Genomic DNA, 56,570 nt, shown 5'->3' with positions numbered 1-56,570 from the left:
TCGCCCTCGGCATCAACAGGCTCTTCAACCGCGGTTTCGCCGGCGACCGCGCGGCGCATCTTCAGGTAGGCCGACCGTTCGTCCGAGGTGGTCTCCACATGGCGCAGGATCGCCAGCGAAATCAGCTTGTCGCCCTCCGCCAGCGCAATGCCGCGCACGCCCATCGAGGTGCGCCCCGTGAAGACGCGCACATCGGTGACGGGGAAGCGAATGCACTGCCCGCCGGCCGCGGTCAGCAGCACGTCGTCATGCTCCGTGCAGATCTGCACGTCGACGATCGCTTCACCCTCTCCGAGCTTCATGGCGATGATGCCGGAGCGGCGGACATCGACGAAGTCGGACAGCTTGTTGCGGCGAACGGTGCCGCCGGTAGTAGCAAACATCACGTCGAGATTGCCCCAGGAGGATTCATCCTCCGGCAGCGGCATGATGGTGGTGATGCGCTCGCCCTGCTCCAGCGGCAGGATGTTGATCATCGCCTTGCCGCGCGCGTTCGGCGCCGCCACCGGCAGCCGCCAGACCTTTTCCTTGTAAACCTGGCCGCGCGAAGAGAAGAACAGCACCGGCGTGTGGGTCGAGGCCACGAACAGGCGGGAGACGAAATCCTCGTCGCGGGTCTGCATGCCCGCACGGCCCTTGCCGCCGCGCCGCTGCGCCCGATAGGTCGAGAGCGGCACGCGCTTGACATAGCCGGCGTGCGACACCGTGACCACCATGTCCTCGCGCTGGATCAGATCCTCGTCCTCAACCTCGCCTTCCTGCTCGACGATCACGGTTTTCCGCGGAGTGGCGAATTCGCCTTTCACCGCGGCAAGTTCGTCCTTGATGATCGCCTGCACGCGCGCACGCGAACGCAAAATTTCGAGATAGTCGGCAATTTCCACCGCAAGCTTGTCAAGCTCTTCGGAAATCTCCTCGCGGCCGAGCGCGGTCAGGCGCTGCAGGCGCAGCTCGAGAATGGCCCTTGCCTGCTCCAGCGACAGCCGCGCAGTGCCGTCCGGCGCCATCCGATGTCGGGGATCGTCGATCAGCGTGATCATCGCCTCGACATCCTTGGCCGGCCAGTCGCGCGACATCAACGTATCCCGCGCCGTGTTCGGATCGGGCGAGGTTCTGATCACGCGAATGATCTCGTCGATATTCGCAACGGCAATTGCAAGACCGACCAGGATATGGGCGCGATCGCGCGCCTTGTTGAGCAGGAACTTGGTGCGACGGGTGACGACCTGCTCGCGGAACGCGATGAACAGCGTCAGCAGGTCCCTTAGGTTCATCGTCTGCGGACGGCCGTTATCCAGCGCCAGCATATTGGCCGGGAAGTTCGATTGCAGCGGCGTGAAGCGATAGAGCTGATTCAGCACGACATCGGCCATCGCCTCGCGCTTCAACTCGACGACGACACGGAAGCCGTCGCGGTCGGATTCATCGCGCAGGTCGGCGACACCTTCGATCTTCTTTTCTCGCACCAGTTCGGCGATGCGCTCGACCATGGTGGCCTTGTTTATCTGATAGGGAATTTCAGTGACGATGATCGCTTCGCGATCCTTGCGGATGGTGTCGATCGTCACCTTGCCGCGCATCACGATTGACCCGCGGCCGAGGTGGTAGGCCGAACGGATGCCCTGGCGTCCGAGGATAATGCCACCGGTTGGGAAATCCGGGCCGGGAATGATGTTGATGAGATCGTCGATGCTGAGCGCAGGATTGTCGATCAACGCCACGCAGGCGTCGACGACTTCGCCGAGATTGTGCGGCGGGATGTTGGTTGCCATGCCGACGGCGATGCCGCCGGCGCCGTTGACCAGCAGGTTCGGGAACCTCGCCGGCAGTACCGACGGCTCCTTCTCGGAATTGTCGTAGTTCGGCTGGAAATCGACAGTATCCTTGTCGATATCGCCGAGAACTTCTAGCGCCGACCGGGTCAGACGGGCTTCGGTATATCGATAAGCCGCGGGCGGATCGCCATCGACCGAGCCGAAATTGCCCTGGCCGTCGATCAGCGGCACGCGCATGGAAAAATCCTGCGCCATCCGGACCATCGCGTCGTAAATCGACTGGTCGCCGTGCGGATGATACTTACCGATCACGTCACCGACGACGCGCGCTGACTTGACGTACTTTTTGTCGGGCGTGTGCCCCTGCTCGTACATCGAATACAGAATGCGGCGATGCACGGGCTTCAGCCCGTCGCGCGCGTCCGGCAGCGCCCGCGCCACGATCACGCTCATGGCGTAATCGAGGTAGGAGCGTTTCATCTCGTCGAGAATGGAAACGGGGCGAATGTCGGAGTGCTCCGGCGGCTCGCCGGGCTTGTCGTCTTCGTTGTCGGACAAAGGGGAATCCAGTCAGTTCTCAGCTAAGAATCATATAGCGCATCGAGGGTCCGATAACCACCCCGAAGCTGTCGGGAGGAAGCTGTTTTTCCGCTCGTTTTTTCATGGACTTACCGGGATCGGAGACAGCTCTCCCGAACCCTGCCGGAACCGCCATTTCAGGACCTGAAGGCAGTGTCAAAAACGATGTTCCCACGGTCGGCCTAATGGCCAAAAACCACCGCATGCATGATCCGTCCCGGCAGGAAGGTGAACAAGCCGGCGACGACGAGCGCTCCAAGGAAGATCGACACCATCGCTTTGCGGTGACCGCCGACATTGTGCCGGACCAGATCCGGTTGGCGTTCAAGGCTGCAGCAGCTTAAGCGAATTACCTCATGCGAATATTAATAGCATGACGGCTGAGCGAGCCGACCGGGCACTCGGATCGCGACGCGCCTGTAGACAGGATTTCAGCCGGCGGATTCTTGCGGCGGTACATTGGTCGTAAAGCAGGCGTCAACGTCCGTTCCCGCAAGCGAATTTCTTGCTAGCCGAAGACCCTGCTCTCGAACGGAGTAAGGCCCTAGAACGGGATGTCGTCGTCCATATCACTGTTGCGACTGCCCGCCGCGACTGCCCGCCGCGGCGCGGAGCTAGCCGGACCGCTCGAGCCGAAATCACCGGAATCATCGGAGCCGAAGCTGCCGCCCCCGCCGCCACTGCGGCCGTCGAGCATGGTCAGGTTCGAGTTAAAGCCCTGCAGCACGACCTCGGTCGAGTATTTGTCGACGCCGCTCTGATCGGTCCATTTGCGGGTCTGCAACTGGCCCTCGATGTAAACCTTGGCGCCCTTCTTCAGATATTGTTCGGCGACCTTGCAGAGCCCCTCGTTGAAGATCACCACGCGGTGCCACTCGGTCTTTTCCTTGCGCTCGCCGGTGCCTTTGTCGCGCCAGGTCTCCGATGTCGCGATGCTCAGATTGGCGATCGGCCGCCCGTCCTGTGTCCGCCGGATTTCAGGATCCTTGCCGAGGTTGCCGACCAGAATCACTTTGTTCACGCTTCCCGCCATCGCCGCTCTCCACTCGATATCGCCGGCAAAAATCACTGGTCCGGCCCGCTTCCGTGCCGCCCATCTTCAATTCTTGACCTGTCGCTTGTCCGTTTCCGCGTCCGCTCCAGGACATCCGGACCCTATACACCGACAGGCCCCGCTGACTTGGCGATCCCTCGGCAAGTCGCCGGTTATCCACATATAGCATCGCCTACGCGCGCGTTCCAGCTTTGTTCCGCAAACAGCTCACGTCTGCCCGGCTGCGGTCCTGCAATCTATGGGCGAACCCCGGGAACTCACGGGGGAACCGAAAGAGACGAAATGGAACCCGAAAGTTCCCGTCTCGGTTCCAATTATACCAGATAAATCATAAGCTTCGTTCCATAAACTTGGTTGGCGGCTGTTGCATCCGGGACACGCCATTTCCGCGCGAGTCGCGCTATACAATTCTCCAGCGGCGCGGGCGCTCGCGTCACAACAACGCTTCAGGCCTAGCGGGAAGCGGACAAAACTGGGGAAAGATCATGAAGAAGTATCTGTTAGCTACAGTTGCTCTCATTGCGTTCGCTGCACCCGCGGCGGCGGCCGACCTCGCTGCGCGTCCTTACACCAAGGCGCCGCCAGCCCCGATCGCCGCCGTGTACGACTGGAGCGGCTTCTACATCGGCGCCAACGGCGGCTGGGGTACGAGCCAGAAGTGCTGGGACCTCGTGACGGTGGGCGGCGCGTTCATCGCGGACGAGGGTTGCCATGACGCAGACGGCGCCACCGCCGGCGGTCAGATCGGTTATCGCTGGCAGGCCGGCACCTGGGTGTTCGGTCTTGAAGGCCAGGGCAACTGGGCCGACTTCCGGGGCAGCAATGTGAGCCTGATCGATCCGACGCTCCGCAACGAATCGCGCATCGATGCGTTCGGCCTGATCACAGGCCAGATCGGCTACGCCGCCAACAACGTTCTGTTCTATGTCAAAGGTGGTGCGGCCGTTACGGCGGATCGTTTCCGCCAGTTTGATGTTCCCACCGGCGTCCTAGTTGCCGCCACCGGGGATGACACTCGTTGGGGCGCCAGCGTCGGCGCGGGCATCGAATTCGGCTTCGCTCCCAACTGGTCGGCCGGCGTCGAGTACAATCACCTGTTCATGCAGGACCGCACCCACGACTTCGTCACACCGGCCGGCGTCCTCTTCGGCACCGACCGCATCAGCCAGGATGTCGACCTCGTGACCGTTCGCGTCAACTATCGTTGGGGTGGCCCGGTCATCGCGAGGTACTGATCGCAACGCCAGCGCGGAACTACGGAAAGGCCGGCTTCACGCCGGCCTTTTTGTTTGGCTGCTGATACGATCAGGACGTCGACATGGTCACCGCGCGCATCAGCGTAAGTTCGGCGGCCCGGTGATCGCCAAGTACTGATCGTGGACGTTTTCGACCCGACGCTGAAAAGGCCGGCCCCGCGCCGGCCCTTTGTTTTGGTTGTAGCTCGGCACAATTGCTGCCCGCTGCGGTTGTGTCGCCCACGATTTTGACCCACATGTGGTATTCCGGCGACAGCATTTTTCGGGAACTTCGCGCTATATCGCCAAGCAACCTCAAATTGACGGCTGAGGAAAGTTGCGTTGGAGCCGCGAAAGGAAAAAGAAAGTGAAAAAGATTCTACTGACCACCACTGGCCTGATCGCGCTTGGTATGGCGCCCGCGATGGCCGCCGATCTCGCTGCCAGGCCCTACACCAAGGCGCCGCCGATGGCGGTTGCGGTGTACAACTGGAGCGGCTTCTACGCCGGCGTTAACGGCGGCTGGGGATCGAGCCGACAGCGTTGGGACGAGACCACTTTCGGCGTCGCTCCGATGGGCAGCCATGACGCAACCGGCGGCACCGTCGGTGGTCAGATCGGCTACCGCTGGCAGGCCGCCTCGTGGGTGTTCGGCGTGGAAGCGCAGGGCAACTGGGCTGACTTCCATGGCAGCAATGCGATCCCGCTTCTTCCGGCGTTCACCAACGACACGCGTGTCGATGCCTTCGGGTTGTTCACCGGTCAGGTCGGCTACGCAGCGAACAACGTCCTGTTCTACCTCAAGGGCGGCGCCGCCGTGACCTCCGATCGCTACCGTTTGCTTACGACCGGCACCGGTGTCTCGCTCGCCAACAGCGTCGATGACACCCGTTGGGGTGGTGTCGTCGGCGTTGGCCTGGAATATGGCTTCGCCCCGAACTGGTCGGCCGGCATCGAATACAATCACATGTTCATGCAGGACAAGACCTATAACTTCGTGAGCAACGGCGTCGTTTTCCCGGCTGGCACAACGGTGGCCCAGACCCGCATCCGTCAGGACGTTGATGTCATCACCGCTCGCATCAACTACAAGTTCGGCGGGTACTGATCTCCACGTCACCTGAGTTCCCAAGATTGAGAAAAGGCCGGCCTTGCGCCGGCCTTTTTTTGTGCGCCACTGCTGACGGCTGCTGCCAAAACGCTGATGACGCAAAACAATCCGTTGATGATTCGCGCGCGGCACTGGAAATTCCCTGCCGTTCTTCCTATGTTCCGACTTTCAATCAACGGCGCCTGATCCCGGCCTTGCCCGGCGATGCGCGCCCAACGCGGCGCGTAATCGCGCGTCTGGAAATGCCGATATGGATGAAGTGCTAAGGGCGAAGCGCCAACAGAACGCCGGCTCCGCATCGCGTGCGATTACCATCCGCGGTGCGCGCGAGCACAATCTCAAGAATGTCGATCTCGAGATTCCCCGCGACAAGCTCGTCGTGTTCACCGGCCTCTCCGGCTCCGGCAAATCCTCGCTCGCCTTCGATACCATCTATGCCGAGGGCCAGCGCCGCTACGTCGAGTCGCTCTCCGCTTACGCGCGTCAGTTTCTGGAGATGATGCAGAAGCCGGATGTCGATCAGATCGACGGCCTGTCTCCTGCGATCTCGATCGAGCAGAAGACCACCTCGAAGAACCCGCGCTCCACGGTCGGCACCGTCACCGAGATCTACGACTACATGCGCTTGCTATGGGCGCGCGTCGGCGTACCCTATTCGCCGGCCACCGGATTGCCGATTGAAAGCCAGGTCGTCTCGCAGATGGTCGATCGCGTGCTGGCGCTGCCCGAAGGCACCCGGCTCTATCTGCTGGCGCCGGTCGTGCGCGGCCGCAAAGGCGAGTACAAGAAAGAGCTCGCCGAATGGCTCAAGAAGGGTTTTCAGCGCGTCAAGATTGACGGCACCTTCTATGAGCTGTCGGAGGCGCCGACGCTCGACAAGAAATTCCCGCACGACATCGACGTCGTGGTCGATCGCATCGTGGTCCGTTCCGATCTCGGCCAGCGGCTCGCCGAAAGCTTTGAGACCGCGCTGAAGCTCGCCGAGGGACTCGCGGTGATCGAATATGCCGACGCGCCGGCGGGCGCGCCTGCGGCCGAGGACAAGAAGAAAACCGCAAAGATCCACGACAAGAGCGGGCCGGAGCGGATTCTGTTCTCGGAGAAATTCGCCTGCCCGGTTTCCGGATTCACAATTCCTGAAATCGAGCCGCGGTTGTTCTCGTTCAACAATCCCTATGGCGCCTGCCCCGCCTGCGGCGGCCTCGGCATCGAGCAGCACATCGACGAGGACCTCGTCATTCCCGACAAGGAATTGACCTTGCGCAAGGGCGCAATCGCGCCCTGGGCCAAGTCGTCCTCGCCCTATTACATCCAGACGCTGACCGCGCTCGGAAAGTTCTACAAGTTCACGCTCGACACCAAGTGGAAGGACCTGCCGAAGAAGACGCAAGGAGCCCTGCTGCACGGCTCCGGCGACGACGAGATAAAATTCTCCTACGAGGATGGCGTTCGCTCCTACGATACCAAAAAGCCGTTCGAGGGCGTCATCACCAACCTCGAGCGCCGCTACCGCGAGACCGAGAGCGAATGGGCGCGCGAGGAGCTGGCAAAGTATTTCTCCGATATCCCCTGCGAGGCCTGCAAGGGCCATCGGCTCAAGCCGGAGGCGCTCTGCGTCAAGATCGGCGGCAAGCATATCGGCGAGATCTCGGAAATGTCGGTGAAGCGCGCCGGCGAATGGTTCGAAAGCGTACCGAAGGCGCTCAACGACCAGCAGAATGAGATTGCCGCGCGCGTCCTGAAGGAGATCCGCGAGCGGCTGTCCTTCCTGCTCGACGTCGGCCTGAATTACCTCACGCTCTCGCGCTCTTCCGGCACGCTCTCCGGCGGCGAAAGCCAGCGCATCCGCCTCGCTTCGCAGATCGGCTCGGGGCTGACCGGCGTGCTCTATGTGCTGGACGAGCCCTCGATCGGCCTGCACCAGCGCGACAATGCGCGCCTGCTGGAGACGCTGAAGCGGCTGCGCGACCTCGGCAATACCGTGATCGTGGTCGAGCATGACGAGGACGCGATACGTCTGGCGGATTACGTGCTCGACATCGGCCCCGGCGCCGGCATGCATGGTGGCCATATCGTGGCGCAAGGCACGCCCGCCGACATCATGCGGAATCCAAAATCGCTGACTGGCAAATACCTCACCGGCGAATTGTCGGTGCCGATCCCCGAGCGCCGGCCGCCGAACCATCGCCGCACCATCAAGGTCGTCAACGCCCGCGGCAACAATCTGAAAAACGTCTCGGCGGAAATTCCGTTGGGGCTATTCACCTGCGTCACCGGCGTTTCCGGCGGCGGCAAGTCCACGCTGCTGATCGACACGCTCTACCGTGCCATCGCGCGCAAACTCAACAACGCCAGCGAAGGCGCCGCCCCCCATGACCGCATCGAGGGGCTGGAGCATATCGACAAGATCATCGATATCGATCAGTCGCCGATCGGCCGCACCCCGCGCTCCAACCCTGCGACCTATACCGGCGCCTTCACCCCGATCCGCGAATGGTTTGCCGGCCTGCCCGAAGCCAAGGCGCGCGGCTACGAGCCCGGCCGATTCTCCTTCAACGTCAAGGGCGGCCGCTGCGAGGCCTGCCAGGGCGACGGCGTCATCAAGATCGAGATGCACTTTTTGCCCGACGTCTACGTCACCTGCGACACCTGCAAGGGCAAGCGCTACAACCGCGAGACGTTAGAGGTCCTGTTCAAGGGCAAGTCGATCTCGGATGTGCTCGACATGACGGTGGAAGAAGCCGCCGAATTCTTCAAGGCGGTGCCGCGCGTGCGCGAGACGTTCAAGACGCTGCACCGCGTCGGCTTGGACTATATCCACGTCGGCCAGCAGGCGACGACCTTGTCCGGCGGCGAAGCCCAGCGCGTCAAGCTCGCCAAAGAGCTCTCAAAGCGCGCCACCGGCCGCACGCTCTACATCCTGGACGAGCCGACGACGGGCCTGCACTTCCACGACGTCGCAAAGCTTCTGGAAGTGCTCCACGAGCTGGTCGCCCAGGGCAACACGGTGGTCGTCATCGAGCACAATCTCGAAGTCATCAAGACCGCCGATTGGGTCATCGACCTCGGCCCCGAAGGCGGCGACGGCGGCGGCGAAATCGTCGCCTGGGGCCCGCCGGAGGACATCGTGAAAGCGCCGCGGAGCTATACGGGGAAGTTTTTGGCACCGGTGCTGAAGAAGGCGGATGGCAAGCCGCGGAAGAGCACCAGCGCGAGCGAGGCGGCGGAGTAGCGACGCCGACGTAAGATCGGTAGAGCGAAGCTCTACCCTCCCCACACCCGCACTCTCCGATCGTCGCTACACCCCCCAATAATGCGGATGCGGTCGCGAGCGATCGCCCCAAGTCGTCAAGCTCGGACGTCGTCATCGAGCTCGGACGGGCCGGCGCGCAGGTCCTCCAGTGTCACGTCGGATTGGTAGGCCTGACGCGCGGGATCAAATCGCGGATCGGACAATGATGGTGGCTGCCGAGCAGTCCGCCAGTTTTGATCACGGCGTAGGCAACCATTCCGCTCACCTTGTCGAGCATCAGCCGCTCGATCGAGCCGAGTTTTGTGCCGTCGCGCCCATAGACGTTTACGCGCTCGACGCGATCACTGGGCACCAGGGTATGAGGCATGGCGTCCTCCCTGTTTTCCCTTGTTCGGCCGATATAATAGCACAACCAAGCCCGGAGTAGATGATCCAGCCTGCGACAAAGTCTGCAGCGGTGTAGAGCCAACGAGGCCGGCCGACAGGCCGGATCCGTTGGCTCACCTCAAATAGTCCTGCCGGGCCCTCACCTCACTTGCCTGTTGCCAACCTCGCTTCCCAGCGACGCGGCGATCCGCTCCAGAAAATCATTCATGCGCCGCTTCTCGGCGACCTGTCGCTCGAAAATCTCGATTATCGTCGCTGTGGACGAGCTGCGCGCTTGCGTGCTGCTCCGGCGCGATAAGCGGAACCAAACATCTCACGCAGCGTCCGCAGGCCTGACGCGCTTCGCGATCTCCGCGCCCTTCTCGCGCTCCACCACGCTGATGTCATATTGGCCTTGCAGATCGAGCCAGAACTGAGCGCTATTGCCAAAATAGCGGCCGAGCCGAACTGCGGTGTCCGCAGTGATCGCGCGACGAAAATTAAGGATATCGGTAATGCGGCCTGAAGGAACGCCGATATCCAGCGATAGCCGATTTGCACTGAGCTTGCGGGCTGCCAATTCGCGTTTCAGCAGGCGGCCAGGGTGTACGACAGGAGACATAATCTTCAACCTTTGTGATAGTCCACGATTTCAACCTCGTGGGCGTCGCCTTTTCGAAATTCGAAACAAATGCGCCAGCGATCGTTGACCGTCATTGCCCATTGACCTTTGCGGTCGCCCTTAAGCTTGTGCAGGCCGACGCTTTTCAATGGACTTAGGTCGCCGAGCGATTTTGCAACATTCAGCGCCAGCAACAAATCGATGGCTGCTTCGAAATCAAGCCCGCGAAAGTGGTTCGGCCGGTCGCCCTCCCAAACCTTGCGGGTCGTCGAATTCCGCCACGACCTGATCATGGCGTAAACATACTACGAGAAGCGTTGAACCTCAAGAGCGATCCCCCATCCCTTGCCCTTTGTCACTGTAAGTGTGACGGCGGGTTTCGCTCACGCCCCACTCAGCCTACAACCTTCACTCCTCGATCGCCGCCTGCACGAATCCGTCCGGATCGTCGCAAAATTCGCGCAGGACCTTGTAGTGGTCGGTCTCGCGTACCGTCACCGGCTCCAGCCCATATTTCGTCAGCCGCAGCAGCGTCGCGTTTGGATAGGCCATCAGGACAGGCGAATGGGTGGCCATAATGATCTGGCAATGGCCGATCTGGTCCATCCGCCGCATCAGTTTCAGAAACTCGATCTGGCGCGATGGCGAGAGCGCGGATTCCGGTTCGTCGAAGATGAAGATGCCCTGCCGCTGGCAGCGCTCTTCGAAGAAGCGCAAGAAGCCTTCGCCGTGCGAATGAGATAGGAAGTCCGGCGGTGGCGGGCCCAAATGGATCGTCCAGCGCCGCCTTGTCCAGATATCTTGCAACCGAGAAGAAACTCTCGGCACGGAAGAACCATCCGTTGGTAATCCTCGGTAGCCAGCTTGCCCGAAGCGCCGCCGAGAGACTGCCGCCCATCTTCTCCAGCGCGTCGGAGTGGTCGACCGGCATGTACCCCTTGCCGCCGCCGGCTTCATCATAGCCGGCGAGCACGGCAATGCCTTCGAGCAAGGTCGATTTCCCGGTGCCATTCTCGCCGACGATGATCGTGATCGCCTTGCTGAAACTCAGTTCGAACTCATCGCGCAGCAGCGGCAGGCAGAACGGATAGGCCTCGCGGTTGGTGATCCGTGCCGGCTCCAGCCAGATGCGCTTGAGGTACGGCGCCGGCAGATTGATCGCACGATTGCGTTTGTAAGCCATGGTTCGCAGCCCCGCGGAACAAAGTCATTCGTAACGGTTATACAGACAATGCCGTACAATCCTAGATGGTATCCTGCCGATGCCGAGCGCCGCCTACACCCTCTTCCGCAATGCCATCCTCGGCGAGCAGCAGGTCGTCTGCGTCTATGACGGCCGCCTTCGCGAACTATGCCCGCACATCATCGGCACCAACAAGAGCGGCGAAGAGGTCGTGCTGGCCTGGCAGTTTGCCGGCGAAAGCAGCGGCCCGCTGCCGCAATGGCGCTGCCTGAAGCTCGCGAATGTCAGAAATCCGCGCACGCGCGAGGGCCGCTGGCATGAGGGCCGCTCGCATCGCACGACACAGACCTGCGTCAACGAGATCGATCTCGACATCAACGTTCACGTTCGAAAGCGGCGCTAACACGAGCCTGCCTGCCCACCATCCTGCGAGGCGCGCGACTCTCTCTCGCAGATCGCGAACGCGTTTTACGCAACACGTCGCCGCACTGCTGTCGAAATAGCAACCTGTCCGCGCCAATCAGCGAACGCGCTTCGGTCCAATTTTTGCCGGCATGCATGACGTATGGTTAACCTGCGAGCGACGTTCTCACATCCGCGCAAACGTCGCTTGCAAACGGCTCTTTGGGGGCGCATTCGCGTCCGCTTTCCGAAAACGATACGTCACCATGCCGGTGCAATCGGTCCGCTATGGGGCCTGCAGGGGGTTATACGAGTGTTCAACTTCAGGGGACAAAATATGAAACGACTACTTTTAGCTGGTGTGGCTCTTTCGGTCGCGAGCGCGGCCTCGGCCGCCGACCTGCGGGCGCGGCCCTACGCCAAGGCGGCTCCCCCGGCGGCGGTGGTTGCGGCGTATAACTGGTCCGGCTTCTATATCGGCGCTATGGGTGGCTATGGCTGGGAGAGCGAGGGCGATGGCGGCGGCGGCTTCGGCGGCGGCACTATCGGCTACAACTGGCAATTCCCAGGCAGTCAGTTCGTATTCGGTGTCGAAGTGGACGCCGCTGGCGCCAGCATCAAGGACAGCCTCACCTTAGACAACGGCGCGGGCGTCCTGGCCACGGAGGAAATCAAGATCAACTCGTTCGGCAGCGTGACCGGCCGCGCGGGCTTCGCATTGGATGCGGCCCTCATCTACGCCAAGGGCGGTTTTGCGTGGGCCAACAGAAAGGACTCCGTTTCCATTCCAGCGCTCGGCGTGTCGATTTCGGATAGCCAGTCTCACACCGGATACACCATCGGCGGCGGCCTCGAATATTTGTTCACGCCGAACTGGTCGGCCAAGGCCGAATACATGTACACCAGCCTCGGCAGCGAGACCTATAATCTGGGCGGCGACGTGTTTGACTCCGGTACGGTCGACTTCCACACCATCAAAGTCGGCGTGAACTATCACTTCAGGTGAGGCGAGAAGTCGAGAACTGTAGGGTGGGCAAAGCGTAGCGTGCCCACCATCTGCAGATCGTGATGATGCCGGATGGTGGGCACGGCACTGCGTGCCTTTGCCCACCCTACGGCAGTCATGACGAGCTCACACCACCTCCAGCACCAGCTCCATTGTCATCAGCACGGGATTGTCGCCGCGCATCAGCCGGCCCTCGGCGATGTCGCCGAGATAATCGACCAGCGCGATATTGAGCTCAGCCTGCAGTATGCCGTCGGCGCCGGGCGCGATCATGCCGGCTTTGATCGCAAGCTCGGTCGCAAACGGCACCACGGTTCGGCCATCCGTGAAATGCGCGCCGATGGTGGAGCCGACGCCGCCGTGAATCCGCGCACGCAGGATTCCGTGCTGCCGGCAGAAAGTCTCCAGCGCCGCTGCAAAATCCTGGTTCGGCCGCAGCCGCAGCGCGAAGGCGCGACTGTCGGCTTTGACATCCGTACCGGCGCATGCCACCGGCCCGAACAATTTGAAATTGGTCTCGGGATCGGGCTCGGCCACAAACATCGCGCCGTCGATGCCGAATGCTTCCACCGCGAACGATTCGGCGACGATGCTTTCCTCGGGAAGAATGTGGCCGCCGTGCAGATGTCCGTCCGTCTCGGTCCACAGCCCGTGGCAATGGAAGAACGGCGCGCCGTCGCGCTCGCCGAGCGTCATCGCGCCGAGCTTCAGCCGCGTGATGCCGGCGGGCCGGAACGTGTCGCTGTAGAACGCGGCATTGGCGCCGGTCTTCGACAGCGCCGGCATCACATAGGCAAACGGCCCGAGTGCCCCTCCCCGCATGCTCAACACGCCGCCGGAAAATCCGGCCTCTGTAAAGCCGCGGCGCGCAGCCTCGAGCAGCGGCAGATCCGCCTGCAGCGTGAACGAGAACGCCCGCCCCTGCGCCTCGACCCATTGGATGCGCTCGGGCGCGGGCGGCCCGGGCTGCGCGATGCTGCGCATCGGCTCAGCTACCCGTTTTGGCAACAAGCTCAAGCAGTCCCCTCGCCTCCAGCTCATCGCGAACCAGCCGCTTCGGAATCTTGCCATAGCCGGATTTCGGCAGCGCCTCCCAGAAGAAGAAGCGCTTCGGCATTTTGTAGCGCGGCACCTTGGGCGCCAGGAATGCGGCAAGCTCCGCCTCGCTCACAGTAGTAGCGCCCTCGCGCGCGACGCAGACGGCGACCCCTACCTCGCCCCAGAACGGATCGGGCACGCCGAGCACCGCCACCTCGCCGATCGCGGGATGGGTGAGGATCTTCTCCTCGACCTCGCGCGGATAGATGTTGGAGCCGCCGGAGATGTACATGTCCGAGGCGCGGCCGGTGATGTAAACGAATCCCTCCTCGTCCATGTGGCCGAGATCACCGGTGCGAAACCAGCCGTCGCGAAACGCCTTCGCGTTGGCCTCGGGGTTGTCATAATAGCCGGCGAACACGGCGGGGCCGATCACGCAGATCTCACCGGTCTCGAACGGCTTGAGCTCGCGCCCGTCATCGCCCTGGATCGACACCTGCATGCCGGTGCGCTCGAAACCGCAGGTGCCGATGCGGGCCTGCGGGCCGTCCTCCGTGTCGTGCAGACTGGCCGGCATCACCGTGATGTTGCCGGTGACCTCGCCGAGGCCGAAATACTGCACGAGCACCTTGCCGAGTTTGTTCAGCGCGGCCTTCTGGTCCTCGCGATACATCGGTGCGCCGGCATAGATCACGAAGCGCAGCGAGGAATGATCATATTTGTCGACCGCCGGATGCTCGACCATCATCTTCAAAATCGTCGGTACGGTAAAGATGTTGCTGACGCGATGGGCCTCAATCAGCCGGAACGCTTCGGCGATGTCGAATTTTTCCGACGGCAGCAGAATGGTCGGTACGCCGCGCGCCGCCTGCACGAGCTGGTGCACGCCGGCGCCGTGCGACAGCGGCGCGACCACCAGCGAGGCATCCGTCTCCGTCGTGCCCGGCATCAAATCGGCGAGATGATTTGTCACCACAAAAGCCATCTGCCCATGGGTAAGAACCGCGGCCTTGGAGCGCCCGGTCGTGCCCGAGGTGAAGAAGAACCAGCAGGGATCGTCGTAGTCGACCGCCGCATTCTCGACCTTAGCGCCAGCATGCTCGGCGATCACGTCACTGACCGTCTTCTCGCCGAGGGCGCCCTCGCCGATCCGCCAGATGAATTCGAGCGCGGGATTGGCTGCCGCGGTAGCGTGATCGGGGAAATCACCATGGCACAAAAACGCCTTCGCACCGGAGGCGCTGGCGAGATAGGCGACCTCGTCCGGCATCAGGCGGAAATTGGTCGGCACCCAAACTGCGCCGAGCCGAAACGCCGCGAACATCGACCAGAACATCTCGTCGCAATTTTTGGAATGGACGAGAATGCGGTCGCCCTTGGCGATACCGCGCGCGGCGAGGCCTGCGGCCAGAACCGACACGGCACCATCGATCTCCCGCCAGGTCCAGGATTTGTCACCCCAAATGAAGCCAATGCGGTCGCCATGACGGCGGGCATTCTGGGTCAGCATATGCGCCAGATTCATCACCCGGCGCGACATCCGCGCGAGACCGCCGCGCGGAATAGGAATGGTCACCGTTTCAGTCACAGGGAATCAACCATCACGCTTCGGAAAACAGAACATCTCATGGCAACGATAGCAGAAAGGCCGCTGTGAGCTCAAATCCGCCGTCGCGGCTTACCGGCCATGATAGTCTCCCCGCCAGCGGGCCGACGTTACCATGATCCAGCCACGCGTTCGCGTCCACAAGCTCGCGCAAATGATTTTCGTCGGCCAATGGAAGATCGACCGACATCAAGGGTGCCGTCCGCGCCCCGCTTATCGTCTCATTCAAGTATTAGAATTGAATCGAGAGCCCGCCAGCCATGTGTGGAGCCGACGGGCTCTCCAGAATTTACTGCGGATGGTTGGCCAGTTCCTGCTCGCTCAAGCGCCAGTCCTGCCAGAGCTGAAGCGCGCCCAGCAGGACGACGATCCCACCGAGGGCGACGTGCCAGGCCCGAAGCATGTCGTCACCGGCATAGCCGAAGATGAAGGGCGAAGCGGCCAGCCAGAGGCCGAGCGCGATCTCCCCCACCTCCTCCCAGCGCTGCAGTGCGACATATTCGAGCTGGGCCAGACCGAAGACCAGCATACCGATCACGAACGTATTGAGGATCATGGTGCTACGTTCGGCGTCCATCACGTCGTGGCTGGAGAACGGAAACCACGGCGATACCACGATCAGCACGCCAAGCAGCATGCCTAACCAATCTTCCCACGTGCGATGCTTGCTGATGAAACCAAAGCCCGACATTGTAGACCTCCCCTTGAAAAGAGGCATACGTCGGCGGCCGCGATCACAGCATTTCCGATATCGAACCCAGACCCGGCCGCCCTAGCGGCGTATGTCATCCGAAAGACGTAGGAACCTCACCCACGGTTGCAAGGCCTCGCCGGCAAAGTTCCTGTGCGATTGCGCGTCCTTATTGCACTGCACAGAGCCGCCGCGCGCTCTCGCGCTTGCGCCAGCACGCTCGTTGAGGTGGTCGGTTGCGACGATATCGCCGCGGTGCCCAGCAATGCAGGGGTCAAGACAGCATATCAGCAAGGCAGTTGTCCGTTCGTCGCCGGTTTGCATCGGCGAGTTCATGTCTCTAAGTCAAACGGTGAATCATCCAGGAATCGTTACATGGCCGCCGTCCGCGACAACAAGGCTCAAAACCGCTTCGAACTCGATATCGATGGCGCCGTGGCATTTGCGAATTATCGCGTCACGCCCGCGGCGGTCATCATCACCCATACCGAAACGCCGCGCGCCCTGCGCGGCCGCGGCGTCGCTTCTAAGCTGATCAGAGGCGCGCTCGAACTGATCCGCGCCGATGGACGCAAGGTCATCGCCGGATGCGGCTTTGTCGTGGATTATCTGCGCAGAAATCCGGAATTCGCCGATCTGACGGGGTGAGCCAACGCAGCTTCGCAAACCACCGTCGTCCCTGCGAAACGCAGGGGCGACGGCGATAGGTGGCACTCTCACGTAATCCGGATCGACATATCCGGCAGGCCCTCGAGCTTGCACAGGATAACGTCGCCCTTCACGACGGGACCGACATTTTCCGGCGTGCCCGAATAGATGATGTCACCCGCCTTGAGTTCGAAAGCTTCCGAAAGCTTGGCGATTTGCTCCGCCACGTTCCAGATCATATTCCGCAGATCGGAGTTTTGCTTGACGGTACCATTCACCGCCAGCGAGATCGCGCCCTTGGTAAAATGGCCGATCTTCGTGGCTGGATGAATCGGCCCGAGCACCGCGGAGCGATCAAAACTCTTGCCGATTTCCCATGGCTTCTTCTCGTCGCCCATTGCCCGCTGCAGATCGCGCCGCGTCATGTCGAGGCCCAACGCATAGCCGTAGACATGATCGAGCGCCTGCTCCACGGGGATCTTGGTGCCGCCCGATTTCAGCGCCGCCACCAGCTCGACCTCGTAATGATAGTTCTTGGTCAGCAACGGATACGGATGGTCGCCAACCGTACCGATGGCGACATTCTGGATCGCGTCGGTCGGCTTTTGAAAGAAGAACGGCGGCTCGCGATTAGGATCCGAGCCCATTTCGCGGGCATGCGCGGCATAGTTACGCCCAATGCAATAGATCCGCCGCACCGGAAAAACATCGGTCTCGCCGACGATGGGTATGGTCGTCGTGCCAACCGGAAAAATCGATTTCGGACCGGCCTGCGCTGCGGCCGTGCCCCCTTGCGCCGCTGTACCCGCCAGCGCCAGCGCGCCCGTGGCCAGAATGGTCCTGCGATCAACATTGCTCATTGGCATCCTCCTTGTTTTATGAGTCTTCTTTTCGCCTGCATCTACAGCGTTTTCTCCGCTAAGTAGATACCGTTTGCGCGTTGCTGCGTTGCAATCGCACCAAAAAAGAAGGCCCGCGTCGGCGCGGACCTTCGCATGTCAGGACCGAGCGAAGCGTCAGTGCTTGATATCAGGCGGCAGCTTGCCACCATTGGCGGCCAGCTTGGCCATGACCTGCTTGTGCAGCCAGATGTTCATACTGGCGGAATCGTTGCTGTCCCCGGTGTAGCCGAGTTCTTTCGCGAGCTCCTTGCGCGCGGCGAAACTGGAATCGATGTCGAGCGCCTTCATCAGATCGACGATCGAAGTCCGCCACGCCAGCTTCTCGCCCTTGGCCTTCACCGCCTGGTCGAGGATCGGCGCGACGTCGACGGTCGCAGCGGCCGGTGCAGCGGCCGCACTGGATGACTCGGCCCCCGCGGCCGCGCCGCCGCCAGCCGGCGCAGCGTCTGCCTTGGTGCCGAAGATCGCGCTCATGATTTTTCCGAAAATGCTCATCGTTTTGCTCCCAATGACTTGAGGATGGGGTGAGTCTTTGGCGGCACTGTTTGACCGGCAGCACCACGCCGGGATCGGTCGCAAGTCTAGCCACCCAAGGGAAGCTTGCCAATGAAACATTCACCTATGCGTGAGTGCGTTTGTTGCTGTTTGGAAGTATCCTATCTCGACAGTTCGCGACACGGCCAGTTCCACTTCTGTCTTCGCGTCTGGCCTGATCGTGATCGTTTTGTGAAACGGCGCGTGTGCGTCTTTCGATTGGCGCGCGATGCGACCATGAGGGAGACAGCGACCATGGCCACCTATCACGGCAATGTCACATCGATGGCGCAGCGCGCACCGGATACCGCTGCCGCGCCAGTCATCCGAACCATCGGCTTAGCCGAACTCGGCCGCGCGTTGCGGCGCGGCTGGGAAGATTTCAAGGCGGTGCCAAGCCACGCCATCCTCCTGTGTGTGATCTATCCCGTTCTCGGACTGGTGCTGGCACGCGCCGTTCTCGGCTATTCTGTCATACCGCTGTTGTTTCCGCTGGCCGCCGGCTTCGCCCTGATTGGCCCATTCGCGGCGCTCGGCCTCTACGAGATGAGCCGCCGTCGCGAACGCCGTGAACCGGCAACCGCTTGGGATGCGCTCGAGGTAGTACGCTCGCCGTCGTTCGGCGCGATGCTCGGACTCGGCGTGCTGCTGCTGGCACTTTTCGTGACTTGGGTGGCGACCGCGCAGGCGATCTACATCGCGGCGTTCGGCTATGAGGGAGCGACCGGCTTTTCCGATTTCGCGACGCGCGTGCTGACGACACCACAAGGCTGGTGGCTAATCGTGGTTGGCTGCGGCGTCGGCTTCCTGTTTGCCCTCGTCGCGCTCTGCATCAGCGTGGTCTCGTTCCCGCTGATGCTGGACCGTCATGCCGACGCTGGCGATGCGATGGTGACCTCGCTGCGCGCGGTCGCACGCAACCCGGTGCCGATGGCGGCCTGGGGCTTGATCGTCGCAGTGCTGCTGGTCGCGGGAACGTTGCCGTTCTTCCTCGGCCTTGCCGTCATCATCCCGCTGCTCGGGCACGCGACCTGGCATCTCTATCGGGAGACGATAGAGCCGGAACTCGATCCGCAGCCGCTTCCGCCCCGTGTGCACCGCGAACGCAAGCCTGCAGCCGATTTCCCGGCCAATCTGTTCCCCTGGCGGCGCAGGGATAACCTATAGGCCTGCACGGAACCTGATCAATCAAACCGCCAGTCGAATCCGACCGGCGGTTTGATTGTTCACCTCTCACTAACGATGAATTGAGCACGTTCAACGGAATAGCATTACGCGCACCTACATAAGCCTTGTTTTGGCCGACCTTGCTTCGAACATTCGGCGTGGCGTCGACACTAATCCGAAGACGCATCGATCGTGGAGCGAACGGCACGATGATCTCTCGCCTTTCCCTGCGCGCCCTGACCTTGGGCGCGCTGTTACTGACCTCGGCGGCCGCGCTCGCGGCGCCCTGCGGCACGGGCCCGTTCGAAACATGGCTGGAAGACCTCAAGAAGGAAGCGGCCTCCAAGGGAATATCGGCGTCCGCCATCCAGGCTGGCTTGACCGGCGTCACGCTAGACAAGAGCGTGCTGGCCCGCGACCAATCGCAAAAGGTCTTCAGCCAGAGTTTTGAGGAATTCTCCGGCCGCATGGTCCCGCCCCGGCTGACGCGTGGCTCCAACATGCTCAAGCAATACGGCTCGGTGCTCGGGCGCATCGAACAGGCGTATGGCGTGCCCGGCGAAGTGCTGGTGGCGATCTGGGGCCTGGAAACCGATTACGGCGTCAACATCGGAAAATTCCCGACGCTGCGCGCGCTGGCAACGCTGGCTTATGATTGCCGCCGCACCGACATGTTCAAGGCCGAGTTGATGGACGCACTACGCATCGTTGAACGCGGCGATATCGCGCCGCAGGAAATGCGCGGCGCCTGGGCCGGCGAAATCGGCCAGACCCAGTTCATGCCGTCGTCCTACATCAAGTTCGCGGTCGACTTCGACGGCAACGGCCGCCGCGACCTCCTGCGCAGCCCGCCCGACGTGCTGGCCTCGACCGCCAATTTCCTCGCCAACCACGGCTGGCAGCGCGGCAAGGACTGGGAACCTGGCGGCGCCAATTTCGCTGCGATCAAGGAGTGGAACAAGAGCGAGGTCTACGCAAAGACCATCGGCTATTTCGCGACACAGCTTTCGCGGGCGCCCTAACACGAAACTCAAAGGCCCGGCCTTGGTTGGTGACCGGTCTCTCGCAGGCCGGCCCGTTCACTAAGGCTGCCACTGCGGCAGCCATGTTGCGACTGTCCACAGTAATAATGAATTTATATTCATTTTTGTTCTGCGCATGGCATGCGATTCGCGCATAAGAAAATTTCAAGGACGTCGGTATTTGCGGCACGTTTTGTCCACCTTGAGGAGCCCTCGAGCTGGTTTCCGGCCTCCTTAGTTGCCAGTTAAGGGTTATCTGACGATTACGAGAAGCCCGCAAATTTACGGCATTACTTTACATGCTTGGTGCGCGACATCGCGCGCTTCTGCCGGCTAACCCGCTACTCTGCCGACAGGTTAAGCGGCCGTTACCGTCGCTATGCGTTTTAGGATTAGCTGCATCGCAACATAGGAAGTTCTGCACTGCAAAAAACCGAGCTATATTCATTTCAACGATGAAGCCGTCCTCCAAGGGCTGAATCGTAACTGCAAGGAGACTACCATGTTGCTCTCGCTCATCCGCATGATCCAGGCTTTCCGGGATTATCAGCGCAATGTCAGCGAACTGTCCCAGCTCAGCGATCGGGAACTGGCCGATATTGGCCTTGATCGTTCGGACATTCCGCGCGTTGCCGCCGGAAACTATAACGGCTGATCATTGCTCAGCCGCGCCTGGATGAACGGATAACGCCCGCCCCGCTGCGGGCGTTATCGTTTGCACCGGGCAGGCTTCGCTTGGAAGCGCTTCGTAGGTGCGCCAGGCGCGAAAACGCGCTAACCCTGCGCGCATGATTTCCAACACTCCCCAAACTGACACCGTCCATGTGATTGGCGGCGGCCTCGCCGGCTCGGAAGCGGCCTGGCAGATCGCCAATGCGGGCGTTCGCGTGGTCCTGCATGAGATGCGCCCCTTGCGAATGACCGAGGCGCACCGCACCGAGGGCTTGGCCGAACTCGTCTGCTCCAACTCGTTCCGCTCGGACGATGCCGCCAACAACGCTGTTGGCCTGCTGCACGCCGAAATGCGCCGGCTGGGCTCGCTGATCATGCGCTCCGCCGACGCCAATCAGGTGCCCGCAGGCGGGGCGCTGGCGGTCGACCGCGACGGGTTTTCCGCCGCCGTCACCAAAGCCCTGCACGATCACCCCCTGATCGAGATCGATCGCACCGAAATTGCCGGTCTGCCGCCGGCCGAATGGGGCAACGTGATCGTCGCGACCGGCCCCCTCACCTCCGCGTCGCTGGCGGAGGCCATTCGCGAACTCACCGACGAGAACGCGCTGGCATTCTTCGATGCGATCGCGCCGATCGTGCACAAGGACTCCATCGACATGTCGGTGGCGTGGTTCCAGTCGCGCTACGACAAGGTCGGGCCCGGCGGCACCGGCGCCGATTACATCAACTGCCCGATGACGAAGGAGCAATATGACGCCTTCGTCGCGGCATTGCTCGCCGGCGAGAAGGTGGACTTCAAGGACTGGGAAACCAATACGCCCTATTTCGACGGCTGCCTGCCGGTCGAGGTGATGGCCGAGCGCGGCCACGAGACATTGCGGCACGGGCCGATGAAGCCGGTCGGGCTGACCAATCCGCACAACCCGACGGTCAAGGCCTACGCCATCGTGCAGCTACGGCAGGACAACAAGCTCGGCACGCTCTACAACATGGTCGGCTTCCAGACCAAGCTGAACTACGGCGCGCAGCAGCGCGTGTTCCGCACCATTCCGGGGCTGGAGAACGCCGAATTCGCGCGGCTCGGCGGCCTGCATCGCAACACCTTCCTGAACTCGCCAAAGCTCCTGGATGGGCAATTGCGGCTGCGCGCGCAGCCGCGGCTGCGCTTTGCCGGACAGATGACCGGCTGCGAGGGCTATGTGGAATCCGCCAGCATCGGCCTGATCGCAGGTCTCTACGCTGCGGCTAATGCGCGAGGACAGTCGCTCGAACCGCCGCCTGCGACGACGGCGCTGGGCTCGCTGCTCGGCCATATCACCGGCGGCCACATCGAAACGATCGAGGCCGGAACACGCTCGTTCCAGCCGATGAACATCAATTTCGGCCTGTTTCCCCCGCTTGCCAGCGTGCCGACCAAGAAGGCCGATGGCAGCAGGCTGCGCGGCAATGAGAAGACAGTCGCCAAGAAGCAGGCGCTCAGTGCCCGTGCGCTGACCGATCTCGATCGCTGGATAGCCGATCATCTGCGCGTAGCGGCGGCGGCGTAACATCATGGGCTTGCCGAAAGACGACGCTGCCATTTTGTCGGCGCGATGGATCGAAGGCGTGCTGCTAAAGCGCGACGTGTTCTCGACGGTTGAACGCGGCCGTTTCCGCGACGACACCGGTGAGGTCGATGCGGTGCTGCGCCGGATCGATCAGGTGCCGCTATGGTCCTATCCGCTCGCTCAACATCTGTTCGTCCGCGAGCGCCGCGCCCTGGCGCTGGCGCGCGATCTCGACGTCGGCCCGAGACTGCTATGGGACGGACGGCGGGCACTGGTGCGCGGGTTCATCGACGGCGTCGCGCTGCATCTGGCAAAGCCCCATGGCGACATCGCCTATTTCCGCTCCGCCAAGCTCGCTCTTCGCAAGCTGCACCGCGCCGGCATCTGCCACAACGATCTCGCCAAGGAGCAGAATTGGCTGGTGGGCCGCGACGGCCGCGCCTACCTCACCGATTTCCAACTCGCGGCGTGCTTCAAGTCCCGCAGCCGATTATTCCGGATCGCGGCCTACGAGGATCTGCGGCATATGCTGAAGCACAAGCGCAGCTATGCGCCGGCGGCGCTGACGCCGATGGAGCGCAAGATTTTGGCGCGCAAGTCCTTTGTCGCCAGCATCTGGCTCAAGACCGGCAAGAAGGTCTATCAGGCCATCACCCGCGGCCTGTTCAACTTCACCGATCGCGAAGGCGGCGGCCGCCGGCTGGTCAACGACGCGCCGGTGCTGAGCGCCCTGATCAGGAAAAATCCCGAAGTGCGCGATACCGCCATCGTTGCGTTCGCCGACCGCCGTACCGGTGTTGGGCTGTATGCCTTCGTCGAGGCCGATAACGTCGCGCTGGAAAAGCAGTTGGGCCGCGAGCTCGCCGCAGCCAAGGGCGTCAAGCCGCCTGAGCATATCCAGGTGGTGCATGCCCTGCCCCGCGATGCCGCCGGCAAGCCGCGCACGGAGATCCTGCAGCTCGTCGCCATGAACCAGCTCGACCTGATCGAGCCGCTGATCACGAGCGATATCGACCGCGCGTTCCTGAGGGACATTTTGGAGAGCCGGAAGAATTTGCGGGACCGGTTCAATTTCGAAACTAGCGAGTTGAATTCGCAATCGAACTGATTGCTCGTGTCCCGGGCGCGATGCAGCGCACTTCGCGCTGCATCGCAGAACCGGGACCCACTTGGCGGCAATGATGGACCCCGGATCAGCAGCGCACCACGTCGCAAGTGCGACGCGCTGCGCAGCATCCGGGGAATGCCAAGAGCCCTCTTACCCGCCAAACTCCCGCGAGCGCGAGGCGCGCCAGAGCGTCCACAGCGTCCGGAGTCGTGACGTTGCATGCGGCACGAACGGATCGACGTCAGCCCGTGACATCCGCTCCAGATCGCGACGAACCATCGCCAGCGGAAGGAATACCGGCCGCACTTGAGGCGGCACATGCGCGAGCAGCTCGAAGGCCGTACGGAGATGTGTTCGCCCCTCCCCGATCAACTGATCGATCGCGGCACGCGCCTGCGGCGTCTGCTTGCCCGAAAAGACCTGCTCCATCCCGCTGCCGTGCTGCTGCAGCAGTTGCAGTGGCACGAACAACTGCCGCCGCGCAGCATCGAGCGGCAGCGCTGCGATCACCTGCGCCATACCCTGGGCGAGACCCGCATGGCGGGAGAGATGGTCGATCGCCACCGACGGCTGTGCCGCAATCCGCGCAGCCAGCGAGAACAGCGCCGACGAGGTGTCGGTGACATAGCCTTCCAGCGCCGCCATCGACGGCATCGGATCGTTGTAGAGGTCGAACTGATGCTCCTCGATCAGCCGCGACAGCGGCTCGATCGGCAGGCGGAATTCGGCAATGGTCTGCAGGAGTTCGGCTGCGACCGGGTTGCCTTCGACGCCGCCGTGACCGGCGCCTCCCAGCATGTCGGTCCACCATTGCAGCCGGATTTCGCCCGGCAACGGCTGGCTAACCTGCTCGCGCACGCGCAAAATCTCGACGTTGAAGGCATAGATCGACAGCAGTGCGCGGCGCTGGACCTGAGGCAGGAACAGCGTCGAGGCATAGCGGACAAAATCGTGCGTGCGCACCAGATCGGCGCAGAACGCAGCGGAATCTTTTGACGTCGCCGCGGCGCTCATGGCACCGCGATCAACGCCGCTGCGACGCGCCGCCGCTCGCCCAGCATGATGTTGTAGGTGCGGATCGCTGGCCCCGTCTGCATCGGGTCCAGCACCACCCTGACCGTCCGTAGCGCCTCGCGCAGCCCGCGCGGGGGCAGCCAGATTTCGGTGCCGGTGCCGACGATCAGCGTATCGATGGAATTGGCCGCCTTGAACACGCGGTCCAGCGAATGTTGATCGATCTCGGCGGGCTTCGTCACCGGCCAGGCCCAGATGCCGTCCGGCAGGCACAGCAGCGAGCCGCGATGCGACATGTCGGCGAAAGCGAAGCCGCCCTTGCCGTAGGCTTCGATCGGTGCCGGCCTCGGAAGATGTGGAGCGTCCGAGGATGTTGCCATGGCTATTTCTTTGCCGACGTATCCGGCTTCTTCGCAGGCGTATCCGGCGCCTCGCGGTGCTCACCAACGCCGAGATAGATCAGGATCGGCGCGGCGATGAAGATCGAGGTGTAGGTGCCAACCAGCAGCGCGCCGAACACCATGACGGCCGTAAAGCTGTGGATCGCGTGACCGCCGAACAACAACAGCGCCAGCAACGCCAGCGTCACCGTGACGTGGGTGATGATCGAGCGCGACAGCGTCGAATTGATGGATTCGTTCAAAAGCTGCGGCATCGGCATTTTCTTGTAGCGCCGCAGCATTTCCCGGATGCGGTCATAGATCACGACGGTGTCGTTCAGGGAGTAGCCGAGGATCGTCAATAGGGCCGCGATACTGGTGAGGTCGAAATCGACCTGCGAGATCGACATGAAGCCGATCGTCAGCACGATATCGTGGACGTTGGCGATCATGGCGCCGAGCGCGAACTGCCATTCGAACCGGAACCAGAGATAGATCAGGATGCCGACAATCGCGAGCATCAGGCCAAGCATGCCATAAGCCAGCAGTTCGCCGGAAACGCGCGGTCCCACCACTTCGACGCGGCGGTATTCGACGCTGTCACCGAGCGCGCCGCGAACCTTCTGCACGGCCGCCTGCTGCGCGGCGTCGCCGCCCGGCTGCTCGGCCACCCGGATCAGCACGTCGTTCGGACCGCCGAATTGCTGCAACTGGACCTCGCCGAGCCCGAGCGCGCTCAAAGTCGCACGCATCGCGCCGATGTCGGCGGGACCGGACTTGTTCTGCACCTCGAGGAGCGTACCGCCCCTGAAGTCGATGCCGAAATTCAGCCCGTGGGTGAAGAACAGCACGATCGCGAAAATCGAAAGTGCGGCCGAAATGGGAAAGCTGATGCGGCGAAAGCGCGTGAAATCGAAGTGCGTATCGTCAGGAACGATGCGCAGCGGCGGCAACAGATCGAAGATGGCGACGACGGTCAGTATGACGACCAGAACGCCCAGCGCAATGAGAACGTATTGAGTCACGGTGGGGTTCCTAGATCGGCACGGTCTTCGGCCGCTTCCACCATACCCAGCCGGCAACGATCAGGCTGGTGAGCGTAAACGCTGTAAAGACCGTGGTGATAATGCCGATGCCGAGCGTGACGGCGAAGCCGCGGACCGGGCCGGTGCCTATGTAGAACAGCACCGCAGCGGCGATGAAGGTGGTGATGTTGGAGTCCAGAATTGTCGCCAATGCGCGCCGGAAGCCGGCGTCGATCGCGGAAATCGCATTACGTCCACCGCGCAATTCTTCGCGGATGCGCTCATAAATCAGAACGTTGGAGTCGACCGCAATACCGACTGTCAACACGACACCGGCAATGCCAGGCAGCGTCAGCGTGGCGTTGAGCAGCGACAGGATGCCGAAGATCATCACAACATTGATGGCGACCGCGATATTGGCGAACACGCCGAACAGCCGATAGGTCACCAGCATGAACGCGATGACCATGATGGAGCCGACATAAGCCGCCAGTTTACCCTTCTCGATCGAGTCCTGGCCGAGGCCCGGGCCCACCGTACGCTCTTCAACGACAGTGAGCGGCGCCGGCAACGCGCCTGCACGCAACAGAACCGCCAAATCGTTGGCGGCCTGCACGGTGAAGCTGCCGGAAATCTGGCCGGAACCGCCGGTGATCGGCTCACGAATCACAGGCGCCGAGATCACCTCGTTGTCGAGCACGATCGCAAACGGCAAGCCGACATTTTCCGTGGTCGCCTGGGCGAATTTGCGTGCACCTGACGTGTTGAAGCGGAAGCTTACGATCGGCTCGTTGGTGCGCTGGTCAAATCCGGGCTGCGCGTCGGTGAGATCACCGCCCGACACCAGCACCTGTCGCTTGATGACGTAAGGGGTTTTTGGCGACGACGCACTCATCAGCACTTCTGATTCCGGAGGCACGCGACCCTGGTCTGGCGACACAGTCGTATCGACCATGCGGAATTCCATCTTGGCGGTCTTGCCCAGCAGTTCTTTCAGGCGCGTCGGGTCCTGCAGGCCGGGTACTTGCACCAGAATTCGGTCGGCGCCCTGACGCTGGATAAGCGGCTCGACCGTGCCGAGCTCGTTGACGCGCCGCTCCACGATCTGAATCGATTGCTCGATGGTCCGGCGGAGGAGGTCGGTAATCGCGGCCTGCGGCACCGTAAGCCGCAGCAGCCCGCCCCCGGCATCGGTCACTTCGAGGCTGCGCTGGCCGCTGGATCCGAGCAGCCCCCCGAGCGGTTGCGACAACTCGCGCAGCTTGGATAGCGCCGTAGGCAGGTCGGCGTCCTTCGTGACGCGGATTTCGACTGCTTCATTGCGAACGTTAAGACCGGTGTAGTTTATCTTGGCGTCGCGCAGCACCCGCCGAGCGTCGTCGCGGACCTGGTCGAGTCTCTGCTTCTTCACGTAATTGGCGTCGACTTCAAGCAGCAGGTACGAACCGCCCTGCAGATCGAGACCGAGCACGATGTGACGCTGCGCCCACACCGGCCAGGTCTTCACCCGCTCCTGGGAAAAAAAGTTCGGAACCGCGAACAGGCAGACGATCAGCGCGGTCAGAATGATCGCCAGCGCCTTCCACCGCGAGAAATACAGCATCGAGTAGACCCGTCACATCCAGGAAAATGCGCCGCGACGAGCGGCGCGCAAAACTCAGCTCGCGGACGACTCGTCCTTGGCCTCACTCTTTTCCTTGGCCGGTTCGCCCTTGGCGCGAACGCCCGAAATCATCTGCCGCATCTGCCGCACGCGGACGCCGTCCGAAATCTCGAACTCGATCTGGTCGTCGTCCACCACCTTGGTCACCTTGCCGACCAGGCCGCCCGAGGTGACGACGGTGTCGCCGCGGCGGATGTTTTTGACCAGTTCCTGGTGATCCTTGATCTTCTTCTGCTGCGGTCGCAGAATCAGGAAGTACATGATCACGAAGATCAGTGCGAACGGCAGCAGCGACATCAACATGCTGTTGGCATCGCCACCGGCTGCAGCCTGGGCGTACGCAGGGGTAATCAGCATTCGAACAATCCTCGTGAGACGGAAAAGAACCGGCCATGCCTGGGCACAGCATCCTGGGCATGTCGCCGGTCCGGGTAAATTTGCGCGGACTATAGCGGCGGCGGGCCCAATTGCAACGTTGGCCGCCCCCTCATTTAGGCCGCTTGCGAGAGCTTCCAAGGCCCGTTAAGGCTGCGCCGTCAGGAACTCGGGAAATGTCGAAAAAAGCCAAGAAAACTGCGGCCAAAACTGCGGCGCAAACAACGTCCCGCGCCGCCCCCAAGGCCGCCTCGCGAGGACCAGGGAAAACCGCGACAAAAGGTCCGGCAAACACGCTTAACGGCGCCACCGCCGAGCGGATCGCCATCGCGCTGGAAGCGATCGCCGGCCATCTTTCCGCGGCCTCTCCGGCGGCGGGAGGCCCCGAGGCGTTCGGCTCGGCCGATGCCTTTGTCTGGCATCCGGAGGGGCGCCTTTCGCCGGTACCGCGCGTCAGCCGCGTCGACCTCGGCCTGCTCAAGGGCATCGACCGGATGCGCGACATCCTGATCGAAAATACCGAGCGTTTTGCCGATGGCCTGCCCGCCAACAACGCACTGCTGTGGGGCGCACGCGGCATGGGCAAGTCGTCGCTGGTGAAGGCAACTCATGCCAGCATCAACATCGACCGCAAGCCGGCCGACCGGCTGAAGCTGATCGAGATTCACCGCGAGGATATCGAAAGCCTGCCCGGCCTGATGGACCTCCTACGCAGCTCCGATTTCCGCTTCATCGTGTTCTGCGACGACCTTTCCTTCGACGGCAACGATGCCTCCTACAAATCGCTGAAGGCGGTGCTGGAGGGCGGCATCGAGGGACGCCCCGACAACGTCATCCTCTACGCCACCTCGAACCGGCGGCATCTCCTGGCGCGCGAGATGATCGAGAACGAACGCTCGACCGCGATCAATCCCGGCGAAGCCGTCGAGGAGAAAGTGTCACTGTCGGACCGGTTTGGTCTGTGGCTCGGCTTTCACCGCTGTAGCCAGGACGAATATCTGGCGATGGTCCGCGGCTATTGCGGCCATTTCGGCATCAAGATTGCCGACGAAGAGCTGGAGCGCGACGCGCTGGAATGGTCGACCACCCGCGGCTCCCGCTCGGGCCGCGTGGCCTGGCAGTTCACGCAGGAATTGGCAGGAAGGCTCGGCGTGAGGCTGGCCGGGAAGGCGTGAAGGACTGTGTTCCCCGGGCGCTGCGCAGCGCGCAGCGGTGCGCTGCAGAACCGGGGTCCCAACTTCACGGCACGCTCTGCGATGGGTCCCGGCTCTGCGGCGCAGCGTTCCGCTGCACCGCGTCCGGGACACGAAGACCTCACGCCCCGTTCAGGAATTGAAGCGGGTCAACCGGTGAAGATCCCTTGCGGATCTCGAAGTGGAGCTGCGGCGACCCCACCTCGCCCGATTGACCCGATTTGGCAATGATCTGGCCGCGCTTGATCGTATCGCCGCGCTTCACCAGCAGTTCACTCGCATGGGCATATGCGGTGACGTAACCGTTGGAGTGCCGCACCAGAACCAGATTGCCGTAACCCTTGAGCTCGTTGCCGGAATAGGCGACCACGCCATCTTCCGCGGCTTTCACCGGCGTTCCTTCCGGCACCGCCAGGTTGATGCCGTCATTCGACTTGCCGTTGGTCTTGGCGCCATAGCTCGTGATCACCTTGCCGCGCACCGGCCAGCGGAAGGTCGGCAGCGCGCCGGTGGCTTCGCTGGGCTTGACCGAGGCTTGCTCGACGACGGGCTTCTCCTCGGTGACGTTGGTGGTCGCCTGTGCCAGCCGCGCACTCTGCGGCGGACCACCGGCCGAGGCTACCTTGGTGGCCGGTGCAGCAACCGCTGCGACCGGCTGGGCGGGAGCTGCGGGCTGGGCCGGCGGCGCTGCGGCCGCGGATTTCGAACCGGGCACGGTCAGCTTCATTCCGAGGCTGAGCTTGGCGGACTGATCGAGATTGTTGGCCTTGGCGAGTTCGCTGACCGAAACCTGATTGCGCCGGGCGATGCTCATCAGCGTATCGCCGCGATTGACGACATGGATGGTCGGCGCTGCCGGCGCGGCAGCCGGCCTGCTGGCAGCAGGCGCGAGGGCCGGCGCGGGCGCTGCCGTCGCCGTCTGGCGCGGAATGATCAATTGCTGGCCGGGCGACAGCACGCGCGGGCCCTTATAGCCATTGGCCTGCAGGATCGCAGCGGCTGAAACGTTGTAGCGCTTGGCCAGAATGTCGAGCGTGTCGCTGGTGCCGACGATGATCGTGGTGCCGCCCGGCGCGGATGGGCGCGCGGCGGCCACCGAGCGCGGCGGCACCGTGGCGGTGGTCTCGATGGGCGGACGGGATGGCGGCGCGTAGGACGAAACCCCGCGCCCTCCTCCCGACACCCCGCCCGAGCTGGGGGGATAGGCCTGCGGCGCAGCAACGGCGGGCGGCGGCAGGTCTTGGGACTGATATTGCGGGGTCGAGGCCTGCGGCCGGGCATATTGCGGCGGCTCGCGGCGTTCGGCAGCGGGGCCGCGCACTGAGCCGGTCGCTTCGGGCTGAGAGGCAAAGGGATTGGAGAACGAGCTATCGGAAAAGCGCGTCTGCATATCGGCGCTGCAGCCGGCAAAGCCGACCGACATCAGCGCCAGCACCGCTACCTGCGGCACCCGACGCGAGCGAAGCAACTCGGCGACACGGGACATGGTTACTCACTCGTACGCAACAAAATACTGTTTTGAGTAAACACGTACCGAGTAAATAACCGCTTAACCCTTGGAATAAGATGTTGGCGGGAACCGCCAATCCGGGATTCTACAGTTCGCGCGCAATTCCCGGCAGGGCCGGGACGAAGCGGACATCGACCAATTCCTTGCGCTCAAAACCGCTATCCGTCCTGGTCACTCTGACCAGCGTCTGGCTGCCATGATGGGGCCCGACCGGCGCGATCAGGATGCCGCCCGGCAGCAGCCGCTCCAGCAGCTTTTCGGGGATTTGCTCCATCGCAGCCGTCACGATGATGCGGTCGAAGTCGCCGGCGCCGGTCGGAATCTGGAAGCCGTCGCCCAACATCACTTCGATATTGAAATAGCCCAGCGCTTCGAGCCGGTCGCGCGCGGTGTCCGCCAGCGTCCGGTAGCGCTCGATGGTCAGGACATGCGCGCATAGCCGCGACAGCACCGCGGCCTGGTAGCCGGAGCCGGTCCCGATCTCGAGCACCTTGTGGTGCTTCTGCAGTTGCAACTGCTCGGTCATGTAGGCGACCACGAAGGGCTGGCTGATGGTCTGCCCGCAGGCGATGCCGAGCGCGCTGTCACGATAGGCATGGCCGCGATCGCCAGCCGCCACGAAAGCCTCGCGGGGCACCTCTTCCATGGTCCGCAGTACCGCCTGGTCGCTGATCCCCCGCCGCCGCAGAGTGAGCTGAAACATCATCTTTTCGAGCGGTTCTTGGGACATCGCGGTCTCGTGGCGGGAGTCTGCCGCCAAATGCTTCGGCCTCGCCGAGATGTAATATAGCGTCCGCGCACTTAAGGAATGATTTTCCTTAAGATTGTGGTTCCTCGTCCGGAACTGGGGCCGCGTCCCGACGTTAGGGCCCGGGAAAATCCTTCGCGAAGAGTCTTTACACAGCGCCTACCCGCCCATACCGACATTGCACGCGGGTCCGTTTTTTGCGAACCTCGACACTCGGAAGGGCAAGGAATCCATCATGGTAGCGACACGGCCGGCGGGCTGTTCAGTTTTCCTCGTTGAAGACGAGGTCATGATCCGCATGATGGTCGCTGACATGCTGGAAGAGCTGGGCCACAGCGTAGCCGCCGAGGCCGGCGAAATCGGTGAAGCGGTCAAGCTGGTGCAATCCACCGAATTCGATCTCGCCATTCTCGACGTCAACGTCAACGGCAAGGTGATCACGCCGGTGGCCGAACTGATCACAGCGCGCAACCGTCCGTTCATCTTTGCGACCGGCTACGGCTCCTCCGGCCTGCCGCAGGAATATCGCGACCGCCCCGCGCTGCAGAAGCCATTCCAACTGGAAACGCTGGCCCAGGTGATCGCCTCTACGTTGAAGAGCGCGCCGGTTTAGGGCGTCCATCCGCACATCCAACCGTAAAGCGGATGATCCAGTATCCCAGAGACCTGTGGAAGAATCGAGAAGCCGCGGCGTACTGGATACCCGCATTCGCGGGTATGACGAGTTTTGCCGCTGGACGACTACTTCAACGTCGCCGTCAGATCTTCCGAGAACGCTTCATCGGTACGATCCAGCCGCAGCGGTGTGACCGAGACGTAGCGCGCTGCCAACGCTGCGAGGTCGGTGCCATCGGCCGGGGTATCCATCGTCGCGGCGCGTTCGAAACCGATCCAGTAATACGGATTGCCGCGGCCATCGTGGCGCTTGTCGATTTTCAGGAAGCCGAGGTTGCGTTTGCCCTGCCGCGTCACCCGGACGCCCTTGACCTGATCGGGCGTGCAGGCGGGAAAGTTGACGTTGATGACGGTATTTTTCGGCACGCCGGCATCGATCACCTTGCGCAGGATGCCGGGGCCGAATTTCAGCGCGGTATCCCACAATGGCGCGTGACGGGTCTCGATGGAAAATTCCTGGCTCAGCGCAAACGACGGGATTCCCAGAATCGTGCCCTCGAGCGCGCCCGCGATCGTGCCGGAATAGACGACGTCCTCGGCGACGTTGCGGCCCTTGTTGACGCCGGACAGCACGAGATCGGGCATCTTCTCGCCGAGGATGTGGCGCGAGCCCATGATCACGCAATCCGTCGGCGTGCCCCGCACCGCGAAATGGCGCGGGCCGATTTCGCGTAAGCGCAGGGGATCGTTCAGCGACAGTGAATGCGAGACGCCGGACTGATCGAGCTCCGGCGCCACGATCCAGACATCGTCGGACAGCGCACGGGCGATCTCCTCGACGATCTTGAGACCCGGCGCATGGATGCCGTCGTCGTTGGTGCAGAGAATTCGCATCCGTCAAAATGCCTTCAGGTTCAGGTCGAGGCGGGTTGTTGCCCTTGGGCGTCGTCTTATCCGGCTATCACGGCTGAGGCAAACCGGCCTATTTCCTCATGTTTTCTTCATCCAGACACGCCAGGGGCGGGCAAATCTGGCGCCGCCATCGATTTTCATCTGCAGGTCTGGCGATGCCTGTTGCGCCAACTCGACGGGCAGAGAGGGCGAGCTCGCGTCCGCCGGCTTGGGCGAAGGTGCCGCGACGGGCTCGATCGCGGGAAGCGCCGCAGCTACCGGCGCCGTTCCCGCCTCCGGTTGCTTGTGCCGCGTCCGCGCAACCGCCAGCCCCTTGTCGAAATCGGCGACGTTGAGCCACTCCTTGGCATGCATGCGTTCGATCAGATCGTCGTCCCACAAGCGGGCCACTTCGATATCGAAGGCGCCCAACAGCCGCTGGTCGATCAATTGCATCCCGTGGCCGGTGACAGCCCATTGCCTCCCGATCCAAAGGATGTCGCGATGCAATGCCATTTTTGCCTTGCGCTATTTGTCCCGCTCGATGGTTTTGAGCCCGCCCATATAGGGCTGCAGCACCGCAGGCACCGCGATGGAGCCGTCTTCCTGCTGATAGGTTTCAATGACTGCAATCAGCGCGCGACCGACCGCCGTGCCGGATCCGTTCAGTGTGTGCACGAAACGCGGCTTGCCGTCGGGCCCGCGGGAGCGCGCATCCATGCGCCGCGCCTGAAAATCGCCGCACACCGAGCAACTCGAGATTTCCCTGAAGGCGCCGCCATCGCCCTGCCCCGGCATCCAGACTTCGATGTCGTAGGTCTTCTGCGCGGAGAAGCCCATGTCACCGGAGCACAGCGTCATCACGCGGTAATGCAGGTCGAGCCGGCGCAGCACTTCCTCGGCGCAGGACAGCATGCGCTCGTGCTCGTCACGGCTGGTCTCGGGCGTCGCGATCGAAACCAGTTCGACTTTTGTAAATTGATGCTGCCGGATCATGCCGCGGGTGTCTCGGCCGGCAGCGCCTGCTTCGGCGCGGAAGCACGGCGTCAGCGCGGTCAGCCGCATCGGCAGTTCTTTTTCGTCGACGATGGATTCGCGAACGAGATTGGTCAGCGAAACCTCCGCGGTCGGAATGAGACCCAGACGTTCGGTCTTCAATCGCTCGTCGGGAGCCGCAAGCAATTCGCCCTTGATCGCCCAGAACTGGTCGTCCTCAAATTTCGGCAATTGGCCAGTGCCGAACATCACGTCGTTGCGCACCAAGAGCGGCGGATTGACTTCGGTGTAGCCGTGTTCGTTGGTGTGCAGATCGAGCATGAACTGCCCGATCGCGCGCTCCAGCCGCGCCAAGCCTTTCTTCAGCACCACGAAGCGCGCGCCGGAGAGTTTCGCCGCGGCCTCGAAATCCATGTAACCGAGCGCGCCGCCGAGATCGTCATGCGGCTTCGGCACGAACGCGTAGTTGCGGATCTTGCCATAGACATGGCGCTGCATATTGCCATGCTCGTCTGCGCCTTCGGGCACGTCGTCAAGCGGCAGGTTCGGAATCGCAGCGAGTTCTTTCGCCAGTTCCTCGTCCGCCGTCTTCGCAGCAAGCTCGAGCTCCGGCATCGTGGTCTTGAGCTCGGCGACTTCAGCCATCAGCTTGTTGGCGCGCGCGTCATCCTTGGCCTTCTTCGCCTCACCGATTTCCTTCGAAGCCGCATTGCGCCGCGCCTGCGCCTGCTCGGACGCCAGGATCGCTGCCCGGCGCTTCTCGTCGATCGCCAGCAGCGAGGCCGACAACGGCGCCAGCCCCCGGCGCTTCAGTCCGGCGTCAAAGGCTTGCGGGTTGTCGCGGATCGATTTGATGTCGTGCATGGGTGGTCGGTCCTGAATCGTGCCGAAAACGGCGCGATCCCAGTACCACACTGGTCATCGTCAGCGAAAGCGGGTGATCCAGTATTCCCGAGCAGCGGCCATGAAATGAGAGGCCTCGGCGTACTGGATTCCCCGCTTTCGCGGGGAATGACCGCTCTCGGAGACGAGAATGGCGCCCTACTCGGCCGGATTAGCCTCTGGCGGCGGGCTGGCGGGTGGCGTGCCGGACGCGGCCCGTGCGGCGGCGGCCTTCTTTTCCACCATGCGGACCGCGACGATCGCGCCCTCGTAGAGCGCCATCAGCGGGATCGCGAGCGAGGCCTGGCTGATGACGTCGGGCGGCGTCAGCACAGCTGCAATCACGAAGGCGATCACGATGAAATAGCGCCGCTTCTCGCGCAGCATCTGGGAAGTGACGATGCCGATCCGGCCCAGCAGCGTCAGGATCACCGGCAACTGGAACGCGACGCCAAAGGCGAAGATCAGCGACATCATCAGCGACAGATATTCGCCGACCTTGGGCAGCAACTGAATCTGCGCACTCTCGTCGCCGCCCATCTGCTGCATGCCGAGCGAGAACCGCACCAGCATCGGCAGCACCACGAAATAGACCAGGAGCGAGCCGAGCACGAAGAAGAACGGAGTTGCGATCAGGTACGGCAGGAACGCGCCGCGCTCGTGCTTGTAGAGGCCGGGCGCCACGAATTTATAAATCTGCGTCGCCACGATCGGGAACGAGATGAAGGCGGCGCCGAACAGCGCGAGCTTCAATTGCGTGAGGAAATATTCCAAGAGCGCGGTGTAGATGAATTTCGAATTCTCGGCGCCCGCCACCCAGACGAACGGCCAGACCAGCACGTTGTAGATCTGCTTGGCGAAGAAGAAGCAGAAGATGAACGCAATGCCAAAGCCGAGCAGCGCCTTGATCAGCCGCGAGCGCAGCTCGATCAAATGGTCCATCAACGGCGCCTTGCTGGCCTCGATGTCTTCGATGGTCATGACGCTTTGGCGTCCTTGAGAATGTCGGGCGCCGCCGGCGCGATATCCTGCGGCGCGGCCTGAACTTCACGCGTGATCGGCAGCGGCTCGGAGGCCGCCACATGCGCCTCGGCCTCGACGAAGGTTTCCGGTGTGGGCAGGGCTGGGGTAGTCGGCGTGACAGGCTCGCCGGTCGCGGAGGCAACTTGCGCATCCACCGGCTTGTCGGCAGGCTTGTCGATATCCCCAATCTGCAGAGCGTCGTTGACGTCTTTTTGCAGCGAGGTCATGACGTTGGCCGGCGAAAGGCCCGTAGCCACGTCCTTGACCTCGTCAAAGCTCTTCTTGAGGTCCGCCATTTCGGCCTCGCGCATGGCTTCCTGGAACTGGCCCTGGAATTCGGCGGCCATCTTGCGCGCCTTGCCCATCCATTGCCCGACCATGCGCAGCACACCGGGAAGCTCTTTCGGGCCGATGGCGATCAGCGCGACGACCGCGATGACGACCAATTCACTCCACCCGATGTCGAACATGAATTCTTCCGCTCACGCGAGACGTCCGCGCCCCAATCCCTTTAGCAAAGATTTGGAGCCACCCGCGTCTTTTCTCAACCGGCGTCTTTCCCGGGTGCCTGGTTCAAGATGTCTGGTTAGTTCAGACAGCCTTGCTGCCGACATCCGTCCGCGCTGTCGGCGCCGGCGTCGCATTGTGATCGATGGTCTTCACCGGTTCGGCTGGCTTTTCGGGCGCCTTCTCATCGTCCTGCATGCCCTTCTTGAAGGCCTTGATGCCATTTGCGACATCGCCCATCAGGTCAGAAATCTTGCCGCGGCCGAACAACAGCAGGACCACTGCGATCACGACGATCCAGTGCCAAATGCTAAGCGAACCCATCCTGCAACCCTCCAAAAGAGACGGCCGGCTTCCGGCCAAGCTTTCGCGGAAGGTAGGCCCGCGGGGTGTCAAAAACAAGGACCCCTGCCGCGGCAAATCGCTGTCGCGGCTACGTATTATGGCTATTATTAACCCCGCCTGAGTGGATAATCGGCAGAGCCCTCGGAACTAGCTTTCGCTGCCGCCTTCAGGCTCGGCGGCCGGAGCCAGCAGCAGTTCCAGGTTGTCGCCAGCGTCCAGCGGATCCTCGTCCTCGCGTAGCGCCACGTCATCCGACGGCGTCGGAACGCTGAAGCCGGAAGGCAGCCGCGAATCCAGGAGCCCCGTGCCCTTCAGCTCTTCCAGGCCGGGCAGGTCGCTCAGCGCCTCCAGGCTGAACTGCGAAAGGAACGCTTCCGTTGTGCCGAACGTCAGCGGCCGTCCCGGCGTTTTGCGGCGGCCGCGGGGCCGAATCCAGCCGGTTTCGAGCAGCACATCCAGCGTTCCCTTTGACGTGATCACGCCGCGGATCTCCTCGATCTCGGCGCGCGTCACGGGCTGGTGATAGGCAATGATCGCGAGCACCTCGATCGCTGCCCGCGACAGCCGCCGCGTCTCTGTGCTTTCGCGCGTCATCAGCCACGACAGATCGCCCGCGGTGCGGAATGTCCATTTGTTGGCGACGCGCACCAGATTGACGCCGCGCGGCGCATACTCCGCCTGCAACTGCGCCAGCGCCGCCTTGACGTCGACGCCGTCGGGCATGCGCTTGGCAAGTGTCGCCTGGTCGATCGGCTCCGCGGAGGCAAACAGCAACGCTTCGAGCAGTCGCAATTCCTCGGGCCGCGCGGCCTGATCGGTATGTTGGTCGATGGGATGATCCTCGGCATCTTCCATGCGTTTTTCCGCCAGGCTTGCCATGGCTAGGTCTCCTTCCACTTACTCGACCGTCATATCCGGCGCAGGCATTGCGGCCTGCGGCGGACGCTTACGAAAATAGAGCGGCGCGAACGCCTCTTTCTGGTTCAATTCCATCTCGCCTTCGCGCACCAGTTCGAGTGCCGCGGCAAAGCTCGAGGCGAACACCGTCGCCCGCTGCGAGGGATCAACCACGTAGTTGAGCAGGTAATCGTCGAGACAGTTCCACTCCTCGGACTCGGCCATGCCGACCAGCCGCTCCAGTGAGGCGCGCGCTTCGGCCAGCGACCACACCGTGCGCTTGGCCAAATGCACCGTCGCCAGCACGCGCTGCTGGCGCTGCGTGGCATAGGCGGTGAGCAGGTCGAACAGCGTCGCCGTGAATTTGGGATGCTTGATTTCGGCGATCGTTTCCGGATTGCCGCGCGGAAAAATATCGCGCTGGAACTGCGGCCGGTTCATCAACCGGTTGGCGGCCTCGCGGATGGCTTCGAGCCGGCGCAGCCGGTTGGCCAGCGCTGTTGCCATTTCCTCGGCGCTCGGCCCGTCGGGCGTGGCCGGTTCGGGCAGCAACAGCCGCGACTTCAGGAACGCCAACCAGGCGGCCATCACGAGGTAATCGGCGGCGAGTTCGAGGCGGATCTTTCGCGCCGCCTCGATGAAGGTCAGATACTGGTCCGCCAGCGCCAGGATCGAAATCTTGGCGAGATCGACCTTCTGCTGTCGCGCCAGCGTAAGCAGCAGGTCGAGCGGGCCCTCATAGCCCTCGACGTCGACGACCAGCGCCGGCTCGCCCTCGGTGATTTCGGCGGGCCGTCCGGTTTCAAACGATAGAATCTCAGCCGTCATGCCGTTCCTACCCGATCCATCAACGCTTCAAGTTCAGCTCGCGCCGCCTGCCGGTCGAACGGCTCAGGCTGCTTTCGCGAGGCCAGCGCCCGTGTGGCGCGGCTCAAGGCCTCACCCTTCAGTTCCGGCGTCTCGCGCGCCACATCCCGCATCTCGTCGAGCTTGCCGTTGCAATGCAGGACCATGTCGCAGCCGGCGTTGACGATGGCGCGGGTCCGATCCGAGATCGATCCCGCCAACGCATTCATCGACACGTCATCACTCATCAACAAACCCTGGAACCCAATTACGCCGCGAATCACCTGCCGGATGATTGTCGCAGAAGTCGTCGCCGGTTGGACGGGGTCTAACGCGCTAAACACAACATGCGCGGTCATGGCCATCGGCAGGTCCGCCAGCGGTTGAAAGGCGGCGAAATCGGTCCGTTCCAGCTCTTCCCGCGCTGTATCAACGGTTGGGAGCCGGAAATGGCTATCCGCATTTGCCCGGCCATGGCCGGGAATATGCTTCAGTACGGGCAGCACGCCGCCCTGCTCCAGCCCCCCGGTGACGGCCCGGGCAATCGCTGCGACCTTGCCCGGCTCGGTTCCATAGGCGCGGTTGCCGATCACGGCGTCGGCGCCGGCCACCGGCACGTCCGCCAGCGGCAGGCAGTCGACGGTGATGCCGAGGTCTATCAGGTCGACCGCGATCAGGCGCGAGCTCAAGCGCGCGGCCTGCAGGCCCAGCACCGGCTCGATGTCGTAGAGCGCACCGAAGGTGGCGCCGGGCGGATAGACCGGCCAATGCGGCGGCCCGAGCCTGGCCACCCGCCCGCCTTCCTGATCGATCAGGACCGGCGCATCCGCCTCGCCTACAAGATTCCGAAATTCATCAACAAGCGCAGATACTTGATCCGGCGTCTCGACGTTGCGTTTGAACAGAATGAGACCCCATGGCCGCTCGCCACGGATGAATTCGCGCTCCGCGGCGCTCAACTCCAGTCCCGATACGCCCGTGATGAATGCGCGGCTTGTCATGGGGGCCGATTAGGCCCCTCATGGCCCCGCGGTCAAGGAAACCGCCGTTAATTCCTTTGGACGAAGCACTGTCCGCCGGCAGATTTCAGGCTGCTGCAGACCTGTGCTGCCTCTTCGGACGAACCGAACGGGCCGGCGAACGCGCGGTAATAGACGCCCTTTTCGCCGAGATCGACGCGTTTTACCAGCGACGAGTGCGGTCCCAGCACGCTCGGGAACTTGCTCTGCAGCGCCCGGTAGGAGGCCTGCGCGTCGGCCTCGTTCTTCTGCGAGGAGACCTGGACCAGGTAGCCACCGCCGGCCGGGGCAGCCGGCTGGGTCGGATTGGTTGCCGCCATCCTGGTGGGCGGCGCCGCCGGATCAGCCCCACCCTGCGGCGCGATCGACATCGGCGTGTTGGCGCTGGCGTTCGCCGACGCGGGGTTACGCGCCGGCGGCTGGCCAGGAGCCGGCGGCGAGGCCGCAGCGCTGCGGGTCGTCGGTGTTGGCCTCGGTGGCGGCGCGCTGGCACCAGCCGGAATGCCGCCATTGTCGGCGGGGTCGCCCTTGACGGCGAGCGTCCTGATCCTGCGCGGCTCGTTGTTCGGCATCGTGCCGTTCACGCCCGTCTGGGGCGGCGGGCCGGACGGCGAAACGCTCGCGACCGGCGGCGGATTGCTATTCGGATTCAGCGGCGGAAACACCACGCGCGGTGCGCCGGACCTTGCATTGACGTCGACCGGCGTCTCTTCGCGCGACACCAGCTTCTCGCCGCCATCGCCCGGCAGCATGCGGTCAGGGGCCTTGGCGGCGCCCACGTCGGACGGTGCCGGCATTACCTTGGTCGGGCTGTTGTCGGCCCTGATGATCGGCGGCTCGCCCGAGCGGGGCGAACCGATGTAAGTACGATAGGCAAAGGCAGCGCCCGTCCCGACCACAGCCAACGCCAGCACCGCAGCGATCGTCATCAGGCCGCTCGACCGCTTCTTCGGAGCGGGCTCCTCCTCCTCGTATTCGCCCTGGTACGCATAGGGATCGTCCGGATAGGCCGGATCGCGCTGGTAATCGTGCTCGCCATTTTCGAGCCGTCCATACAGCGCTTCGTCGTAGCGCGACGGGTCCTGCTGCGGCTCGTCGGCATCTTGCTGCGGAGCCTCGTAATAGTCCTGCGAGTCCTGCGCGGGCGCCTGATGCTGGGCCGCGTAACGGTGCAAGGGATGCACCGGCGCCGGCTGGTAGTCCGGCTCGTCGTCGTGAGCATGATCCTGCGGCAAAGGCGATGGAAGTGGTGGCGGCGGGGTTTCCTGGCGCGTTTCCTGGCGCGCGCGCTGCATCCATGCCGGCGGGGCCGGAGGCGCATCGAGATCTTCCGGCGGATCATACTGCTGTGGGCGCACATTCGCCCGCGACTGCAGCGGACGCGGTGCCGGTTTGGCGGCAGCCCCGTACGGGTCGTTCTGTCCGATCAGCCTTGCGAGTTCGGCAAGCGGATCGCTCTCGCCGCGATCTTGGTCGGCGGAGGGAAAATGTCGGTCCTGATATCGATCAGCCATCGTGATGATGCATCCCCTACGGGACAGCGCCAACCCGCCATGTCAAACAAACCATGACGAGCGTGGCCCCTGCCAGATACCCTCACGAACCCCCATTCGTGAAGGGCCTTCGCCCCTGCCTACCGCATCTCGGTCGGAGCGTGGACGCCGAGAACGGCTAAGCCCGATGCCAGAACCGAGACGACGCCCTGGACCATAGCCAGTCGCGCCCTCGTGATTTCTGCATCATTAGTTATAATGAAGCGTAAATAGGGCAAATCCCGCCCCTTCGTCCACAACGCGTGAAATTCACTGGCTAAATCATACAGATAAAAAGCGATTCGGTGTGGTTCGTGTGCGACCGCCGCCGCCTCGACCATCCGGGGATAGAGCGCCAGCCGCTTCAAAAGGTCCAATTCGGCCGGATCCGTCAGCCGCTCCACCGGGGAATCCCCCAAATAGGCCGTCCGGGCCGCGTCATCCTCGGGGAGGTCCGGAACTACCTCGCGGGCATTCTTGAAAATTGAGTGGCCGCGGGCATGCCCGTACTGGACGTAGAAGACCGGATTGTCCTTCGATTGCTCGAGCACTTTGGCGAGGTCGAAATCGAGCACGGCGTCGTTCTTGCGGAACAGCATCATGAACCGCACCGCATCGGAACCGACCTCGTCGACCACTTCGCGCAGCGTGACGAAATCGCCGGAGCGTTTCGACATCCGCACCGGCTCGCCGGCGCGCAGCAGGCGAACGAGTTGCACCACCTTGACGTCGAGCGCGGCCTTGCCGTCGCTGACGCCCTTCACCGCCGCCTGCATGCGCTTGATGTAGCCGCCATGGTCGGCGCCGAACACGTCGATCATGTCGAGGAAGCCGCGATCGACCTTGTTCTTGTGATAGGCGATGTCGGAAGCGAAGTACGTGTAAGAGCCATCCGACTTGATCAGCGGACGATCGACGTCGTCGCCATAGGCGGTGGCGCGGAACAGCGTCTGGATCCGGTCCTCGTAATCCTCGACCGGCTTGCCCTTCGGCGGCGGCAGGCGGCCCTCGTAGATGTCGCCCTTGGCGCGCAGGAAATCGATGGTCTCGGTGACCTTGTTGTTGCCGGTCTCGACCAGCGATCGCTCCGAGAAGAACACCTCGTGCTTGATATTGAGCGCGGCGAGATCGCCCTTGATCATGTCCATCATCATGGCGATGGCCTTGGCGCGCACGATCGGCAGCCAGGCGGCCTCAGCCATCGCCTTCAATTTGTCGCCATGCTCGGCAGCAAGCGCCTGCCCGACCGGCACGAGATAGTCGCCGGGATAAAGCCCTTCCGGTATATCGCCGATGACCTCGCCGAGCGCTTCGAGATAGCGCAGGTAGGCCGAGCGCGCGAGCACGTCGACCTGCGCGCCGGCGTCGTTGATGTAGTATTCACGCGTGACGTCGTAGCCTGCAAAATCGAGCAGGCCGCACAGCGCGTCGCCGAACACCGCGCCGCGGCAATGGCCGACATGCATCGGCCCGGTCGGGTTGGCGGAGACATATTCGACATTGACCTTGGCGCCCGCGCCGACTGCGCTTTTGCCGTAGGATGCGCCCTCGCGCAGCACGGTGCGCAATTCGTCGGCCCAGACTTGCGGCTTCAAGGTGAGATTGATGAAGCCGGGCCCGGCGACCTCGACGGCGGCAACCAGATCGTCGGCGCGCAATTTTTCCGCGATCTTGTCGGCGAGTTCGCGCGGCTTTGCCTTGGCGTCCTTGGCCAGCACCATCGCGGCGTTGGTCGCCATGTCGCCATGGCTCGCATCGCGCGGCGGTTCGACCACGACGCGGGAGAAATCGGTGCCGGCGGGCCATTGACCCTCGGCTGCGAGCGCGGCGCAGATCGCCTGCACGCGCGCCAGCGCGTCGGCGAACAGATGTTGTGTGGCTGGCTGATCGGACATGGCCGCCGCCTAACGCAAATCCGGGGTCGAGTCAAAAAGCCGTTGGTGCTCCATCAGGGCGTAGCGGTCGGTCATCCCGGCGATGAAATTGCCAATTCGGCGCGCCCGTTCGCCGTCCGTTACGCGCTCGGTACCCTCCACCCATTCGGCCGGCAGGTCCCCCGGCGAATTCTGGTAGCGTGCGAACAGGTCGAACAGGATGCCTTCCGCCTCGCCCATCACCCGCATCACCCGGTGGTGGCGATACATGTGCTGCTTCAGGAACGCCTTGATGGCGGCCTCCTCCTCGGCGACGTCAGGCGGAAAGGCGATCAGCGGCTGGTGATGGTGGCGGACGTCATGAGCCGATTGCGGTTTCGCTTCTGCCAAGCGCCTGCCCGCCTCCGACATGACCGCCACGATCATGTAGGAAATCAATTCGCGTACCAGTTCCGCGCCGCGCCTGGCGTCGTCAAGATTGGGATAGTGCCGGTCGATTTCGGCGATGATCGCTTCGGTGAGCGGCATCACCTTGAGGTCGTCGACGGCAAACAGGCCGGCGCGCAGGCCGTCGTCGATGTCGTGGGCATCATAGGCTATGTCGTCGGCAAACGCTGCGGCCTGCGCCTCCAGCGAGGCGTAGCTCCACAGCTCCAGATCGAATTTTTGATTGAAATCGGAGATGCCGACGGGAATGCCGCTGTCGCGGTAAGGCCCGGCGGGGGCCCCGTCCCGCTCGGTCAGCGGGCCGTTGTGCTTGACGATGCCCTCCAGCGACTCCCAGGTCAGATTCAGCCCGTCGAACTCGGGATAGCGATGCTCCAACGAAGTCACGACCCGCAGCGCCTGCGCGTTGTGGTCGAAGCCGCCGTGATCCCTGAGGCATTTGTCGAGTGCCCGCTCGCCGGCATGGCCGAACGGCGGATGGCCGAGGTCATGGGCCAGCGCCAGCGTTTCGGTGAGATCCTCGTCGAGGCCGAGCTGGCGGGCCAGCGCGCGGGCGATCTGCGCCACCTCCAGCGAATGGGTCAACCGGGTGCGGTAGTGGTCCCCCTCGTGGAACACGAAAACTTGTGTCTTGTGCTTCAGCCGCCGGAACGCGGTGGAATGGATTACCCGGTCACAATCGCGCCGGAACGGGCTGCGGGTACGGCTCGGCGGCTCCGAAAACAGCCGCCCGCGGCTCCGGTCAGGGTCGCAGCCATAAAGCGCGCGGGGGGCAGCCATTCCGACCGACACGGTTTTTTAGTCCTTATCCATTTGATTCCGCGAGATTGCGCACTTAACTATGTCTGACGCACCATACCAAATGAATTGGGTATGACGCGGCCGGAGACCATGCCATGACTACTGCCATCACCGTCAGCGAGCGGGCCGCCCGCCGCATCGGCGAAATCCTCAAGAGCGAAGGCGATGGCGCCATGCTGCGCATTTCCGTCGAGGGCGGCGGTTGCTCCGGCTTCCAGTACAAGTTCGACGTCGACCGCGCCAAGGCCGAGGACGACCTGGTGATCGCGCGCGAGGGCGCGGTGGTGCTGGTCGATCCGGCCTCGGTGCCGTTCCTCGCCGGCTCCGAAGTCGATTTCGTCGACGACCTGATCGGTGCCTCCTTCCGCGTGGTCAACCCGAACGCCACGGCATCGTGCGGCTGCGGGACCAGCTTTTCGGTTTGAGACGAAGCGACTGCGTCTCATCACGTTGACCGTCATACCCCGCGAAGGCGGGATATCTAGTACGCCGCGGCTTATCGGTTCAATCACTCCGGCCTCTGGAATACTGGATCGTCCGCCTTCGCGGACGATGACGGGAGCGGCTACGCCTCGCGCGCGTAGCGCGGCAAATCGCCTTTCAGCATTTCCAGAACGTCGTCCCTGACCTGATCACGCGTGCCGCGGGTCCAGGCGGCGGCAAGCGGCAGCTTGTTCATGTCGGAGGCGGCAAGGCGGATGAAGCGGACGCCGCGCGTCGCCATGCGCGATGTCCAGCGCGGGACGATGGCGAGGCCGAGACCAGTGGAGACCAGGTTGACAATGGTCTGCTTCTCGTCGGCGATCTGGGCGACGCGCGCCTCTAACCCCGCCTCGGCGAACAGTTTCATGGTGAGGTCGTGGCTGTGCGGACGCGAGCGGCGTTCGGGCACGATCAACGGTTCGTTTTCGAGATCGGCGATGGTCACGCGCTTGCGCGACGCCAGTGGATGCCGGTCGGCGACCGCAACGACGGCGGTCTCGTGCAGCAGGAAGGCAAACTCCAGCCGCTTGTCGGGCCGCTCCGGCGGGCGCACCAAGGCAAGATCGAGCCGGCCGGACAACAGGCGCGGCAGCAGGCGGACCGTCTTGTCCTCGACCAGTTGCACGCTGACGTCGGGCCGGCGCTGCCGGAAGTCATGAAGCAGTTTTGGCAACAGCCCCGCAGCGGCGCTGTCGATGGCGCCGACGCGAATGATCGCCGCGCGCTTGCGGCCGCGCGTACGAAACTTGCCGGCGAGCGCATCGGCCTGCGCCAACAAGGCACGCGCGTCCTTGAGCAGCACCGCGCCATCGTCGGTCAGCGCGACGCTTCGCGTCGTGCGCGTCATCAGCCGCGTGCCGAGATCCTCTTCAAGCAGCCGGATGAAGCGGCCGAGCGCAGACGGCAGCATATCAAGGCGTTGCGCCGCCCTGCCAAAATGCAGTTCTTCGGCGGCAGCCACGAAGCAACGCAAGTGATGCAGATCCATCGGCCCTCCGCCTCGAATTATATCAATTTTTTGTATAAACGCGAGGCAATTGCCTGACCTTTGCCCAAGCCGCAAGCTGCAGTCCACGAACTACGGAGATTTCGATGCGTGAATATTCAATCGCCGCCATTCCGGCCGACGGGATCGGTCCGGAAGTCATCGCCGCTGGCGTCACTGCGCTCGAAAACCTCGCGAGGCGGCTCGGCGACGTGAAATTCAACGTCGAAACATTCGATTGGGGCTCGGCCTATTACCGCAAGCACGGCGTGATGATGCCGGCCGATGGGCTCTCGACGCTGAAGAAATTCGACGCGATCTATTTCGGCGCGGTCGGCGCGCCCGACGTGCCCGACCACATCACGCTGTGGGGCCTGCGCCTGCCGATCTGCCAGGGCTTTGACCAATACGCCAATGTCCGGCCGACCCGGATCCTGCCCGGCATCACCTCGCCGCTTCGCCACGCCGAGGTGGGTGACCTCGACTGGGTGATCGTGCGCGAAAACTCCGAAGGCGAATATGCCGGCTGCGGCGGACGGGTGCATCGCGGCCTGCCGGAGGAAGTCGGCACTGAAGTGGCTGTGTTCACCCGGGTCGGGGTCCAGCGCATCATGCGCTACGCATTCAAGCTGGCGCAGTCGCGGTCTCGCAAGCTGCTCACGGTGGTGACAAAATCGAATGCGCAGCGGCATGGCATGGTGATGTGGGACGAGATCGCCGAGCAGGTCTCGAAGGAGTTTCCTGACGTCACCTGGGACAAGATGCTGGTCGATGCGATGACGGTGCGGATGACGCTGAAGCCGCAGAGCCTCGACACCATCGTCGCCACCAACCTTCACGCCGATATCCTGTCCGATCTCGCCGGCGCGCTCGCCGGCAGCCTCGGTGTGGCGCCGACGGCGAACATCGATCCGGAGCGGCGCTTTCCCTCGATGTTCGAACCGATCCATGGCTCGGCGTTCGACATTACCGGCAAGGGCATTGCCAACCCGGTCGCGAGTTTCTGGACGGCATCGCAGATGCTCGATCATCTCGGCGAGGCCGAAGCCTCGGCACGGCTGATGCGCGCCGTGGAGAAGGTCACGGGCGCCGGCATCACGACGCCCGATGTCGGCGGCACAGCGACGACCAAGGATGTCACCGCGGCTGTTGTGGAGGCGATCCATAGCTCCAACGTGTGACGGTCCGCCACTGGCGTGACGGTCCGGTCGCGAGGAAAAAAGCGCGAGATAAATCAGAACAAGAGTTCAGGGAGGCGCAAATGCAAATGAAGAAGACAGCCGTCATCGCGCTGGCGTTCGCCATCGTCAGCTCTGCGGCCTTCGCGCAGAACTATCCGAGCCGACCCATCACATTGCTGGTGCCTTTCGCCGCTGGCGGCGCCACCGACACCGTCGCGCGGGTGACGGCGCAGTCGATGTCAAAACTGCTTGGCCAGACCATCGTCATCGAAAACGCCACGGGAGCCGGCGGCACCATCGCGGCCACGCGCGCCTCACGCGCGGATCCGGACGGCTACACCCTCCTGATCCACCATATCGGCATCTCCACCGCCGCCACGCTGTATCGTAAGCTGCCTTACGACACCAAGACGGCGTTCGCGCCGATCGGCCTCGTCACCAATGCGCCGATGACGATCATCGGGCGCCCCGATCTGCCGCCGAACACGCTCACCGAACTCGTTACCCACATCAAGGCCAACGGCGACAAGATGACCTTTGGCAATGCGGGCTTAGGCGCCGCGTCGCACCTCTGCGGCATGCTGTTCATGACCGCGGCCGGCAAGGAAATCCTGACCGTGCCCTACAAGGGCAATGCGCCCGTCATGAACGATCTGATCGCCAAGCAGATCGACCTCTCCTGCGACCAGACCACCAACACCACGAGCCCGATAGCGTCGAAGCTGGTCAAGGCCTACGCCATCACGACGAAGACACGGCTGGCGTCCATGCCCGATCTGCCGGCTGCCGACGAAGCGGGCCTGAAAGGTTTTGAAGTCGGCGCCTGGCACGGCATCTATGCGCCGAAGGGCACGCCCGACGAGATCGTGCAAAAACTATCCAAGACGCTGCAAGAGGCATTGCGCGATCCCGATTTGGTGAAGCGGTTCAACGACATCAATACGGAACCTGTCCCGCAGAGCGAAGCGACGCCTGAGGCATTGAAGGCGAAACTGATCAGCGAGGTCGATCGCTGGGCGCCGATTATCCGCGCCGCCAATCAATACGCGGATTGAGAAAGCGCCCGAAAAAGCTTCAGCGCTCGCCGCCGAACAGCGTGGCGTTGCGCAGCGTGAACTGCGGCGCATGAGCAAAGCCGCGCCTCACGGCACGATAGTGGCGGAGGCGCGTCTGCGTGTATGGCCTCTTACGTACCGGGCGTTTTGACGACCAGTTTTATGTTCAAGAGGTTGACGCCCTTGAACGGATTCGGCGCGCTTTCAATGGTGCCCGTGCCCGTAGCGTTTGCATAGGCACCCGTGCCCGAGAGGATCGTATATTCGCCGCTTGACCGGCCGTCTTTGACCGCGCCGGTGTAACGCGCCGTGATCGAGCCCTCCTCGAACGTGTAGGTGCTGTAGCCGTAGAAGGTTCCCGTGCCCTTGAGCAAGTCTGCGGAATTGACGAACTCTTTCACGCCCATGCGGCCGTCCTTGAAGACCGCGACGCCGAACAGTTTGCCGGACGCGACCGTCTGGCCTTCGATGTTTGCCGCCTCTGTTATTTTGTAGTCGATCGGCTTGGTGACGAGCTTGAATTCGAGTACCTGCTCTCCGGCTTGAGCGGTCGACGCCGCAATGGCCAGAGCCACGCCAGAAAGGAAAACGGCGAGTGAGTTGCGCATGTGCTCCTCCTGCGTTTGCTGGATTTAAAATGTGGAATGCCGTGCCTCGCCAGCGGCTGACATTCTGGGATTGTCCAGCATGCAGGCTCGGACACAACTATGGGTCTTAGCGAGGGAAGAAAGGTTCAGCACTTTTCGACGATGAAGTCCGCCTTCACAGTAGGAACCGCCGCGCCCGTCGACCGTCAGGCCACCTCGGAATTCCGCTTCGACGACATCGCCGGATGCGAACCTTTTTGGCTGCAGCCTGCGAGTTTGCGGATTTAGACGTCCCTCACCGCTCGCCGCTGAACAACGCCCGCGCGTTCCCGTGCGCAATCTGCGCTGCGATCTTCGGCGGCAACTGGCCGAGCCAGGCACGGTACTCCGCGATGATCTCGCCGTAGCTTTCCCAGCGCTGATTGATCCAGGTGTCGGAGCCGAGCAGGAATCGATCAGGGTAGCGCTCGAACAGGGCGTGCCATTCGTCCGTCAGTTTTCCGCCGCCGCCAACGATACCGCTGCGATAGGACAGTTCGCCCCACAATTTTGGATATTTCGACAGCATCTCCGCGACGCGGTCGGTCGAAAGCCCAAAACCGGTATGGGCCCAGATGATGCGGGCGCGCGGATTGTGGCGCATCAGGATTTCGACGGCCACGTCATCAGCATGGGCGTGCAGATAGAGGTCGTGCTCGACCGCGAAATCGACGGTCTTCTTCACCCAATCGGTATCGGCCGCCTTGCCCGAGATGTGGAATTCGCCGATGCCGCGGTAGTAGCCGCGTTTGAACTCGTCCTGCACGAGGTCGAAGATGAAGGGATCGCCGAACCAGGTCTGAATGTCGGCGCGCACCCGATAGGGCCGGATGAACGGCACGATCCAAAGGCCCTGCGGCTTGGCATCCATCAGCGCATGCGTGCCGGTGTTCGGACGGCTGGTCGCGAGGATGCCTGTCACGCGGTGCTTTTTGAACAGCGCCAGCACCTCGTCGACGCCAAAATGAGGCTTTGGCTCCCAATTGTAGTGCAGATGGGCGTCGAAGATTTCGATCGGCTCGTCGGCGTTGGCGCGATCGATCGTGCCCGCCATCCATGCGAGCGCGATCAGCAAGGCGATGAGTCGCGATGCCCGCACTAACGTCGTCATTCGGCGGCGACCACGTGCGGCCGCTCGCCCTCGCCCGCTTCCTGCAGTTGCGGTTCGAGCTTGCGCCGCAGGCGACGGTCGATGCGGTCGAGATAGATGTAGACGACCGGCGTGATGTAGAGCGTCAGCAGTTGCGACAGGCAGAGACCGCCGACCACGGCGATGCCGAGCGGCTGCCGCAACTCGGCGCCTGCACCCGCACCGAGCGCGATCGGCAGCGTGCCGAAGATCGCGGCGAACGTCGTCATCATAATCGGACGGAACCGCAACAGCGCCGCTTCCCGGATCGCGTGCTCGGCGCTTAAGCCCACGCGGCGACGCTCCAGCGCGAAGTCGACCATCATGATGGCGTTCTTCTTGACGATGCCAACCAGCATCACGATGCCGATCATCGCAATCACGGACATTTCCATCCCGAACATCATCAGGGTCAGGATCGCGCCGATACCGGCCGACGGTAGGCCGGAGATGATGGTGATCGGATGGATGAAGCTCTCGTAGAGAATGCCGAGGATGACGAAGGCGGCGAACACGGCGGCGAGGATCAGGACGCCCTGCCCGCGCAGCGAATCCTGGAACACCTGCGCGGTGCCGGAGAATCCGGTGGCGATCGTCGCCGGAAGATTCGAAGCCTGCTCCAGCTTGGTGATCTCGTCGACCGCGTAGCCTAGCGAATAGCCCGGCGCGAGGTTGAAGGAGATCGTCACCGCCGGCTGCTGCGCCTGGTGGTTGATCTGCAGCGGACCGACGGTCGGAACCAGTTTTGCCACCGCCGACAGCGGGATGGTCTGGTTGTTCTGGGTCTTCATGTAGAGCTTGGAGAGATCGGACGGATCGACGCGGAACTGCGGCTGCACCTCCAGGATGATTTGGTAGTCGTTCGACGGCATGTAGATGGTGCCGATTTGGCGCGAGCCATAGGCGTTGTAGAGCTGATTGCGTACCTGGTCGACGGTGACGCCGTAGACGGCCGCCTTTTCGCGGTCGATATCGACCGTCATCTGCGGGTTCTTGATGTAGAGGTCGGTGGTGACGTCGAGCAGGCCGGGCAGCTTCTCGATCTTCTCGCGCATCTCCGGCGCCAGCCGGTACAGCGATTCGGTGTCGCCGCTCTGCATTACGTATTGATACTGGCTCTTCGAAATCCGGCCGCCGATGTTGAGGTTCTGGATCGGCTGGAAGAACGCCTGCATGCCCGGAACCTGCCGCGCATTGGCACGCAGCCGCCCAATGATCGTGTTGAGGTTGTCGCGCTCCTTTTTCGGCTTCAGGGCGATGAACAGGCGTCCATAATTCGCCGTCGGATTGGGGCCGCCCGAGCCGACGGTGGAGTTGATGTAATCGATCGCCGGATCAGATTTCAGCACGTCCACCAGCGCCTGCTGCCGCTCCTTCATCGCATCGAAGGAAGTATCGGTGGCGGCTTCGGTCACGCCGATCAGGAAGCCAGTGTCCTCCTGCGGGAAGAAGCCCTTCGGCACGATCATGTAGAGGTAGACGGTGCCGCCCAGCGTCGCCAGCGTCACCATCAGCATCAGGAATTTGCGGGCCAGCACCCAGTCGAGCGTCCATTCATAGGCGCGCAGCCAGGATTCGAACATCCTCTCGAAGATGCGGAGCACGATGTTCGGCCGCTTGGTCGCGTCATGCGCCCGCAGCACGCGCGCGCATAGCATCGGCGTCAGTGTCAGCGAGACGAATCCGGACACGATGATCGCGACCGATACCGTCACCGCAAATTCGCGGAATACGCGGCCGACGATGCCACCCATCAGGAGCACCGGAATGAACACCGCGATCAGCGAAAAGGTGATCGAAATGATGGTAAAGCCGATCTCGCGGGCGCCCTTCAGCGCCGCCTCGAACGGCCGCATGCCGTGCTCGATGTGGCGGACGATGTTTTCCAGCATGACGATGGCGTCGTCGACCACGAAACCGACCGAGAGCGTCAGCGCCAAGAGCGTCATGTTGTTGATGGAGTAGTCGAGCGCGTACATCACCGCGCAGGTGCCGAACAGCGATATCGGTACCGCCAGCGCCGGAATGAAGGTCGCGGACGCCGAGCGCAGGAACAGGAAGATCACCAGGATCACCAGCCCGATCGCGATCAAAAGCGTTTCCTCGACGTCGGCCACCGCCTGCCGGATCGAGACCGAGCGGTCCATCAGCACGTTGATCGAGACCGATGGCGGGATCTGCGCCCGCAGCACCGGCAGTTTGGCCAGGATGGAATCGACCACCGCCACCGTGTTGGCGTCCGGCTGCTTCTGGATGCCGAGCACAATGGAACGGTCGCCGTTCAGCCAGCTCGCGATCCGCTCGTTCTCGACGCTGTCGTAGATCCGCGCCACCTCGTCGAGCTTGACCGGGGAGCCGTTGCGCCAGGCCACCACGATCTGGCGATAGTCCATCGCCTTATCCATCTGGCCCGATGCCTGCAGGGCGACGTCCTGCTTCGGTCCGTTCAGCGTGCCGACCGGGGTCGAGGAATTGGCGGCCGAAACGGCATTGCGAATGTCCTCGAGCGACAGCCCGCGCGCCGCGGCGGCCTCCGGATCGGCCTGGACGCGGATGGCGAATTTCTGCGCGCCGTAGACGCTGACCTGGGCGACGCCGGGTATCTGCGACAGGGTTTGGCCGATCGTGATCTCGCCATACTCGTTGACCGCCGACAGCGGCAGCGTGGACGAACCGAGCACCACGAACAGCACCGGGAAATCGGCCGGATTCACTTTGCGGAAACTCGGCGGGATGATCATCTCACGCGGCAACCGGCGCTGCGCGATCGTCAGCGCGGTCTGCACGTCCAGCGCGGCGGCATCGATGTTGCGGTTGAGGTCGAACTGGATCGTGATGGTGCTGGTGCCCTGCGACGAGTTCGACGACATCGACGAGATGCCGGCGATCGTCGAGAGCTGGCGCTCGATGACGCCCGCAACCGAGGACGCCATGGTGTCCGCGCTCGCGCCCGGTAGGGTTGCGGTCACGGCGATGGTCGGGAAATCGACCCGCGGCAGTGCCGAGACCGGCAACAGGCGAAAGCCGAAGATCCCGAACGCGATGATCGACGCCGTGATCAGCGTCGTCATGACCGGCCGGCGGATGCAGAGTTCGGACAAGGTCATCGGCTATGCCCCGGCCTTTTTAGCCCGCGGCTCGACCCGCGTTCCGTCAGACAGCAGCAATTGCCCGTCGACCACCACGTTCTCGTCGCCGGCGAGCCCCTCCGAAATCACCGAGATGCCCTGCGAGGTGCGGTCGACCGTGACCGGCTGGACCTTGGCGACCCCGTCCTTGACCACGAAGACGAAATTGCCGCTCTGGCTGCGCTGCACGGCAACCGTCGGCACCACGATTGCGTCTTCGTTGCGGATGACGAGCTTGGTGGCGACCAGCGTGCCCGGCCACAACGTCTCATTCTCGTTGGCCATAATGCCGCGCACGGTGACCATGCCGGTGGTCGCGTCCACGGTGTTCTCGACCATCGCGATCTTGCCGGTCTCTGAACGCTTATGGCCCGGGATCATCGCGGTGACGGTGGAGATCCCTTTCGCCATCGACTCCCGCAAATCGACCAGCACGCGCTGCGGTACCGCAAATGTGACATAGACCGGCGCCATCTGGTTGATGACCGCAAGCGGGGTGGCATCGGCGGGGCGCACGAAATTGCCGGCCTTCACGTTGGCCGCGCTGATCCGGCCCGAGATAGGCGCGTGGATCATGGTATAGCTTTTCTGGACCTTCAGGTTGTCCAGAGCAGCCTGATTGGCCTTGATGGTACCGGTCAGGATATCGGACTGTGTCCTGGCGTTATCGACGTTGACCTGCGTGGTCGCGCCCTTGGCGACCAGATCGTTGAAGCGGCGAAGGTCACGCTGCGCGCCCTCGAGCTGCGCCTGGTCCCTGGCGAGCACGCCCTCGGCCTGTTCGATCTGGGCGTCGATCTGGCGGCTATCGAGCGTGAATAGCAAGTCGCCCTGGTTGACCTTGGCGCCATCTTCAAAATGCACCGCGATGATGGTGGTTTCCAGCCGCGATTTCAGCGCCACGCTGGAGATCGGCGTCACCGTCCCATTGGCGTCGACATCGACCGGGACGGATTTGCGCTCAGCTTTCGCCATTTCGACCGAAACCGTCCGCGGCCGCTGCGGGGCTTGAGCGTTGCTGCTGCCGCCCATCCATGAGGAGCGGGTAATGAAGCCGGCCGCGGTAGCAATGGCGATAGCGCCGGTAACAAGTATCAAGGTACGCTTTTTCATCATTTTCACGCTCGCCGGTCCCACAACGGACGGGACGGTTTACTCCTGCCCCTTGACGGCGATGTTTGCGCCTTATTCCTTAAACGGTTATCGCAGCCCGTTATTCCTTAAACGGTTATCACAGCCCGGCTGCACATGGTATGCCACTGCAGCGGAAATTGTGTAGTTACGATCCGGACAGAATTCATGCGTGTTGCAACCTGGAACGTCAATTCGATCCGGCAGCGGCTCGAGCATCTCATGACGTGGCTAAAAGACTGCTCGCCGGACGTCGTCTGTCTGCAGGAAACCAAGTGCGTTGACGACGCGTTCCCGCGGCTGGAGCTCGAGTCGCTCGGCTATAACGTCGTCACCCACGGCCAGAAGACCTTCAACGGTGTCGCCCTGCTGTCGAAGCTGCCGTTCGACGAGACCAAATCGGGCTTGGCCGGCGACGACGAGGACGCCCATGCCAGATTCCTCGAAGGCGTGGTAACGCTGAAGACCGGCGTGATGCGGATAGCCTGCCTCTATCTGCCCAACGGAAACCCGCCGGATACGGACAAATACCCCTATAAACTCAAATGGATGTCGCGGCTTCTTGATTACTCGAAAGAGCGGCTTAAGGCAGAAGAACCGCTGGTCCTCGCAGGCGACTTCAACGTCATTCCGGCTGCTGCCGACGTCTATAACCCCGCCGCCTGGGGCAACGACGCGCTGTTCCGGCCGCAAACCCGCGAGGCCTTCCAGTCCCTGCTCGGCCTCGGGCTGACCGATGCGCTGCGCGCGGTGACCGACGAACCGGGCCTCTACACCTTCTGGGACTACCAGGCGGGCGCCTGGCAGAAGAACTGGGGCCTTCGAATCGACCACCTCCTGCTGTCGCCGCAGGCCAGCGACCGCCTGATCGATGTCGGCGTCGACAGCTACGTCCGCGCCTGGGAGAAGCCGTCCGACCACGTGCCGGTCTGGGCGGATTTCGATCTGGAGAAGGCTTGAGCGACAGAATCGTAGGGGTGGGCAAAGGCGCTCTTGCGCCGTGCCCACCATCTCTCGGAAGTCGTTGAGGTGAATGGTGGGCACGCTGCGCTTTGCCCACCCTACAAATCTACGGCAGCGCGGCGTCAGTCCCGCTTGCCCTGCACCCAGTGCTCGAGCATCTGCAGGGCCGTGGCGCGGTCGTCGTCGGAGGCCTTGGCGAAGGCGCGGTTGTAGCTTTCGCGGATCCAGGTCTCGTCGGGCGCGGCGTTATCGCGCGCCAGCGTCAGCCACATCAATCCGCGGGCGGCCTGCCGCGGCAGCCGGTCGCCGTTGAACAGCATCTGGCCGAGCATCGCCTGCGCCTGATGCTGGCCCTTCTGGGCAGCCAGACCAAGCCAGCGCGCGCCATAGCGGAAATCATCCCGAGAGGCGTCCGGCGTCTTCAGGTAGAGCCGCGCCAGATCGTATTGCGCGTCGGCATTGCCGAAATAAGACGCAGCATAGGAGAACATCTCCCGCGCGCGCTCGGTGTCGGGCTTGATCTTGGAGTTCGGGATACCGTTGAGGTAGTAGCGCCCCAGCGCCACGAAGGCGTTGGCGACGATCGTCGCCTGCGGTGCCGACGGGCTGTCCTCCGCATGCGCGTTGGCGATGCGGCTGAAATATTCAAAGGCGCGCAGATCGTCCTGAACGACGCCATTGCCATCGGCATACATCCGCCCGAGCTTCCACTGCGCGACGGGATGGCCACCCTCGGCGGCGTATTGCAGCGAAGTCAGCGAGGGTGCGTTAACCGCCGTCGCCGCCGCGGTAGCCGCGGGCGCAGCCTTCTTCAGCGCCTGCGCCGTGACGGCCTGCGCGGCAGCGGGCTGGTTCATTATGGGGAGCGTGGCGTCCGGCTTCACCGGTGCGCCATCAAATGCGAATCCGGGAGCAGCCACTGGTGCGGCCCCCAACATCAACGCAAGAATGATACGCCTAGATGTCCGCATAACACTGTTTCTCGTGCGCACCGCCAGGATGGGTCACAGCCCCATCCACCGCCGGCCCAACCTGTTGGGCATATTTCCACAGCGCACCCGACGTATGGTTAGTCTGTCGAGGCAGCCATTTGGTTTTACGTTCGGCGAGTTCGGCGTCGGTCAATTTTACGTTAAGGGTTCCGGCCTCGGCGTCGATCTCGATAATGTCACCATTCTGCAACAGGGCGATCGGGCCGCCCACCGCCGCCTCCGGTCCGACATGGCCGATGCAGAAGCCACGGGTGGCGCCAGAGAACCGGCCGTCGGTGATCAGGGCGACCTTGCCGCCCATCCCCTGCCCGGTCAGCGCCGCGGTGGTCGAGAGCATCTCCCGCATGCCGGGACCGCCGCGCGGCCCCTCGTAGCGGATCACGATGACCTCGCCCTCCTTGTAGGTCTTTTTCTGAACCGACTCGAAGGCGTCTTCCTCGCGGTCGAAGCAACGGGCAGGACCAGTAAATTTCAACTTCGACATGCCCGCGACCTTCACGATCGCACCCTCCGGCGCGAGATTACCCTTCAACCCGACAACGCCTCCCGTGACGGTGATCGGGTTGTCGGCGGACCGCACCACATCCTGGTGCGGATTCCATTTCACGCTCTTGAGGTTTTCGGCGATCGTACGGCCCGTAACGGTAATGCAATCTCCGTGCAGGTGGCCATTGTCGAGCAGCGTCTTCATCAGAAGCGGAATGCCGCCAACCTCGAACATGTCTTTGGCAACATAACGGCCCCCTGGCTTCAAATCCGCGACATAAGGAGTCTTTTTGAAGATTTCGGC

General features: G+C 62.9%; 53 protein-coding genes and 2 pseudogenes (2 of these 55 cut by a window edge). 17 read left to right on the top strand and 38 right to left on the bottom strand.

Annotation, left to right across the window (positions count from 1 at the left end; genetic code table 11):
* The 3 genes and pseudogenes from gyrA to V1277_RS30705 all read right to left on the bottom strand — a co-directional run.
* A protein-coding gene (gene gyrA / locus V1277_RS30715) for a DNA gyrase subunit A (protein ID WP_334419471.1) crosses the window boundary here: on the bottom strand, nt 1-2,333 show its 5' portion. 394 nt of this gene lie to the left of the window's left edge; the window shows 2,333 of its 2,727 coding nt (coding positions 1-2,333); the start codon lies at nt 2,331-2,333; its stop codon lies beyond the left edge, outside the window.
* A gap of 203 nt (nt 2,334-2,536) precedes the next feature.
* Nucleotides 2,537-2,659, bottom strand: a pseudogene (locus V1277_RS35110) (DUF2306 domain-containing protein); the annotation flags it as partial.
* A gap of 239 nt (nt 2,660-2,898) precedes the next feature.
* Complete coding sequence (locus tag V1277_RS30705) at nt 2,899-3,387, bottom strand: single-stranded DNA-binding protein (protein ID WP_057841921.1); 489 nt, start codon at nt 3,385-3,387, stop codon at nt 2,899-2,901.
* A gap of 506 nt (nt 3,388-3,893) precedes the next feature.
* Between V1277_RS30705 and V1277_RS30700 the strand changes: the two genes are divergently transcribed.
* From V1277_RS30700 to uvrA, 3 genes are all read left to right on the top strand, one after another.
* Entirely contained in the window at nt 3,894-4,643 is a 750-nt protein-coding gene (locus V1277_RS30700) for an outer membrane protein (RefSeq protein WP_334375248.1), read from the top strand.
* Nucleotides 4,644-5,010: 367 nt separating this feature from the next.
* Nucleotides 5,011-5,751, top strand: a complete 741-nt coding sequence (locus V1277_RS30695) for an outer membrane protein (RefSeq protein ID WP_334419469.1) — start codon at nt 5,011-5,013, stop codon at nt 5,749-5,751.
* Between the two features lie 253 nt (nt 5,752-6,004).
* Nucleotides 6,005-8,986, top strand: a complete 2,982-nt coding sequence (uvrA, locus tag V1277_RS30690; protein ID WP_334419468.1) for an excinuclease ABC subunit UvrA — start codon at nt 6,005-6,007, stop codon at nt 8,984-8,986.
* Between the two features lie 172 nt (nt 8,987-9,158).
* On the opposite strand, the gene V1277_RS30685 is transcribed toward uvrA, so the two are convergent.
* From V1277_RS30685 to V1277_RS30670, 4 genes and pseudogenes are all read right to left on the bottom strand, one after another.
* A complete protein-coding gene (locus V1277_RS30685) occupies nt 9,159-9,374 on the bottom strand; it encodes a PRC-barrel domain-containing protein (protein WP_334419467.1) in 216 nt (71 codons plus the stop codon).
* Nucleotides 9,375-9,707: 333 nt separating this feature from the next.
* Nucleotides 9,708-9,995, bottom strand: coding sequence for a HigA family addiction module antitoxin (locus V1277_RS30680; protein WP_334419466.1), 288 nt, complete (start codon nt 9,993-9,995; stop codon nt 9,708-9,710).
* A gap of 5 nt (nt 9,996-10,000) precedes the next feature.
* Nucleotides 10,001-10,288: a type II toxin-antitoxin system RelE/ParE family toxin gene (locus tag V1277_RS30675; RefSeq protein WP_334419465.1), complete on the bottom strand. Its 288-nt coding sequence runs from the start codon at nt 10,286-10,288 to the stop codon at nt 10,001-10,003.
* A 115-nt stretch (nt 10,289-10,403) separates the two neighbouring features.
* A pseudogene (locus tag V1277_RS30670) lies at nt 10,404-11,178 on the bottom strand (AAA family ATPase).
* A 79-nt stretch (nt 11,179-11,257) separates the two neighbouring features.
* Here V1277_RS30670 and V1277_RS30665 point away from each other — a divergent pair.
* Both V1277_RS30665 and V1277_RS30660 read left to right on the top strand, forming a co-directional pair.
* Nucleotides 11,258-11,581 (top strand): hypothetical protein, encoded by a 324-nt coding sequence (locus V1277_RS30665; RefSeq protein ID WP_334419464.1) that lies wholly within the window; start codon nt 11,258-11,260, stop codon nt 11,579-11,581.
* A gap of 336 nt (nt 11,582-11,917) precedes the next feature.
* Nucleotides 11,918-12,586 (top strand): outer membrane protein, encoded by a 669-nt coding sequence (locus tag V1277_RS30660; RefSeq protein WP_334420497.1) that lies wholly within the window; start codon nt 11,918-11,920, stop codon nt 12,584-12,586.
* 126 nt (nt 12,587-12,712) lie between these two features.
* Here the strand turns inward: V1277_RS30660 and V1277_RS30655 are convergent, their stop codons facing one another.
* The 3 genes from V1277_RS30655 to V1277_RS30645 form a co-directional block, all read right to left on the bottom strand.
* Nucleotides 12,713-13,570, bottom strand: a complete 858-nt coding sequence (locus tag V1277_RS30655; RefSeq protein ID WP_334419463.1) for a PCC domain-containing protein — start codon at nt 13,568-13,570, stop codon at nt 12,713-12,715.
* A 4-nt stretch (nt 13,571-13,574) separates the two neighbouring features.
* Entirely contained in the window at nt 13,575-15,212 is a 1,638-nt protein-coding gene (locus tag V1277_RS30650) for an acyl-CoA synthetase (protein WP_442894539.1), read from the bottom strand.
* 307 nt (nt 15,213-15,519) lie between these two features.
* A complete protein-coding gene (locus V1277_RS30645) occupies nt 15,520-15,921 on the bottom strand; it encodes an SPW repeat protein (protein ID WP_334419460.1) in 402 nt (133 codons plus the stop codon).
* A 375-nt stretch (nt 15,922-16,296) separates the two neighbouring features.
* On the opposite strand from V1277_RS30645, the gene V1277_RS30640 reads away from it, so the two are divergent.
* Nucleotides 16,297-16,569, top strand: coding sequence for a GNAT family N-acetyltransferase (locus tag V1277_RS30640; RefSeq protein ID WP_334375235.1), 273 nt, complete (start codon nt 16,297-16,299; stop codon nt 16,567-16,569).
* A 68-nt stretch (nt 16,570-16,637) separates the two neighbouring features.
* Here V1277_RS30640 and V1277_RS30635 read toward each other — a convergent pair whose 3' ends face one another.
* The gene (locus V1277_RS30635; protein ID WP_334419458.1) at nt 16,638-17,429 is read right to left on the bottom strand and encodes a fumarylacetoacetate hydrolase family protein; all 792 of its coding nucleotides are present in this window, start codon (nt 17,427-17,429) and stop codon (nt 16,638-16,640) included.
* A 156-nt stretch (nt 17,430-17,585) separates the two neighbouring features.
* Entirely contained in the window at nt 17,586-17,966 is a 381-nt protein-coding gene (locus tag V1277_RS30630) for a DUF3597 domain-containing protein (protein WP_334419457.1), read from the bottom strand.
* A 294-nt stretch (nt 17,967-18,260) separates the two neighbouring features.
* Here V1277_RS30630 and V1277_RS30625 point away from each other — a divergent pair, with 294 nt between their 5' ends.
* The 5 genes from V1277_RS30625 (at nt 18,261) to V1277_RS30605 (ending at nt 23,524) form a co-directional block, all read left to right on the top strand.
* The gene (locus V1277_RS30625; RefSeq protein ID WP_334419456.1) at nt 18,261-19,172 is read left to right on the top strand and encodes a DUF2189 domain-containing protein; all 912 of its coding nucleotides are present in this window, start codon (nt 18,261-18,263) and stop codon (nt 19,170-19,172) included.
* Nucleotides 19,173-19,381: 209 nt separating this feature from the next.
* The gene (locus tag V1277_RS30620; RefSeq protein WP_334419455.1) at nt 19,382-20,194 is read left to right on the top strand and encodes a lytic murein transglycosylase; all 813 of its coding nucleotides are present in this window, start codon (nt 19,382-19,384) and stop codon (nt 20,192-20,194) included.
* 502 nt (nt 20,195-20,696) lie between these two features.
* Nucleotides 20,697-20,849, top strand: coding sequence for a DUF1127 domain-containing protein (locus V1277_RS30615; protein ID WP_074278622.1), 153 nt, complete (start codon nt 20,697-20,699; stop codon nt 20,847-20,849).
* A 133-nt stretch (nt 20,850-20,982) separates the two neighbouring features.
* Nucleotides 20,983-22,416, top strand: a complete 1,434-nt coding sequence (gene trmFO, locus V1277_RS30610) for a methylenetetrahydrofolate--tRNA-(uracil(54)-C(5))-methyltransferase (FADH(2)-oxidizing) TrmFO (RefSeq protein WP_334419454.1) — start codon at nt 20,983-20,985, stop codon at nt 22,414-22,416.
* Between the two features lie 4 nt (nt 22,417-22,420).
* The gene (locus V1277_RS30605) at nt 22,421-23,524 is read left to right on the top strand and encodes a serine/threonine protein kinase (protein WP_334419453.1); all 1,104 of its coding nucleotides are present in this window, start codon (nt 22,421-22,423) and stop codon (nt 23,522-23,524) included.
* A gap of 150 nt (nt 23,525-23,674) precedes the next feature.
* Here the strand turns inward: V1277_RS30605 and V1277_RS30600 are convergent, their stop codons facing one another.
* The 5 genes from V1277_RS30600 to yajC are packed head-to-tail and all read right to left on the bottom strand — an operon-like array spanning nt 23,675 to nt 27,963.
* Nucleotides 23,675-24,538 carry a phytoene/squalene synthase family protein gene (locus V1277_RS30600; protein ID WP_334419452.1) on the bottom strand — a complete coding sequence of 288 codons (864 nt, stop codon included), beginning with the start codon at nt 24,536-24,538 and terminating at the stop codon, nt 23,675-23,677.
* Nucleotides 24,535-24,918: an Mth938-like domain-containing protein gene (locus tag V1277_RS30595; RefSeq protein WP_334419451.1), complete on the bottom strand. Its 384-nt coding sequence runs from the start codon at nt 24,916-24,918 to the stop codon at nt 24,535-24,537. The genes V1277_RS30600 and V1277_RS30595 overlap by 4 nt, the downstream gene beginning before the upstream one ends.
* A gap of 2 nt (nt 24,919-24,920) precedes the next feature.
* Nucleotides 24,921-25,943 carry a protein translocase subunit SecF gene (gene secF / locus V1277_RS30590; protein ID WP_334419449.1) on the bottom strand — a complete coding sequence of 341 codons (1,023 nt, stop codon included), beginning with the start codon at nt 25,941-25,943 and terminating at the stop codon, nt 24,921-24,923.
* A gap of 10 nt (nt 25,944-25,953) precedes the next feature.
* Nucleotides 25,954-27,546 carry a protein translocase subunit SecD gene (gene secD / locus V1277_RS30585; RefSeq protein ID WP_334419447.1) on the bottom strand — a complete coding sequence of 531 codons (1,593 nt, stop codon included), beginning with the start codon at nt 27,544-27,546 and terminating at the stop codon, nt 25,954-25,956.
* A 54-nt stretch (nt 27,547-27,600) separates the two neighbouring features.
* Nucleotides 27,601-27,963 carry a preprotein translocase subunit YajC gene (yajC, locus tag V1277_RS30580; protein ID WP_057833652.1) on the bottom strand — a complete coding sequence of 121 codons (363 nt, stop codon included), beginning with the start codon at nt 27,961-27,963 and terminating at the stop codon, nt 27,601-27,603.
* Between the two features lie 194 nt (nt 27,964-28,157).
* Between yajC and V1277_RS30575 the strand changes: the two genes are divergently transcribed.
* The gene (locus V1277_RS30575) at nt 28,158-29,156 is read left to right on the top strand and encodes an ATP-binding protein (RefSeq protein WP_334419446.1); all 999 of its coding nucleotides are present in this window, start codon (nt 28,158-28,160) and stop codon (nt 29,154-29,156) included.
* Between the two features lie 139 nt (nt 29,157-29,295).
* Here V1277_RS30575 and V1277_RS30570 read toward each other — a convergent pair whose 3' ends face one another.
* Together V1277_RS30570 and V1277_RS30565 are read right to left on the bottom strand one after the other, a co-directional pair.
* On the bottom strand, nt 29,296-30,660 hold the full coding sequence (locus V1277_RS30570; protein WP_334419444.1) for a peptidoglycan DD-metalloendopeptidase family protein: 1,365 nt from the start codon (nt 30,658-30,660) through the stop codon (nt 29,296-29,298).
* A gap of 109 nt (nt 30,661-30,769) precedes the next feature.
* Nucleotides 30,770-31,414: a protein-L-isoaspartate(D-aspartate) O-methyltransferase gene (locus V1277_RS30565; RefSeq protein ID WP_334419442.1), complete on the bottom strand. Its 645-nt coding sequence runs from the start codon at nt 31,412-31,414 to the stop codon at nt 30,770-30,772.
* Between the two features lie 253 nt (nt 31,415-31,667).
* Between V1277_RS30565 and V1277_RS30560 the strand changes: the two genes are divergently transcribed.
* Nucleotides 31,668-32,045, top strand: a complete 378-nt coding sequence (locus V1277_RS30560) for a response regulator (RefSeq protein WP_082637436.1) — start codon at nt 31,668-31,670, stop codon at nt 32,043-32,045.
* A 128-nt stretch (nt 32,046-32,173) separates the two neighbouring features.
* On the opposite strand, the gene surE is transcribed toward V1277_RS30560, so the two are convergent.
* From surE to V1277_RS30500, 12 genes are all read right to left on the bottom strand, one after another.
* Nucleotides 32,174-32,941, bottom strand: a complete 768-nt coding sequence (gene surE, locus V1277_RS30555) for a 5'/3'-nucleotidase SurE (RefSeq protein WP_334419441.1) — start codon at nt 32,939-32,941, stop codon at nt 32,174-32,176.
* 96 nt (nt 32,942-33,037) lie between these two features.
* Entirely contained in the window at nt 33,038-33,454 is a 417-nt protein-coding gene (locus tag V1277_RS30550; RefSeq protein ID WP_334419440.1) for a hypothetical protein, read from the bottom strand.
* Nucleotides 33,455-33,466: 12 nt separating this feature from the next.
* Nucleotides 33,467-34,798 carry a serine--tRNA ligase gene (serS, locus tag V1277_RS30545; protein ID WP_334419439.1) on the bottom strand — a complete coding sequence of 444 codons (1,332 nt, stop codon included), beginning with the start codon at nt 34,796-34,798 and terminating at the stop codon, nt 33,467-33,469.
* A 177-nt stretch (nt 34,799-34,975) separates the two neighbouring features.
* The gene (gene tatC / locus V1277_RS30540; RefSeq protein ID WP_334375218.1) at nt 34,976-35,797 is read right to left on the bottom strand and encodes a twin-arginine translocase subunit TatC; all 822 of its coding nucleotides are present in this window, start codon (nt 35,795-35,797) and stop codon (nt 34,976-34,978) included.
* Nucleotides 35,794-36,309 (bottom strand): Sec-independent protein translocase protein TatB, encoded by a 516-nt coding sequence (tatB, locus tag V1277_RS30535; RefSeq protein ID WP_334419438.1) that lies wholly within the window; start codon nt 36,307-36,309, stop codon nt 35,794-35,796. Before tatB ends, tatC begins: the two co-directional genes overlap by 4 nt.
* 121 nt (nt 36,310-36,430) lie before the next feature.
* Complete coding sequence (locus V1277_RS30530; protein WP_028345916.1) at nt 36,431-36,670, bottom strand: twin-arginine translocase TatA/TatE family subunit; 240 nt, start codon at nt 36,668-36,670, stop codon at nt 36,431-36,433.
* Between the two features lie 168 nt (nt 36,671-36,838).
* Complete coding sequence (gene scpB, locus V1277_RS30525) at nt 36,839-37,570, bottom strand: SMC-Scp complex subunit ScpB (RefSeq protein WP_334375217.1); 732 nt, start codon at nt 37,568-37,570, stop codon at nt 36,839-36,841.
* Nucleotides 37,571-37,588: 18 nt separating this feature from the next.
* Nucleotides 37,589-38,416 (bottom strand): segregation and condensation protein A, encoded by an 828-nt coding sequence (locus V1277_RS30520; RefSeq protein WP_334375216.1) that lies wholly within the window; start codon nt 38,414-38,416, stop codon nt 37,589-37,591.
* A complete protein-coding gene (gene nagZ, locus V1277_RS30515) occupies nt 38,413-39,435 on the bottom strand; it encodes a beta-N-acetylhexosaminidase (RefSeq protein ID WP_334419436.1) in 1,023 nt (340 codons plus the stop codon). Before nagZ ends, V1277_RS30520 begins: the two co-directional genes overlap by 4 nt.
* Nucleotides 39,436-39,482: 47 nt before the next feature.
* Entirely contained in the window at nt 39,483-40,967 is a 1,485-nt protein-coding gene (locus tag V1277_RS30510; protein WP_334419435.1) for an SPOR domain-containing protein, read from the bottom strand.
* Nucleotides 40,968-41,086: 119 nt separating this feature from the next.
* Nucleotides 41,087-42,880 (bottom strand): arginine--tRNA ligase, encoded by a 1,794-nt coding sequence (gene argS, locus V1277_RS30505; RefSeq protein WP_334419434.1) that lies wholly within the window; start codon nt 42,878-42,880, stop codon nt 41,087-41,089.
* Between the two features lie 9 nt (nt 42,881-42,889).
* Nucleotides 42,890-44,098, bottom strand: a complete 1,209-nt coding sequence (locus tag V1277_RS30500) for a deoxyguanosinetriphosphate triphosphohydrolase (RefSeq protein WP_334419433.1) — start codon at nt 44,096-44,098, stop codon at nt 42,890-42,892.
* Between the two features lie 104 nt (nt 44,099-44,202).
* Between V1277_RS30500 and erpA the strand changes: the two genes are divergently transcribed.
* Nucleotides 44,203-44,532: an iron-sulfur cluster insertion protein ErpA gene (gene erpA / locus V1277_RS30495; RefSeq protein ID WP_057843108.1), complete on the top strand. Its 330-nt coding sequence runs from the start codon at nt 44,203-44,205 to the stop codon at nt 44,530-44,532.
* 140 nt (nt 44,533-44,672) lie between these two features.
* Here the strand turns inward: erpA and V1277_RS30490 are convergent, their stop codons facing one another.
* Nucleotides 44,673-45,578, bottom strand: a complete 906-nt coding sequence (locus tag V1277_RS30490; RefSeq protein WP_334419432.1) for a LysR family transcriptional regulator — start codon at nt 45,576-45,578, stop codon at nt 44,673-44,675.
* A gap of 104 nt (nt 45,579-45,682) precedes the next feature.
* On the opposite strand from V1277_RS30490, the gene V1277_RS30485 reads away from it, so the two are divergent.
* Together V1277_RS30485 and V1277_RS30480 are read left to right on the top strand one after the other, a co-directional pair.
* A complete protein-coding gene (locus V1277_RS30485) occupies nt 45,683-46,756 on the top strand; it encodes a tartrate dehydrogenase (protein WP_334419431.1) in 1,074 nt (357 codons plus the stop codon).
* A gap of 86 nt (nt 46,757-46,842) precedes the next feature.
* Nucleotides 46,843-47,811, top strand: coding sequence for a tripartite tricarboxylate transporter substrate binding protein BugD (locus tag V1277_RS30480; protein WP_334419430.1), 969 nt, complete (start codon nt 46,843-46,845; stop codon nt 47,809-47,811).
* A gap of 131 nt (nt 47,812-47,942) precedes the next feature.
* Here the strand turns inward: V1277_RS30480 and V1277_RS30475 are convergent, their stop codons facing one another.
* From V1277_RS30475 to V1277_RS30460, 4 genes are all read right to left on the bottom strand, one after another.
* Nucleotides 47,943-48,419, bottom strand: a complete 477-nt coding sequence (locus tag V1277_RS30475; protein WP_334419429.1) for a hypothetical protein — start codon at nt 48,417-48,419, stop codon at nt 47,943-47,945.
* A gap of 274 nt (nt 48,420-48,693) precedes the next feature.
* Nucleotides 48,694-49,548, bottom strand: a complete 855-nt coding sequence (locus tag V1277_RS30470; RefSeq protein WP_334419428.1) for an amidohydrolase family protein — start codon at nt 49,546-49,548, stop codon at nt 48,694-48,696.
* On the bottom strand, nt 49,545-52,673 hold the full coding sequence (locus V1277_RS30465; RefSeq protein WP_334419427.1) for an efflux RND transporter permease subunit: 3,129 nt from the start codon (nt 52,671-52,673) through the stop codon (nt 49,545-49,547). The genes V1277_RS30470 and V1277_RS30465 overlap by 4 nt, the downstream gene beginning before the upstream one ends.
* Before the next feature lie 3 nt (nt 52,674-52,676).
* A complete protein-coding gene (locus tag V1277_RS30460) occupies nt 52,677-53,807 on the bottom strand; it encodes an efflux RND transporter periplasmic adaptor subunit (protein WP_334375204.1) in 1,131 nt (376 codons plus the stop codon).
* Between the two features lie 186 nt (nt 53,808-53,993).
* Between V1277_RS30460 and xth the strand changes: the two genes are divergently transcribed.
* Nucleotides 53,994-54,785 carry an exodeoxyribonuclease III gene (xth, locus tag V1277_RS30455; RefSeq protein ID WP_334419426.1) on the top strand — a complete coding sequence of 264 codons (792 nt, stop codon included), beginning with the start codon at nt 53,994-53,996 and terminating at the stop codon, nt 54,783-54,785.
* 125 nt (nt 54,786-54,910) lie between these two features.
* Here xth and V1277_RS30450 read toward each other — a convergent pair whose 3' ends face one another.
* Both V1277_RS30450 and ilvD read right to left on the bottom strand, forming a co-directional pair.
* Complete coding sequence (locus tag V1277_RS30450; protein ID WP_334419425.1) at nt 54,911-55,759, bottom strand: tetratricopeptide repeat protein; 849 nt, start codon at nt 55,757-55,759, stop codon at nt 54,911-54,913.
* Nucleotides 55,746-56,570: the final stretch of a dihydroxy-acid dehydratase gene (gene ilvD / locus V1277_RS30445; RefSeq protein ID WP_334419424.1), read on the bottom strand. Its footprint extends 900 nt past the window's final position; 825 of the gene's 1,725 nt are visible here — the last part of the coding sequence; the start codon falls outside the window, past its right edge; it ends in the stop codon at nt 55,746-55,748. Before ilvD ends, V1277_RS30450 begins: the two co-directional genes overlap by 14 nt.

This window comes from Bradyrhizobium sp. AZCC 1588 (assembly GCF_036924735.1).
Classification (GTDB): Bacteria; Pseudomonadota; Alphaproteobacteria; order Rhizobiales; family Xanthobacteraceae; genus Bradyrhizobium.
The sequence above is the reverse complement of the archived record's forward strand: the minus strand, read 5'-3'. Positions and strand labels throughout refer to the sequence as shown.

Excerpts from the sequence above, each read along its gene's own strand:
- V1277_RS30705 (WP_057841921.1), bottom strand. The coding sequence starts at position 3,387 with ATGGCGGGAAGCGTGAACAAAGTGATTCTGGTCGGCAACCTCGGCAAG.
- V1277_RS30700 (WP_334375248.1), top strand. The coding sequence starts at position 3,894 with ATGAAGAAGTATCTGTTAGCTACAGTTGCTCTCATTGCGTTCGCTGCA.
- uvrA (WP_334419468.1), top strand. The coding sequence starts at position 6,005 with ATGGATGAAGTGCTAAGGGCGAAGCGCCAACAGAACGCCGGCTCCGCA.
- V1277_RS30685 (WP_334419467.1), bottom strand. The coding sequence starts at position 9,374 with ATGCCTCATACCCTGGTGCCCAGTGATCGCGTCGAGCGCGTAAACGTC.
- V1277_RS30680 (WP_334419466.1), bottom strand. The coding sequence starts at position 9,995 with ATGTCTCCTGTCGTACACCCTGGCCGCCTGCTGAAACGCGAATTGGCA.
- V1277_RS30675 (WP_334419465.1), bottom strand. The coding sequence starts at position 10,288 with ATGATCAGGTCGTGGCGGAATTCGACGACCCGCAAGGTTTGGGAGGGC.
- V1277_RS30665 (WP_334419464.1), top strand. The coding sequence starts at position 11,258 with ATGCCGAGCGCCGCCTACACCCTCTTCCGCAATGCCATCCTCGGCGAG.
- V1277_RS30660 (WP_334420497.1), top strand. The coding sequence starts at position 11,918 with ATGAAACGACTACTTTTAGCTGGTGTGGCTCTTTCGGTCGCGAGCGCG.
- V1277_RS30655 (WP_334419463.1), bottom strand. The coding sequence starts at position 13,570 with ATGCGCAGCATCGCGCAGCCCGGGCCGCCCGCGCCCGAGCGCATCCAA.
- V1277_RS30645 (WP_334419460.1), bottom strand. The coding sequence starts at position 15,921 with ATGTCGGGCTTTGGTTTCATCAGCAAGCATCGCACGTGGGAAGATTGG.
- V1277_RS30640 (WP_334375235.1), top strand. The coding sequence starts at position 16,297 with ATGGCCGCCGTCCGCGACAACAAGGCTCAAAACCGCTTCGAACTCGAT.
- V1277_RS30635 (WP_334419458.1), bottom strand. The coding sequence starts at position 17,429 with ATGAGCAATGTTGATCGCAGGACCATTCTGGCCACGGGCGCGCTGGCG.
- V1277_RS30630 (WP_334419457.1), bottom strand. The coding sequence starts at position 17,966 with ATGAGCATTTTCGGAAAAATCATGAGCGCGATCTTCGGCACCAAGGCA.
- V1277_RS30625 (WP_334419456.1), top strand. The coding sequence starts at position 18,261 with ATGGCCACCTATCACGGCAATGTCACATCGATGGCGCAGCGCGCACCG.
- V1277_RS30620 (WP_334419455.1), top strand. The coding sequence starts at position 19,382 with ATGATCTCTCGCCTTTCCCTGCGCGCCCTGACCTTGGGCGCGCTGTTA.
- V1277_RS30615 (WP_074278622.1), top strand. The coding sequence starts at position 20,697 with ATGTTGCTCTCGCTCATCCGCATGATCCAGGCTTTCCGGGATTATCAG.
- trmFO (WP_334419454.1), top strand. The coding sequence starts at position 20,983 with ATGATTTCCAACACTCCCCAAACTGACACCGTCCATGTGATTGGCGGC.
- V1277_RS30605 (WP_334419453.1), top strand. The coding sequence starts at position 22,421 with ATGGGCTTGCCGAAAGACGACGCTGCCATTTTGTCGGCGCGATGGATC.
- V1277_RS30600 (WP_334419452.1), bottom strand. The coding sequence starts at position 24,538 with ATGAGCGCCGCGGCGACGTCAAAAGATTCCGCTGCGTTCTGCGCCGAT.
- V1277_RS30595 (WP_334419451.1), bottom strand. The coding sequence starts at position 24,918 with ATGGCAACATCCTCGGACGCTCCACATCTTCCGAGGCCGGCACCGATC.
- secD (WP_334419447.1), bottom strand. The coding sequence starts at position 27,546 with ATGCTGTATTTCTCGCGGTGGAAGGCGCTGGCGATCATTCTGACCGCG.
- yajC (WP_057833652.1), bottom strand. The coding sequence starts at position 27,963 with ATGCTGATTACCCCTGCGTACGCCCAGGCTGCAGCCGGTGGCGATGCC.
- V1277_RS30575 (WP_334419446.1), top strand. The coding sequence starts at position 28,158 with ATGTCGAAAAAAGCCAAGAAAACTGCGGCCAAAACTGCGGCGCAAACA.
- V1277_RS30570 (WP_334419444.1), bottom strand. The coding sequence starts at position 30,660 with ATGTCCCGTGTCGCCGAGTTGCTTCGCTCGCGTCGGGTGCCGCAGGTA.
- V1277_RS30565 (WP_334419442.1), bottom strand. The coding sequence starts at position 31,414 with ATGTCCCAAGAACCGCTCGAAAAGATGATGTTTCAGCTCACTCTGCGG.
- V1277_RS30560 (WP_082637436.1), top strand. The coding sequence starts at position 31,668 with ATGGTAGCGACACGGCCGGCGGGCTGTTCAGTTTTCCTCGTTGAAGAC.
- surE (WP_334419441.1), bottom strand. The coding sequence starts at position 32,941 with ATGCGAATTCTCTGCACCAACGACGACGGCATCCATGCGCCGGGTCTC.
- V1277_RS30550 (WP_334419440.1), bottom strand. The coding sequence starts at position 33,454 with ATGGCATTGCATCGCGACATCCTTTGGATCGGGAGGCAATGGGCTGTC.
- serS (WP_334419439.1), bottom strand. The coding sequence starts at position 34,798 with ATGCACGACATCAAATCGATCCGCGACAACCCGCAAGCCTTTGACGCC.
- tatC (WP_334375218.1), bottom strand. The coding sequence starts at position 35,797 with ATGACCATCGAAGACATCGAGGCCAGCAAGGCGCCGTTGATGGACCAT.
- tatB (WP_334419438.1), bottom strand. The coding sequence starts at position 36,309 with ATGTTCGACATCGGGTGGAGTGAATTGGTCGTCATCGCGGTCGTCGCG.
- V1277_RS30530 (WP_028345916.1), bottom strand. The coding sequence starts at position 36,670 with ATGGGTTCGCTTAGCATTTGGCACTGGATCGTCGTGATCGCAGTGGTC.
- scpB (WP_334375217.1), bottom strand. The coding sequence starts at position 37,570 with ATGGCAAGCCTGGCGGAAAAACGCATGGAAGATGCCGAGGATCATCCC.
- V1277_RS30520 (WP_334375216.1), bottom strand. The coding sequence starts at position 38,416 with ATGACGGCTGAGATTCTATCGTTTGAAACCGGACGGCCCGCCGAAATC.
- nagZ (WP_334419436.1), bottom strand. The coding sequence starts at position 39,435 with ATGACAAGCCGCGCATTCATCACGGGCGTATCGGGACTGGAGTTGAGC.
- V1277_RS30510 (WP_334419435.1), bottom strand. The coding sequence starts at position 40,967 with ATGGCTGATCGATATCAGGACCGACATTTTCCCTCCGCCGACCAAGAT.
- argS (WP_334419434.1), bottom strand. The coding sequence starts at position 42,880 with ATGTCCGATCAGCCAGCCACACAACATCTGTTCGCCGACGCGCTGGCG.
- erpA (WP_057843108.1), top strand. The coding sequence starts at position 44,203 with ATGACTACTGCCATCACCGTCAGCGAGCGGGCCGCCCGCCGCATCGGC.
- V1277_RS30490 (WP_334419432.1), bottom strand. The coding sequence starts at position 45,578 with ATGGATCTGCATCACTTGCGTTGCTTCGTGGCTGCCGCCGAAGAACTG.
- V1277_RS30485 (WP_334419431.1), top strand. The coding sequence starts at position 45,683 with ATGCGTGAATATTCAATCGCCGCCATTCCGGCCGACGGGATCGGTCCG.
- V1277_RS30480 (WP_334419430.1), top strand. The coding sequence starts at position 46,843 with ATGAAGAAGACAGCCGTCATCGCGCTGGCGTTCGCCATCGTCAGCTCT.
- V1277_RS30475 (WP_334419429.1), bottom strand. The coding sequence starts at position 48,419 with ATGCGCAACTCACTCGCCGTTTTCCTTTCTGGCGTGGCTCTGGCCATT.
- V1277_RS30470 (WP_334419428.1), bottom strand. The coding sequence starts at position 49,548 with ATGACGACGTTAGTGCGGGCATCGCGACTCATCGCCTTGCTGATCGCG.
- V1277_RS30465 (WP_334419427.1), bottom strand. The coding sequence starts at position 52,673 with ATGACCTTGTCCGAACTCTGCATCCGCCGGCCGGTCATGACGACGCTG.
- V1277_RS30460 (WP_334375204.1), bottom strand. The coding sequence starts at position 53,807 with ATGAAAAAGCGTACCTTGATACTTGTTACCGGCGCTATCGCCATTGCT.
- xth (WP_334419426.1), top strand. The coding sequence starts at position 53,994 with ATGCGTGTTGCAACCTGGAACGTCAATTCGATCCGGCAGCGGCTCGAG.
- V1277_RS30450 (WP_334419425.1), bottom strand. The coding sequence starts at position 55,759 with ATGCGGACATCTAGGCGTATCATTCTTGCGTTGATGTTGGGGGCCGCA.